We start from the raw sequence: 56284 nt of genomic DNA, 5'->3' as shown, positions 1-56284 counted from the left end.
GGCCGTCGAGGATCTTCTGGGCTTGCGCGCGGGCCGCAGGTTTCTCGGCGTCGTCATAGGCGTTTTCGACCACATCGAAGAATGTTTCATGCAATGTGGCGCTTTGGGCTTCAAAGACAGCGCGCTCGTCCTCGGTCAGGACAATGACCTGCAGATCGGGGCGCTCGGCCTTGATCTTGTCCATGTTTTCCAGATTGATCTTGATCTGATAATCATGCGCAGCCTGCTCGCCCTCGGCGATGGCGTTCTTGACCATCTCTTGCTGATCCGCGGGCAGACCGTTGAACCATTCACTGTTGGTGGAAACGGTGCCGACGTAAGGAAGCTGGCCCGGGAAGATCAGGTAATCCTGAACCTCATGCCACTTGGCGTTGTAGATGAAATAGATCGGGTTCACCATGCCATCGACGGTCTTCAACTGCAGCGCGCCATAGACCTCGCCCCAGGACAAAGGAGTCGGGTTGGCGCCAAACGCCTTGAATGTTTCCACCGGAATGGTCGAGGTGAAGGTACGGATCTTTTGACCTTCGAAATCAGCGGGGCTGCGGATCGCCTTGTTGGCACCCCAGGCCATGTCGCCTTCCGAGATCATAGTGAGCAGCTTTAGGTTCACCTTCTCGAATTTCTCGCTGAGGTCTTCATAGATGGTCGGGCTGGTGGTCAGAACTTCGCGGATCACGTCGATATCACCGCCCAGAACATAGGGAAGATCAAGAACCTGCGCCTCGGGCACATAAGACCCCAGGTGACCGGTGCCCACCGATACGAACTGGACCGTACCCTTAGATGTCAGCTCGACAATATCGTTCTCGGTACCCAACTGACCGTAGTAGTAGATACGCACTTTGATGTCGCCATTGGACTGCTCTTTGACACTTTCGGCGAAGGCCTGTGCAAAGATATCCTGTACGTCGCCTTTGTCCTCTTCCGAGGCGAATTTCCAGGTGTCCGCAAAGGCAGCAGTCGACAGACCTGCCGCGAAAACCGCCGAGGTAATCAGCTTGCTAAAGATGGATGTCATTCTGTTAGTCCTTTCTTGCCCGCTCATGCGAGCCCTTCTGAGATGATGACAAGAGGACGTATTTCCTGCGTCCTCGCCTGTTGGTTGGTTCTCTTGCACAGGGCGCCGTAACCGGCCGCGCCTGACGGCGTGGTCGCGATTCCAAGTGCTGTGACAGCTTCTGCGGCTGCCTGGCCTTCTTCTTCGGAAAGGGTTTCGTAGCTCACGCCGCAGCGCTCGAGCACATCCCAGGCCACGATCGACGGTGCCTTGCAGTCAAGCCGACCCATATTCGAATCCGGCCCATCGCTGCGGGTGGCCCGTCCGGCCAAGTGACTGGCCCGCAAACAGGACGCAGCGCCGGGTTCGACAACGATCAGTTCAGGTTGTTCCGCCCAGTTCAGACGGATCATATGCGACATTGCAGCGGCCAACCCACCGACACCGGCCTGCAGATAGACATGCGTAGGCCACTGCCCCGAGGCCTCGAACCGCGCGCGCAACTCTTCGGCGATGACGCAATAGCCCTCCATCACCAGTTTCGGAATCTCGGTGTAACCAGGCCAGGTTCCGTCGGCCAAAAGCGTGGCACCGGTGGTTTTGGCGTCAGCAATAGCGGCGGCGACGCTTTCGTCATAAACATCGCCCGAACGGACAACCTCGGCACCGAAGGTTCTAAGACGGTCGCCGAACCCTTGCGGTACGGTCTGCGCCAGATGAATTCGCGCCTTTGCACCCATCGCCCGCGCCCCCGCCGCAACGCCCATTCCGTGGTTGCCTGCACTTGCGCAGACGAATGTGTGGCTAGATGCGAATTCTCGAAAATCGGCATCCTTCATCCGCGTGAAGGAGAGCGTTTCACCTGTATTCTCGTGCCATGCATCCTCGAGAAGGCGTGCAACCGCATAGGGTGCCCCCAAAGCTTTGAAGGCGCCAAGCCCCATACGCTCTGTCTCGTTCTTGGCCAGAATGCTCTGACCATCCGGCCCCGTGATTTCAATCAGCGGCGATACAGCATAGGTCTCTTGCCCCTGAAAAAACTCCTGCGCACGGACGAAATCCGGGGCGAAGCTTAGGTCGTCGGTCGCTATCATGTATTTTTCATCCGCTTTTTCCATGTGCAGAGATTGTGCATGACCGACCTATTTCTATTTATCGTATTTGACCCTAATCTCGATAATATGTTTCAAACCTGCCTCTTCCATCGCGAGGATTTTTCATGAACCAACAACTTGATGATGCAGACACGATAATCCTCAGAACCCTGCAAAGGGATTGTCGAATCGGGCTGGAACAGCTGGCGCAAGAATGCAGTCTTTCAGTTCCCTCGGTGCAGCGGCGGCTCAAGCGGTTGCGAGATTCCGGGCTGATCCTGAAAGAGGTCGCGGTGCTCAACCCGTCGCGCTTTGACTATAAGATGACCTTCATCGTTCTGGTCGAACTTGACCGGGAATCGCTTCAGCAACTCGATCTGTTCCGAAAACGCGCCAGGAACGAGCCGCAAGTTCAGCAATGCTATTATGTGACCGGTGATGCCGACTTTGTTCTTATCTGCGTCGCGCAGGACATGGAGGATTTCGAGGACCTGACCCATCGCTTGTTTTTCGATAACTCGAATGTCCGCAGATTTCGCACATCCGTCGCGATGGACCGTACAAAGATTGGTCTGGAACTTCCGATCTGAACTTGGCGCTTTTGTGCAATTTTTTCTGCTTTAGGGTCGGAAATTTGATGCGAAACACGCAGCCCTATCCTGTAGAACCGATGCAACTCACACGCGGATGAAGAAATGAGCTATTTAGAGAACCGTATGATCGCGCTTCGGCGGGATTTGCACAGGCACCCGGAACTGGGCTTTCAAGAGGCGCGGACCAAGTCGGTTGTCGCTGAACGGCTGCGCGCCCTTGGGATCGAAGTGCACGAAGGCGCAGGCGTTGTCGGTGTGCTTCGATCCGGCGGTGGCAACAAAGCCATTGGCCTGCGTGCTGACATGGATGCGCTTCCAATCACCGAAACCTCGTCCCATGACTATGTCTCGACCTCACCCGGTGTGATGCATGCTTGTGGCCACGATGGACATACAACCATGCTGCTTGGGGCGGCAGAGCGTCTGGCGAAAGAACCTACCTTTGATGGTACGGTTGTTTTTCTATTCCAGCCAAACGAAGAGCACGGCCTGGGCGCGCGCGCGATGATCGACGACGGTGTGCTAGAGCAATTTCCGGTCGAAGAAATCTATGCAATCCACAATTTGCCAGGGGCTCCAGCCGGTCAGATTTCGACCCGCGCCGGTATTATCTGTAACAGTGAAACCCTGTTCGAGATCACGGTTAAAGGCCAGGGCGGTCATGCCTCGATGCCACAAACCGGCGTTGATGCAATTACCGTAGGGTCCGAGATTGTGGTGGCATTGCAGACCGTGGTGGCTCGAAAGCTTGCGCCCGCCTCTGGCGCGGTAGTGTCCGTGACCGAATTCCTGACGGACGGCCAGCGAAACGTCTTGCCGGGCAACGCCACTCTCAAAGGAGATTTCCGCGCCAGATCGCCCGAGGACCGCAACGCCATCGAAGGTTTCATGCGCCAGATCACCGAAGGGATTGCGGCAGCACATGGCATTCAAGCATCGGTCAGCTTTGATACGCAGTTCGTCGAGACCATCAACGCCGCCACCCCGGCCCTTGCGGTATATCGCGCAGCCGAAGCCGCCGGTTGTGACCTGATCAAAGATCGGGCACCGATGAGTTTTTCTGAGGATTTCGCCCAGTTTTCGGCCGCCGTGCCAGGATGTTTCCTGTTGCTGGGCAATGGCGAGACCGGGCCACATGGCCAACCGCTCCATGCTTCTGACTATGATTTCAATGATGAACTGCTGCCGATCGGAGCTGAATTCTGGGCCCGATTGGTTCAGGACCGGTTGCCCCTGCGAAAGGATCAAAAGTCATGAACGCCCCACGACGCGGTTTTGACCAACAAGAATTCGCAACGCGTACCGCAGCGGCGCAGACAAAGATGGCCGAAACCGGTATGGCGGGCATATTGCTGACAACTGAACCGGATGTGCGCTATTTCAGCGGGTTCCACACGCTGTTTTGGCAAAGCCCGACCCGCCCATGGTTCCTGTTCATCCCGGCAACCGGCAAGCCCATCGCAATCATCCCTGAGATCGGCGCAGACCTTATGCGGCGAACCTGGGTCACAGATATCCGCACCTGGGGCGCACCTGCACCAAAGGATGACGGTATCGGGCTGTTGACCGATCTGCTGGCGCCGCTTGCCAGCCGCGGCGAGACTGTCGGCCTGATGAAGGGCCACGAAACCCATTTACGGATGCCCCTTGGCGATTATGAGCGGCTGATCGCGGGCCTGAACGGACTAAAGATCACTGACGCGACCGAGATCGTTCGGGGCTTGCGAATGGTGAAATCCGAGGCCGAGATCGAAAAGCTCTCTTATATCTGCTCAATCGGGTCACAGACGTTTGAGCAGGTGCCTGACTTCGCTCGCGAAGGGCAGCCGCTTGAGGATGTTTTCCGCTCCTTTCGGCGCGAGGGGTTGGCGCAGGGGGCCGATGACGTCCCGTATTTGGTCGGCGGTGCGGATACGGGTGGCTATCACGACGTCATCTCGCCCCCGTCGCGCCGCCCGCTGGCGCGCGGCGATGTGCTGATGCTCGACACGGGGGCCAACTGGGACGGGTATTTTTGCGACTTCGATCGGAATTGGGCCATTGGCCGCGCCGATGACGCCTCACGCCGTGCATATGATGTTCTTTGGCGCGCGACTGAGGCCGGGATCGCCGCAGCTCGCCCCGGAGCGACTTGCCGAGAATTGTATCAAGCGATGCAGAAGGTGATCGCTGAGCTCGACGATCAGGGTGGTGACGTCGGCAGGCTGGGTCATGGGCTTGGCATGCAGCTGACCGAATGGCCCTCGCACACCAGTTGGGATACAACTGAGATCACCGAAAATATGGTACTGACCCTTGAACCATCGCTTGGCTATGGCGACGGTCGGGTCATGGTGCACGAAGAGAACATCGTCATACGTGCAAGTGGGGCAGAGCTTTTGACCAAACGCGCCGCGCCCGAACTACCAATCATCTGAGGCCAATCATGAAGCTTGATTTCGAAACAGACGAAGGCATTGGCACCCGCGCCAATCTAGGTGTGATTGTTCTTGAGACTGACGAGACGTTAGAGAACGAATTCTCTCGGATCATGCGCCTAGCTGGTGTCGCGCTCTATCACAGCCGGATTCCGATGGTGCCCGAAATCCGACCCGACACACTGGCGCGGATGGAACAGGACCTGCCTGCGACGGCACGGCTTTTGCCACCATCGCTCAGCTTTGATGCAATCGGATTTGGCTGTACCTCGGCCTCGACCGTGATCGGGTCCGAGAATGTGGCCAAGGTGATAAAGACGGTCTGCCCGGATGCACGTGTGACAGATCCGTTGGCGGCAATCATCGCTGCCGGTCAGCATTTAGGAGCCCGACGATTGGGCTTCGTCACCCCCTATATTCCCGAAGTTTCCGCTGGGATGCGCACAAAGCTGGAACAGGCCGGTTTCGAAATCGCAGGTTTCGGGTCGTTCGAGGAAGGAAATGATCGCGTTGTTGCGCGGATCACAGAAGGGTCGATCCTTGACGCTATTGAAAAGGTCGCGGCTCAAGCGCCCTGCGATGCTGTTATTGTCTCTTGCACGAACCTGCGATGCCTTGACGTCATTGTTCGGGCAGAAGAAAAGATCGGGATTCCAGTCATTTCCAGCAATCAGGCGCTTGCCTGGCATATGCTTCGATTGGCCGGCATTGAGGACCTCAACCCTCAGTTCGGACGGCTCTTTGGATAGAGCGAGAAGGGTGTCCGCCTAGGGCGCTTTCGTTCAAGCAGGCGATTTGAGGCCAAGCGTTGCCAGAGTTGCAGCCATTGTCTGGCCCCAACGGTCCTGCAATGCGCTGTTTGTGTTGCGACGCAGGCCCATTGATTTCAACAGCTCGAACCGTTTCGGGTCATCGCCGCCGAAGGACACCGCAACCCGAGGCCACCAGTAAGTGACCGAGTTCTGCATGTCGTCCGCCGCACCGTTCTCGATCAGTTTGACCGCCCCTTCCAACGCCAGCTCGCCATGATGCGCCTCGACCGGGGCGATGGATCGGAAGGCTTCGGCCAGAGGCTGATACGAGATGGTGGAATACTCGGCCAGTTGTTCGGCCACCGCGCGGCTCATCAGCAGATTCATGACCACAGCGTCTGTCCAGCCGGACAGCGGATAGTTGAACACCGCCAGACGCATGTCATGCTCGGACCGGGTGGCCCCGATATCCGCATCCCGCGACAAGCGCATGGTCCAAGGATGGTGATTGGCATAGCGTTCGGTATCTGCGCCAAATTCGCCCATGATGCTGAGAACACAATTTGCGTGATCTGACTTTTCCAGCACGATCTTTGCGGCGGCGATCCGTTCTTTGATCCCCGGCCCCTGATTGATGATGTCGGCAAACCCGGCAGCCCCGGCCAGTTCACTGTCGACAAATGTCGCCATCAGCTTCATCAGCTCGGCCCGATAGCGAGGCGGCACATTCGATGGGTTGGTCAGAACACCGCCTGCGGCCAGATAGCTGTCGAGTGTCATTGAATCGGACATATCTGCCCCCTTTCTACCGGTCGTAATCCACGACCACGCGGTCTGTTACCGGATAGGCCTGGCAGCTTAGCACATAGCCTTTTTCCACTTCGTAGTCTTCCAGCGCGTGATTGGCGAGCATCTCGACCTCGCCCTCAAGCACCTTGCAGCGGCAGGTCGAACAGACCCCCGCCTTGCAGGCAAACGGGGCATCCATAGCGTTTGCCAGGGCGGCCTCAAGAATGGACTGGTCCTTGGGTATGGTCACGGTCTGGGTGGATCCGTCCAGCGTGATCGACGCGCTGCTTTGGTTGCCTTGCGTGGCTGCGTCCGCCGAGACCGGCTTGGCCCTGGCCCGCCCGGGCTGGGCGCTGGCGAACAGCTCGAACTTGATCTGGCCGTCATCCAGACCGTGCTCGCGCAGCGCCGCAGCAATGCCCAGCATCATCGGTTCCGGGCCGCAGATGAACGCCGTGTCAACATGGTCGATATCGACCCAATGTTTGAACAGCTGCGCGCATTTTTCCTGGGTCACCAGACCTGTGAACAGCTCGATCTCTTGAGAGTCTGTCTCAAGAATGTGGATCACGTTGAGGCGGCCCATATAGAGGTTCTTGAGGTCTTCGAGATCCTCGCGGAACATGATCGTGTTGATACCCTTGTTGGCATAGATCAGGGTAAAGCGCGATTGCGGTTCCCGCGCGAGGGTCGTCTTGAGGATCGACAGCACCGGAGTAATCCCCGAGCCCCCTGCAAAGCCCAGATATTGCTTTTGCGCAGCCGCATCCATCGGCGTATGAAAGCTGCCCATCGGCGGCATGGCCTCGACAACATCGCCGATATTCAGTTCAGTATTCGCCCAGCCGGAAAAAGCGCCGCCCTCAACCCGTTTGATGCCAACCTGCAGCACGCCTTCGTCCTTGCCCGCGCAGATCGAGTAGGACCGGCGCAGCTCTTCTCCGTCAAAGTTGCGGCGGAATGTCAGGTACTGACCGGCGGTGAAATCGAACTGATCCGCAGCGCCGTTTACAGGTTCCAGTGTCACCACCACCGCATCGCGAATGGTTTTGTGGATATCTGTGACTTTCAGGTCGTGGAAACGTGCCATCCGGTGGTCCTCCTCAGATGCACTTGAAATAGTCAAATGGTTCCAGGCAGTCGGTGCATCGCCAATGCGCCTTGCAAGGGGTCGAACCGAACTGGCTGACCTTCTCGACCGCTTTGCTGCCGCAGCGTGGACAGCGATCCGGGCCGCCCGCCGGTTGTGGTGGGGCAATGCCATAGTCTTCCAGCCGTGCCCGGCCCTTTTCGCTGAGCCAGTCGGTGGTCCAGGCCGGGGCGATGCTGGTTTCAATCTGCACGTCACTGATCCCGCGATCGTGCAAGGCGGTTTCGATATCCAGGCTGATAATGGATGTTGCCGGACAGCCGGAATACGTTGGAGTGACCGTCACCTTCAACGTCTCGTCCTGCCACTGCACGTCGCGCACAATGCCAAGATCGACCACTGAAATCACCGGAATTTCAGGGTCAGGAACAGCATCCAGCCATTCCCAGATTTGTTTGGTCGATGCCCGATCCATCGGCGTTACCAGCTTGCTTCGGGATAGGCGCGTTGCAGCCACTGCATCTGTGTCAACAGATGACCCAGATGTTCCGTATGCATCCGCCCGTCACGCCCACCTTTATGGGCAAACGCGCCTTCCGGGATCGTCAAGGTCGCCTCGGACAGGATCCGCTGCACCAAAGTGTCAAACTCCGCGCGCAGATCCGCGGGGTTCGGCGCAATGCCCGCCGCGACCATCTCGGCGTCAACTTCGTCGCTGGTGAACATCTCACCGACATACGGCCACAGGTAGTCCAGAGCCGACTGCATCCGGGCGTGGCTTTCCGCTGTTCCGTCCCCCAGACCAACCACCGTGTCGCCCGAGCGTTCCATGTGATATGCCACCTCTTTGCTGGTTTTCGCGGCAATGGCCGCGACACGGTCATCCGTAGAGTTGAGCAAGCGTCCCAGCATGATGGAATGCCATGCATCGAACAGGAACTGTCGCATCAATGTGCGACCGAAATCCCCGTTGGGAACCTCAACCAACAGCACGTTCCGGAAATCCCAGGCGTCGCGCAGAAAGGCCAGATCGTCGGCAGTTTTGCCGCCTTGGATCTCGCCCGCCAGACCCAACCACATCTGGGTTTGCCCGATCAGGTCTAGGGCCGTGTTGGCCAGCGCGATATCCTCTTCCAGCACCGGCGCATGGCCGCACCATTCACTGACGCGATGGCCAAGGATCAGATCGTTGTCGCCCATCCGCAGAAGGAATTGCACAAATGCCGCGTCCCGGTCCATCACATGGCCCCCACTTCATCGGGGATGTCGAAAAAGGTCGGGTGACGATAGACCTTGCTTTCGCTGGGCTCGTATAATGGGCCCTTGTCGCTGGGCGAGGAGGCCGAGATATTATTCGCCTCGACCACCCAGATCGACACACCTTCATTGCGGCGGGTATAGACATCGCGCGCGTTCTTGATGGCCATCTCCGCGTCAGGGGCATGCAACGAGCCGACGTGACGGTGGCTCATACCATGCTGACCGCGGATAAAGACTTCCCACAGGGGCCATTCGTTTTTCATCGGGTTTCCTCCTCAGGGTCGACTTATTCGGCAGCCACTGTGCCAGAGCGTTTCTTTTCGGCATGGGCCATCAGCCCGTCGCGCACCCATTTGCCGTCGTCCCAGGCTTGGTTTCGGGCGGCCAGCCGGTCGGTGTTGCAGGGGCCATTGCCACTGATGACATCGAAGAACTCGGACCAGTCAGGTTCTGAGAAATCATAATGGCCGCGATCGTCGTTCCAATTCAGCTTTGGGTCAGGGATGGTCAGGCCCAGATACTCGGCCTGTGGCACAGTCTGATCGACGAATTTCTGACGCAGCTCGTCATTGGTGTTCATCTTGATCTTCCATTTCATCGACTGCGTCGAATGCACCGAGTCCTTGTCGGACGGTCCAAACATCATCAGCGATGGGTACCAAAAGCGGTTCAAAGCGTCCTGCGCCATTCGTTTCTGTTCCGGCGTGCCTTCGGCCATCTTGCGGATGGCGTCATAGCCCTGACGCTGATGAAAGCTCTCTTCTTTGCAGATGCGGATCATGGCGCGTGAATACGGACCGTAGGACGTACGCTGCAACGGCACCTGGTTCATGATCGCGGCGCCATCCACCAGCCAGCCAACGGCACCAACATCAGCCCAGTTCAGGGTGGGATAGTTGAAGATGGACGAGTATTTCATGCGCCCGTCCAGCAGCATTTCGGTGATCTCATCCCGGCTGACACCCAGTGTTTCGGCGGCGCAGTAAAGGTACAGACCATGCCCGGCCTCATCCTGAACCTTGGCCAACAGGATCGCCTTGCGTTCCAGCGTGGGCGCCCGCGTGATCCAGTTCGCCTCGGGCAGCTGCCCAACGATTTCGGAATGGGCGTGCTGGCCGATCTGGCGGATCAGTGTCTTGCGATAGCCTTCGGGCATCCAATCCTTGGGTTCGATCTTTTCGTCAGCGTCTATGCGCGCCTGAAAGGCAGCAAGCTTTGCAGGATCTTCCTGTGTCGCCTCGGACTTAACCATCTGAGCATACATGTCCCGTCATCTCCCTTATACGCGTTCAAGAATAAGCGCTGCGCCCTGACCGACGCCGACACACATGGTGCACAGCGCATATCGCCCGCCCGTACGCCGCAACTGATAGGCCGCGGTCATAACCAACCTTGCGCCGGTCATGCCCAACGGGTGGCCAATGGCAATCGCGCCCCCATTCGGGTTCACCTGTGGCGCGTCGTCTGGCAGGCCCAGTTCGCGCAGTGTCGCCAGACCCTGGGACGCGAAGGCCTCATTCAACTCTATCACGTCCATTTGCTCGATGCTCAGCCCGGCGCGGGCCAAAACTTTGCGGCTGGCCGGAACCGGGCCAATGCCCATGACACGCGGCTCAACCCCGGCGACAGACATGCCCACGACCCGGGCCATCGGGGTCAGGCCGTTCTTTGACGCTGCCGCCTCATTGGCCATCAAAATGGCTGCAGCGCCATCATTGACGCCCGAGGCGTTGCCAGCGGTCACCGTCTTGTCCGACCCGTTGACACCTTTGAGACCAGACAGTTTGTCCACGGTCACATCCGAGCGCGGATGTTCATCCGTATCGACAATGATCGGATCGCCCTTGCGTTGCGGGATCGTGACCGGGGTGATTTCATCCCGGAACAGACCTGCCTCGTGCGCGGCGGCCCATCGGGCCTGACTGCGCGCCGCAAAAGCATCTTGGTCATCGCGGCTGATACCAAAGTCTTCGGCCACATTGTCGGCCGTTTGCGGCATCGAGTCGATGCCATAGGCCTGTTTCATCTTCGGGTTCACAAAGCGCCAGCCGATCGTCGTATCATAGACCGCATTGCTGCGGGTAAAGGCCGAGGTCGCCTTGGGCATCACAAAGGGCGCCCGCGACATGCTTTCGACGCCGCCGGCCACAGCCAGATCATAATCGCCCGCCTTGATGCCCCGCGCCGCCATTCCAACCGCATCCATTCCACTGGCGCACAATCGGTTCACTGTTGTTCCGGGCACATCAACCGGCAATCCAGCCAACAAGGCCGCCATCCGCGCCACATTGCGGTTGCTTTCACCCGCCTGGTTGGCATCGCCATAGATCACATCATCAACGCTGGCCCAATCAACCTGCGGGTTGCACTCTTTCAGGGCGGCCAATGGAATCGCGGCCAGATCATCTGTCCTGACTGACGACAAAGCCCCCCCATATCGCCCAATCGGAGTGCGCGTCGCGTCGCAAATGAATGCGTCCATCACTTAGTTCTCCTGTAGGTGCTGATCCGTATCATTGACCGCATGGTCGGTTTTTAGGGCGTCCATCGATTCGAGGCAAGCTTTATGTTACGAGTTCTTTTTCTTTTTTAGATTTTCTGTAACATTTGGCGCGAGAGAAACGCCGCAATGATCGCCGAATGACCAGCATCGGGCGGATCAGATAGGTGACGCTAAAGAAAACCTAGCTGTCCAGCTCGGCTTCCAAGGATTCCAAATCAGGGCGCGGCAGTTTTTCCAACAACTGAGATACAGCCGCCCGGCATGTAGGGCCTTTCCAGTCAGCGGGCAGAAACGCCGCAGGAAAGGCGGGATGGCGCAGAACAATACGACGCCAATTATGCACGATCAGGACACGCAGAATGGCCGTCTTCATCGGGTCGCCCGCCCCCTCGGATGGCATCTCTTGGTCGATGATCTGTGTCGATCTCAAGAACCGATCATAGGCGGTTTTCAACGCCTCTGGCCCGCAGAGATCCCGAAGCCAGCCAGGAACAGAGATAGCGCTGCTTTCCACGCCCATCAGCTCTTCAAGACCCGCCGGAACCTGACCCGGAGCCATCGACGTTGCGGGATTGAGAGAGATGTAGTCCCCAGTCAGCATCAGGTCAGCCAATTCCTTGCGCGATGAGTCCGAATTGCTGGCGATAAGTACATGCCAGAGGCCGGGTTCCGGCGTTTCCCTGGCATAGATACGCGGTGCGGCGGTCACACTCTGATGACGGCCAAACGCGGTCAGGCGGTGAAAGCTGCTGCGCCCTTTGCGGGTGCTTTCGATCCAGCCATCCTTGCGCAGCCGATGCAGGGCAACACGCGTGGCTTCGGCCTTGATCCCGGCAAGGCTGGTCAGTGCGGTGATCACCGCACCACTTATTTGATCTGTTTCTTCCTGCGCCAGATCACCGAATATCGTCACCAGCACGGACCACACCCGTTGCGTACCCTCAGAGGTCAGATGGCTAACGCAGGTTTCAAACCAATCAGGGGCTGAATCTTTCATACGGCAAGTATAATCGGGCCAGATCGAATTACCATCCGGCCCAAGAATCTTAGTAGGCCACCATGGTCAGCAGCTCATATTCGGCCACAGGCTCATCATCTTGTTGGGTCAGGGTGACATGCCAGCGCACCTCGCCATATTCATCATTGCGGCGGGTTTTCTTTTTGACCGTCAGGCGCACCTTGATGCTGTCGCCTGCCTCTACCGGTTTCATAAAGCGCAGGTTATCGAGCCCAGTATTGGCCAGGACCGGCCCCTCGTTCGGTTCCACAAAAAGACCCGCCGCGAAAGACAGCAAAAGATATCCATGTGCGACCCGGCCCGGAAAGAACGGGTTACGCTCAGCCGCGGCCTGATCCATGTGGGCATAGAAGGTGTCGCCGGTGAATTCGGCGAAATGTTCAATGTCTTCCATGGTCACGGTCCGCGGTGCGGTGTGGATCGTCTCACCAATGGCCAGATCGTGATAGCGGCGTGTAAATGGATGGGCTGGCGCATTGACCTCGGCTGCACCCGGCACCCATCTCTCGCCAATAGCTGTCAATATGTCCGGCGATCCTTGAATCGCCGTACGTTGCATATAATGCATCACACCGCGCACACCGCCCATTTCCTCGCCACCGCCAGCACGGCCGGGACCGCCATGGACCATATGCGGCAAAGGAGAGCCATGGCCTGTGGATTCTTTCATCGAGTCTCGGTTGTTGAAATAGAGCCGCCCATGATAGGCCCCTGCCCCCATAACAAAATTGCGGGCAACATCAGCATCATGTGTGATGACTGAGGCCACCAGAGACCCCTGCCCTCGGTTCGCCAGCTCAATCGCGTGGTCGGTATCGCGATAGCCCATGATTGTACTGACGGGACCAAAGGCTTCGGTATCATGCACACGTTGCGCGGCATCGGGATCGCTGCAATGGAACAGCATCGGTGGCAGAAAGGCGCCCTTATCTGCATCAGCCCCATCGACCACGAAGTCGTCCGGATTGCCAAAGACGCACTCGGCCTCGTGCCCTATAATCGCGGCCTTCTCCAAAACATCGCGCTTCTGACTGGCCGAGACCAGCGCACCCATTCGGGTGGTTTCCAGTTTCGGATCCCCAATGGTGGTCTTTGCCAAACGCGCGGACAGCGCCTCAATAACGGCCTGCACATGCGGCTCGGGCGCGATGATCCTGCGGATGGCAGTGCATTTCTGACCCGCCTTGGTGGTCATCTCGCGCTGAACCTCTTTGACGAACAGATCGAATTCGGGCGTTCCCGGCGCGGCATCAGGGCCCAGGACCGAGCAGTTCAAGCTGTCCTGTTCCGCCACGAACCGGACCGAATTTTCCAGGATTACGGGGTTCGCGCGTAGCCTCAGCGCCGTATCCGCCGAGCCGGTAAAGCTGACCACATCCTGCATGGTCAGGCGATCGAGCATGTCGCCCAGCCCGCCTGACACCAGTTGCAATGCACCGTTGGGCAATATGCCCGACTCGAGCATCAACCGAACGCACAGCTCGGTCACATAGCAGGAATTTGTGGCCGGTTTGACGATGGCCGGAACCCCCGCCAGAAGAGTCGGAGCCAGCTTTTCCAGCATGCCCCATACCGGAAAGTTGAAAGCGTTGATATGGATCGCAACACCTTTCAACGGGGTGCAGATATGCTGCCCCAGAAAGGTGCCATTGCGCGAAAGCTGCTCAACCTCGCCGTCGAGATAGACATGCCCGTCCGGCATCTCGCGCCGCCCTTTTGAGGCAAAGACAAACATCGTGCCAATACCGCCGTCAATGTCGATCAGATGATCCGCCTGGGTTGCGCCGGTATTGAAGGACAGATCGTACATCGCCTGCTTGTACTTGCCCAGATGAACAGACAGCGCCTTGAGCATCTTGGCCCGCTGGTGAAACGTCATCTTGCGCAGCGCAGGACCACCAACATTGCGCGCATGATCCAGCATTCCCTGAACGTCCAAGGCGTTGTTTCCGGCTGTTGCGATCACCTCTCCCGTCACCGCGCTTGCGATGTTGCGGGCACCTGCCCCCGGCGCAATCCACTCGCCCGCAGCAAAACTGGAAATCTGTTGGATCGTCATAGGTCTCTCCTTACTCGCGGCAGGGCTAGCGCGTGGGGGGTTTGCGATATCTTATTATTAACCGTACGGTCGGTCAATAAATTTCAGAACAAGCAGCACGGCTAGTTCAAACCTGCGCGGGCAGGTAGGCGAACCCCCGAAACCGGATACGCCCCCCACGCTGAGCACTTTCCGTGATCTGGTAATCAGGGAACCGGTTCAAAAACTGGCTAACGGCAACCCGACCTTCCATCCGGGCCAAGGTCAAACCAACGCAAGTATGCGGCCCGCCCGCAAACGCGTGGTGCTTGTTGGGACGGCGATCCAACATCATGTCATCGGGGAAATCAAATTGTCGCGGATCGCGGTTGGCCGCGCCGATGCAAAGATGCAGATCGGTTCCTGCTGGAATGACATGTCCGTGAAATTCCACCTCTTCAGTGGTCAGGCGATTGCCGAACTGGTTCGGGCTTTCCAGACGCAGAAACTCGTCAACTGCGGTGAAAATCAGGTCTGGATTAACCAACAGCTCGGTCCGCTTATCCCTGTGGCGGTCCAACAGATCCAAAGCGTTGCCAATCAGGTTTGTTGTGGTCTCATGCCCGGCATTCAGAATGAAGATGCAGTTCTGGTACAGTTCAACTTCGGTCAGGCCGCCCTCGGTGTCATCCTGTATCAACCGGGTCAAAACATCGGTCTCCGGGTTGCCCGGGTTGGCCCTGCGGTCGTCGATGATATCGCGCAGAAAGGCTTTGAACTCGCGGACTGCGCGGTTGCCCCAATCTTCCTGCTCGGGCGTCAGCTGCGGTTCCAACGCCCCGAGAATGGCCAAGGACCACTCACGCAACGGCTCACGCTCGGACCGAGGGATTCCCAGCAGGTTGCCGATGATCTCGATCGGGATCGCCCCGGCAAAATCCTCGATCAACTCAACTGTGCCCTTGGCCTGCATTTGATCCAACAGCCCGTCGACAAGTTCGATCAGACCCGGCTCCATCTGCGCCAAAGCGCGCGGGTTCATCGCGCCCACCATCACCTTGCGGACACGCGAGTGCAGGGGCGGATCATTGAACACAAGACTGGTGGTGTGATGTTCAAACAATGGGCTATCCACCCCGTATTTGGGGCCAAACACGGCCTTCTTGTCCGAAATGAACCGCGTTGTGTCCCGATAGATGATGTCCAGATCCTGATGTCGTGACAGGATCACCGACCCATCGGGTTGCAGGCAGACGGGCGTATCTTCACGCAGCGCCCTATAGGTAGGATAGGGATCATCGTGGAACCCGTCAGGCAGCTTGGTCAGCGCAAACATCAGTGGCCCATCGCACCCATCTGTTCCGGCAGAACCAGCACAAGCCAGGGCACCAGAACGATCAGGGCCAGCCGGAAGATATCGGCGATCCAAAACGGCGTGACGCCTCTGAAGATCGTCCCGGTCGACACATCCCCGACCACACCCTTCAGAATGAACACGTTCAGCCCCACGGGCGGGGTGATCAGGCTGATTTCGGTGACGACGACCACTACAATGCCGAACCAGATCGGGTCATATCCCAGCGATGTGACCAGAGGAAAAAAGATCGGCACGGTCAGCAGCAGCATCGACAGGGATTCAAAAACACACCCCAAAATGATGTAGATTCCAAGGATCATCAGGATCACCACAAAGGGCGCAACGTCATACGCTGTGACCATGGCGATCAGCGCTTCGGGCAAACCGGCGAGGTTGATGAAGTTCGAAAATATCTGCGCCCCGATCAGGACCGAGAACAGGGCCGCAGCGGTCGCGGTGGTTTCCTTCAAAACCTCGAATGTTGAACCCAGGCTAAGCCCGCCGCGCGACAAAGCAATCAAAAAGGCGCCCATGGCCCCCATCCCCGCCGCCTCGGTCGGGCTGAAGGTCAGGTTCAGCGGTTGAAAATCGAAGGCACCATAAAGCCCGCCAATGACCAGAAAGAACAGCAGCAACACGGCCCAGACCGAGCGCAAGGCCCTCAGGCGCTCGACCCAACCGTGGCGTTCGCCTGCCGGTCCCGCCTCTGGTTTGCGCCAGACGGTCCAGCGCACCGCGAAAAGATAAAACAGAATGCCAAGCACACCGGGGATAATGCCCGCAACAAACAGTTTGCCAATCGAGGTTTCCGTCAGCAGGCCATATATGACCAGAATCACCGAGGGCGGGATCAGGATGCCAAGCGTGCCACCCGCTGCAATCGACGCAGTCGAAAGCTCATCCGCATAACCATACCGGCGCATTTCCGGCATCGCGACCTTGGACATGGTGGCCGCTGTCGCCAGAGACGACCCGCAAATTGCCGAGAACCCGCCGCAGGCCGCGACAGTCGCCATGGCGATGCCGCCCCGGAAATGGCCGAGAAATGCATTGGATACCGCATAAAGCTCGCGCGCGAGCCCGCCTTTGTTCACGAACAGGCCCATCAGGATGAACAGAGGCACCACCGACAATCCGTAATCCTGTGCCGTATCGGTGATCTGGCGACCCACCATCGACATCGCCGCTTTCAAGCCGCGCTCCGAAAAGATGCTGCCGCCGCGTTCGTAGGCGAACCCAAGCGTACCAACCAGACCCATCGCGAAGACGATAGGCAGACGCACCAGTACAAGCACCAGAACAAGGGCAAAACCGATAAGTGCGGCGGTCATTGAGAGGTCTCCGACAAGGATTGGGGGTAGAAGATAGTAATTAGGCCCGTGACAATCATCGCCATGGCCGTGATCGCAGTGAACCCGGCGATGAACCAGCCGACATAGAATACCGGGATCGACAGGTATTCAGTCACATCGCCATAGTCCCGTGCTCGCTCGGCAAGAATCCAGACGCGTTTGATCGGCCAGATGAGCATCACGCCCGACACAATATATACAACAGCGTCACGCGCTCGGCTCAGCCGCAAGCGGGAAAATACTCCGTCCGTCAGGTCGACGGCGATCTGACCCTTTCCGGCTGAGATCATCGGCAGAACCGAAAACACCATGATCGCCATGAGAATACGTGTCAGCTCAGTCGCCGCCTCAATCGGGGCGTTGAAGACAGACCGCAGGATGACGTCAAAAAAGGTCATCACCATCAGGATGAACAGCGCGATACAGGCCAGCAGCGTCGGAGCGATGCTGACGCGACGCGCAAAAGTCACGAGAGATTGCATGATTGGGTCCCGGCTGGTGAATTTGGCTGGCGAAGAGACCCCGCCAGCCGGACTGCGTTATTGGGCAGCCATTTCATTTACGATCATGTCATAGGCCGCCTGTGCGTCAACACCGGTGCCGTTGACCTCGTCAATCACCTTGGCGCGGACATCAACGGCGATCGCGTTGAATTTTTCCAGATCTTCCGCCGAGGCCGCGTTGATTGCGTTGCCCTCAGTGGCTTCGGTCGCCTCGCGGCCGATCCCGTCGATCTCGTCCCAGATCTTGCCGATTTCGCGGCTCAGCGGTTCACCGAACACATTCTCCTCCAGCGCCTGCTGCAGCTCAGGGGGCAGGTCGGCAAACGTTTCTTCGTTCATGATAAAGGCGAACGACCCGCGATACAGACCGCCCGGAACCTCGTAAACGTTCTGGGCAACCTCGGTCAGCTTAAAACCCTTGCGGGACTCAAACGGCATGACAACGCCATCGGCTGCTTTCGAAGCAAGGGTCTCATAAACTTTCGGTGCAGGCACCTGGATGCCGGTCGCGCCAAGCGCTGTGCCGACGTCACCGCCGACCCCACCCGGGATACGGACCTTGAGGCCCGACACTTCATCCAGCGTGGTCACCGCGCTGCTGGAGTGCAGCTGCGCCGGACCATGCGTATGCAGGGCGATCACTTTCACGCCGCGATGCTCGTCCGCGGCCTTGAGATGCGCGTCATAGGTGCGCCAATATGCAACCGATGCGGCCTCTGCCGAGCCTTCATATCCGGGCAGTTCTATCATCTTTGTGGTGACAAAGCGCCCCGGCTGGTAGCCGTGGAAAATGATCGAGGCATCCGCCGCGCCATCCATGATCAGGTCCATCTGTGCTGGTGGTGGCGCGATCCCCAACTTCAGTTCGGCGGTGACCTGACCGTCTGTGGCCTCTTCAACCATTTCCACGAATTTTGGCCACATCTTCGCGTTGATACCGTGGGTCGGCGGCGCCCAGCTGGATATGGTCAGCGTATAATCTGCGGCCAGCGCCACGGTGCCCGAAACGGCCAAGGCGGCTGAGGCCAATAGCGTGCTCAAACTGTTGAATTTCATGGTTTTGTCTCCTCCCTCTGAAACATACATTGAATCTGCGTTAATAGTCCGTTTTGTAACCATCAATAGTCATGGTGATGTGGTCTGCCCCGCAATCCTCCAAGACCCGGGGCTTTCAGAGGCGACGGTCTCCATTATTCCCCGCGACAGCTGCGCCCCAATTTCATCCCGATAGTTCATCGGCCCCCCGCGCCAGCGCGGGAATCCGTAGCCATGGATCTGGACCATATCCACGGCCATCGCGTTTTCGGCGATACCCTCTTCGATGATCAATGCGCCCTCATTCGCAAGTACCGCCATCAAACGGGACGAAATCTCGGTGCTCGTAAACGCGCGCCGGGTGATGCCATGTTCAGCCGAGTTGGCTTCGATCAAAGCCTCGACCTGTGTATCACGGATCGGCGTACGGTCGCCGTCATCATAACGATACCAGCCTTTTCTGGACCGCTGCCCGAAACGCTCCATCTCGCAAAGCTGGTCGGCCACAGAGACATAGCGCTCATCCGGTGGGCGTGTTGCAGCATTGCGCTTGCGATTGGCCCATGAGATCTGAAGACCGGTCAGATCCTGCAATTCGTACGGACCCATGGGCATACCAAAGTCGCGCATGGCCTGATCCACTTGATAAGGCAGCGCACCATCTGCCAGAAGATAATCAGCCTCGCGCCGATAGGCGGCCAGCATGCGATTGCCGATAAAGCCATCGCAAATGCCCGATAGGACCGCCACTTTGCCCAGCTTTTTGCCAAACGCAAATCCGGTGGCGATGACCTCTGGGTCCGAATGCCCGGTATGTACGATTTCAAGCAGTTTCATGACATGGGCTGGGCTGAAGAAATGTAGACCTATACAGCGGGCCGGACTGTCGATACCGGCGAAAATCTGGTTTGGATCCAGATAAGATGTGTTGGTGGCAAGAATTGCGTTTGTGTCCATATGCCGGGCGAGTTCCGCGAAAACCTGCTGTTTGACAGATATGTCCTCGAACACCGCCTCAATGGCCAGTTGCGCATCCCGTGCGTCGGCATAGCTGTCAACGGCGCGAAAGGCGCTCAGGCGGCTCTGCATCTGCGCCTCAGTCAGCTTTCCCCGTTTGGCGGCGCCTTCGAGCAGACCCTTAACACGCCCCAAGGCCGCCGCGGCGGCTTCGGCGTTCTGCTCAATCAACGTGACAGAAAACCCCCCATTCAGGGCGGCGGTTGCAATCCCGGCACCCATCAGACCGCCGCCGACCACCGCGATACGGCTGATGTCGCGCGGGGTTACGCCTCTGATCAAAGAAGGTTTGGACACGCTCCGTTCGGCAAAGAAAGCATGGCGAAGGGCTCGGCTTTCGGCACCTTGGCGCAGGGCCAAATGGCGGACGCGCTCTTTTGGCAAGGCATCGGCAAAGGGTTCGGTTGCCCACCCCAATGCCGTCAGATTTTCCAGCGGAGACTGCTGACCCTTTGAACGTTTCAAAAGTTCCGCGCGCGAAACCTCTATCAGGTTCGGTGCAAAGCTGGTGAGGCTACGCTGACTGACTGGCACTGGTCGCTGCGGCAGGTTGGCCGCAAAGGCCTGAACGGCAGCCTCAGGCTGTTCAGTGACAAGATCAAGGCCACCCAGCCCTAGTAACGTTTCTGCAGTCAGGATCTTGCCCCGGCAGGCCATGTCAATCGCTGCCTCCATCCCGACAAGACGGGGAATACGCTGGGTGCCCCCTGCCCCGGGGATCAGACCCACATTGACCTCTGGCAGACCAAATCTGGTGCCCGGCGCGGCAATGCGCCAAGCGCAAGCCATGGCAATCTCGAACCCGCCGCCCAGAACAGTACCGTGCATGCAGGCGATAAAGGGAACTTCACTGTCTTCGATCATCTGCACTACGTCAGGCAGATGTGGCTCAACTGGAGGGGCGTCGAACTCTGACATATCGCCACCGGCAACAAAGGTTTTACCCGCACATCGCAGGACAGCCACGCGTGCGCCTTTGATGGCACCTACCGCGTCGGCCAACCCCTGACGCACCGCAGCGGATGTCGCGTTCACTGGCGGATTGTTGATCGTTACCCAGGCAACGTCACCCTTCCGCTCAACGCTCACCACCGGCGATTTTGCCATAACCCATCCCTTTGATTTGCTCAGATTCGGCTTGCGTTTATATATTGACCAACCGTTCGGTTAATGCAATCATAAAGTTGAAACGATACCGGCCGAGGCAGTGATGAGCGATACGATTCTTGTAGAAAATCACGGGAACTGGGTCGAGATTACGTTGAACCGTCCAGACAAGCTGAATTCGTTCAACGAAGACATGCATCATGCGCTTCAGACTGCCTTGAATTCTGCGCGCGATACAGGCGCGCGGGCAGTGCTGCTGACGGGCGCCGGGCGTGGCTTTTGTGCCGGCCAGGACCTTGGCGACCGCAATCCGTCAAATATGGACGGGCCGCCGGATCTGGGCAAAACCGTCCGCAGTTTCTATGCCCCCCTCGTGCGTCTGATCCGGTCGTTGGACTGCCCTGTCATCTGCGCCGTGAATGGCGTCGCTGCCGGCGCCGGGGCCAATCTGGCACTGGCCTGCGACATGGTTCTGGCAGCGGAAAGCGCGAAATTCATCCAGAGCTTTTCCAGGGTCGGCCTGATCCCAGACACTGGCGGCAGCTGGCACCTGCCCCGCCTTTTGGGCGAGGCGCGCGCCAAAGGGCTGGCCTTTACCGCACAGCCGCTGCCCGCCAAACAGGCCGAAGACTGGGGCCTGATCTGGAAAGCCATACCCGACGATCAGCTATTGGCAGAGGCTCGTACGCTGGCTGATCAACTGGCCAATGGCCCGACCCTTGGGTTGGGCAAGACCAAGCACTGTATCCAAGCAGCGGCGACGACCTCTTTGTCCGATCATCTGGAATTCGAGGCTGATGCGATGAAAATCTGCGGCGAAAGCGCGGATTATGCCGAGGGCGTGTCCAGCTTTCTTGAAAAGCGCGCGCCCAATTTTCAGGGTAAATGACGATGACACCAAAGGAACGTGCCAGCAAATCAGCCGCTGCGATGTGGGCGAGTGACGAAGCCAGCAAATGGTTTGGCATGGAGCTTGTCGAGGTGGACGAAGGCTGCGCAGTTCTGGCGCTGACCGTCGTTGCGCATCACTGTAATGGGCACGGCATGTGCCATGGCGGCGTGACCCATGCCCTGGCCGACAGCGCCTTCGCCTTTGCCTGCAACAGCCGTAATCACGCGACCGTTGGCCAGCACACGATGATGAGCTATCTCGCCCCCGGCAAGCTGGGGGATCGCCTGACGGCCACCGCGACCGAGGTCTCGGTTACGGGTCGCAGCGGCATCTATGACGTGCGCGTCACAAATCAAGACGGCAACGTGGTCGCCGAATTCCGCGGCATGTCCCGCGCGATTGGTGGCACGAATTTTCAAGAATAGCTTCGCGACCGAAGGAGTAACGCGATGGAGGACCTGTCCCCTAACAAAGCTGACCTGGACCCGATCGAGATCGCCTCGGTTGACGAAATCCGCGCCACCCAGTTGGAGCGTCTGAAATGGTCCCTGCGTCACGCTTACGAAAACGTGCCGATATACACCCAGCGTTTCGACGATGCCGGCGTGTATCCAGATGACCTGCAACAGTTATCTGACCTTTCGAAATTTCCCTTCACCTACAAGAACGACCTGCGTGACAACTACCCGTTCGGCATGTTCGCCGTGCCGCGCAACCAACTGGTTCGGCTGCATGCCTCATCCGGGACAACCGGCAAGCCAACTGTTGTGGGCTATACCAAAGGCGATATCGACAACTGGGCCGATCTGGGTGCTCGGTCGCTGCGGGCCGCAGGTCTGCGCAAGGGTGATATCGTGCATAACGCTTATGGCTATGGCTTGTTCACCGGGGGTCTGGGCGCGCATTACGGCATCGAACGTCTAGAGGCGACCGTGGTTCCGATGGGTGGCGGGCAAACCGAAAAGCAGGTTGGACTGATCACAGATTTTCAACCCGATGGGATCATGGTGACCCCATCCTACATGCTCAACATCCTCGAACAATTCCATAAGGTGGGCCTTGATCCGCGCGAAAGCTCTCTGAAGGTTGGTATCTTCGGCGCCGAGCCCTGGACCGACGCGATGCGCTCGGAAATCGAGGCTGCATTCGACATGCATGCGGTCGACATCTATGGCCTGTCGGAGATCATGGGGCCCGGCGTTGCCAGCGAATGCGTCGAAACCAAGGATGGCCCAGTGATCTGGGAAGATCACTTTCTGCCAGAAATCATCGACCCCGCCACCGGCGAAGTACTGCCCGACGGTGAAACTGGTGAGCTGGTCTTTACTACCCTGACCAAAGAAGGGCTGCCCATGATCCGCTATCGCACGCGCGACCTGACCTGCCTGCTGCCCGGAACGGCCCGCTCCATGCGTCGCATGGCCAAGATCACCGGCCGCAGCGACGACATGATGATCCTGCGCGGCGTCAATGTCTTTCCCAGCCAAATCGAGGAACAGGTCATGGCGACCGGAGGCCTTGCGCCTTATTACCAGGTCGAGCTGTATAAATCCGGCCGGATGGATGCCATGCGGGTCTTTGTCGAAGCCTCTCAGGGATCTACCGATGAAATGTCCAAGACGGCGGCCGCCCGGATGCTGACCAAACGCATCAAGGACATCGTTGGAGTTTCAACTGAAATTGTTGTAGGTGAGCCGGGCGACGTCGAACGCTCTCAGGGCAAGGCGAAGCGCGTCATCGACAACCGCGATAAGGATTAAGCCTTGGCCCGGACAATCGCAAAAGACCACGACCAAAAGCGGGAACAAATCCTGAAAACGGCAGCCAAAGTGTTTGCCGATCAGGGGTTTGATCGCGCCTCGATGACCCTTTTGGCCAATGAGTGCGGAATCTCCAAGGCGAACATCTACCACTATTACGACAGTAAGGATGCCATCCTGTATGACATCCTCGAAACCTATCTGCGTGAGCTGCGCGACCGCATCTGCGAGGTTGATCTGACGGGCCTGACGCCCGAAGAAAGGCTGCGAAAGACCGTGCGTGAAATCCTGTTCGCCTATCAGGGCGCGGATGATGAACATCGGGTGCAGATCAGCGGCATGAACGCCCTGAGCGACGATCAGCAAAAGCTGTTGCGCGGGTATCAGTTGGATCTGGTGAATGTCGTGCGGGACATATTGAAAGACCTGTCCCCGGAGTCGTTCGGCGATGACAAGGACAAGCTGCGCGGTGCCACGATGTCAGTTTTTGGCATGCTGAACTGGTATTATATGTGGAACACAGGCGCAGGCACCAAAGCACGTGAGGATTACGCTGATTTGGTCAGCACCCTAACGCTCCACGGAATACGCAAACTCTAGACCCAAGACGGGCCGCTTCGCAGGACAGTTGCCTGACAGAACAATTTAGGCTCACCCCCCAATTCCGATCCATACCATTGGATCAGAAATTAGGGGGATGAACCTGCTTTCAATCTGCTACAGCTGGATGCGGAAGGCCGCAAAGCCATCTGCGCCCTCACCGGCATCCTCGATCGAAACCCCTTTGACGTCACTCATATAGTCACGCGCCTTCGGGCCTGTTTCGAACAGGACCGTGGTGCCGTCCAGCGGGGCAAACGACCAGTTGGCATCTGCTTTGGGGTCAATCGTGCCCTGTTCGACGATATAGCGGACAATCACGTCGCGGTTGGTGTCCGGCGCCTCGAACACAACCGTGTCGCCCATCGCGCCGGGGAAAGATCCGCCACCAGACGCTCGGTAATTGTTGGTGGCGATAATGAACTCCATGTCATCCGTGACCGGAGAACCATTGAAGGCAAGGTCCACGATCCGGGCCGCGCCAGGGTTGATCTCTTCACCCTTGGGTCCAAACCGCGATGGCTGGGACAGGTCGATCTGATAGGTGACGCCGTCCATCACGTCGAAATTATAAGACGGAAACTCTGGGTTCAGCAGGACCGCGTCGCTTGCGCCCGGTTCGACCTGATTAAACATTCCGGCAGACCTCTCCAGCCAACCTCGGACCTGCGCTCCGTTCACCCGTACGGCGCGCACGGTGTTGGGATAAAGGTAAAGGTCGGCCACGTTTTTGATGGCAACGTCACCCACCGGGACATCGGTGTAATACTCCGGGCCACCACGACCGCCGGCCTTGAAAGGCGCCGCGGCTGACAATATTGGCAGGCCTTCATGTTCCGTGCCCTTCATCATCTCTTGGACGTACCATTTCTGCGCTATCGACACGATCTGTACAGATGGATCATCCGCTACCAGCGCAAAATAGCTGTGCAGCGGGGCCGACGTCTTGCCGACCGCACGGCGCACATAGGCTAGTGTTTCGTCGTGATCTTTCGCGACCGAGGCCAGCACGGCCTGATCATCCTCGACCAGCGCCGTGATCGAGCGATCTTCGTTGCGAACCGAAATCGGGCGCGCCTCAGACGTTGTGGTCACCACACGCCACTCGTTCCCATCGCGCTCCAGCAGCAGGTCCAGAAGGCCAAGATGTGATCCCCAGAACCCACCCATGACGGCGGGTTTGCCCATCAACGTCCCTTTTACAACGTCAATACCGGGACGGTCGGCAAATGTCTCGGACGGGAAAACAAGGTGGTTGTGACCGGTCACCAGCGCGTCAATCCCGTCAACGCCAGCCAGCACAACCGAGGCGTTTTCCATACCATCGGAATGGTCGGCATCGCCAATCCCCGAATGCGAAAGCGCGATGATCAAGTCGCAACCCTGCTCTTTCATCTCAGGCACATAGGCTTGCGCTGTCTCGACAATGTCGCGGGCCTGCACGTTGCCTTCGAGATGCTTGCGGTCCCAGTTCATGACTTGCGGCGGCGTAAACCCAATGACGCCGACCTTGATCGGGTGTTTGCTGCCATCGCCCATTTCAATCTCGCGGTCGAGAATCGCATAGGGTTTGACCAGCGTTTTATCCTCACGCGGGTTTGCCCCCTGTTCCTTTGCGACGTTGGCCAGAACAACCGGGAAATCCGCGCCAGCAAGCGCCTTTTCCAAAAAGTCCAAACCGTAGTTGAATTCGTGATTGCCCAATGTGGCGGCGTCATAACCGACTGTGTTGAAGGCGGTGATAATCGGGTGGCTGTCGCCCTCTTTCATCCCCCGCTCATAGGCGATGTAATCGCCCATTGGGTTGCCCTGCAGAAAGTCTCCGTTATCGACCAGCAGAGAATTCGTCGCCTCGGACCGGATGCCGTTGATGATCGAAGCGGTGCGGGACAGGCCTACCGTGTCGCGAGGCTTGTCGGCGTAATAATCGTAAGGGAAGACATGCACATGAATGTCCGTCGTCTCCATTATCCGTAAATGCGCCTGATTATTGGCAGCCGCCGCAGAAAAAGGATGAAGTGTAATGGCCGCGGCGCTGGCGGTAGTGGTCGCAAGGAACTGACGGCGGGACATCAAGCTGGGGTTGGAAAATGGCATGTGACACCTTTCATTTTCGTTTGTCGACGCGACTTGTGCAGGCCCTGCGAAACAGTGGTGTGACACTGGCTGGCAGGTCCTGCCACGCGTCGAACTGGGCATGAACCAAGTCAGTTTGCCCACAAGTTTCAGGGCGCGTAAAGCAATCCCGGGGTCTCAATTCGATTTTTGTAAAATCTTGCCAATGCCCAAAGCCGCGTTCAGGCAATCAATCGGGCAACGCTTTCGGCTGTATCCAGCTAAGGATCGGCGATGAAAGGTCCAAGGCTGTCGCTGAACTGTTCTATGAATTCCAGCGTGACCAGCGATGGTTGCTTCAAAACCGGTCGCACCAGCGACAGCGTATGAGGCAGAAATGGCCTGAAAGGCCGATAGCTCAACCCCCTGTTCTGATATTGTACTGCGTCCAGTTCGCTAACAACAGACACCCCAACGCCCTTCACCACCAATTCGCAAGCGGCCGTGAATTGCCGAACCTCGATATGCGAGTTCAGTTCGACATTCGAGTTTTGAAATGCACGCGACAGGCGCGCGAAAAAGTCGCTGTCGCGCCGGGTGTGGATGATCTTCTGATCGGCAATATCTGCCGGTGTCACGGTCGAAAGGTCTTCCAGCGCATGGCCTGCGGGAAAGACGCAAACTGTGCGGATATCAATATGGGTGCTTTCGACAGCCGGGTGGCCATTAAACCCATCTGTGATTCCGAAATCATATTGCTCGCCGATCATCCACTCCAGGATGCGCTCGGGCCTATCCGGCTCTATCGTCATGGTGACGCCAGGCCGGTCGCTCAGAAATCCGGCAACAACATCTGGTAAGTGACTGGTGGCGAAGCCAGGAAGGCAGGCGACGCGAATATGCCCGGCTTTGCGTTGCGTGATGTCCTGACTGACATCCGAAATCTGCCGCATCAGTTCCAGCACGCGCTCTACGCTGGGTTGCAGATAGCGAACTTCCTGCGTTGGGACCAATCGACCTTCGCGGCGGTCGAACAGTTGAAACCCAAGCGATTTTTCCAAGTCTGAAAGCAACCTGCTGACCGCAGGCTGGCTGACCCCCAGATCGGATGCGGCAGCCGTGACCGAGCCATTAACGGTCACCGCCATAAGTGCCTCAAGCTGCCTAATTCTCAGGGTTTGGCTCATGGAGCGTCCTGTTTTTGCTGCAAACCTCGGTCAGTTCATAACATCGTATTATATTTTTTGCCAGAAAATCAGGCTTGAATTATATTTCTGTAACGTTAACGTCGTGAAATCGTCATGTGTGCCGATTACGCGTAGCGCTCGGTATTCAACGAAGCATCGCCTTTGATGCATGGGAGGAATCATGAAAACGAAATTGCTTGGCGCTCTTGCCGTATCAACAGCCTTGTCCCCGATCGCGGCAATGGCGCAAACCGAAGTTCAGTTCTGGCATGCCTTTACCGGCCGCCTGGGTGAGCTTGTGAAAGCTCAGGTTGAAGAATTCAACGCCAGCCAGGATGAATATGTCGTGGTTGAAAGCCACAAGGGCAACTATTCTGAAACCCTGAATGCAGGCATCGCCGCCTTCCGCGCCGGTGAACAACCGCAGATCCTGATGGTCTTTGAGGTTGGCACCGCAACTATGATGTCGGCCCAGGGCGCGATCAAACCGGTCTATGAGGTAATGGCCGAAAGCGGTGCGTCATTTGATCCGGACGCCTATATCGGCTCGGTCAAAGGGTATTATACGACCACAGATGGCGACATGCTGTCCCTGCCCTTCAACTCGTCCACGCCGGTTCTATGGGTCAACCGCAACGCCTTCGAAGCGGCGGGCGTTGATCCCGACACCGATCTGTCGACCTGGGAAAAGGTCGGGGACACGCTGGATCAGCTTAAGGCCGGTGGTGAAGATTGCCCGTTGGTCACTGCATGGCAAAGCTGGATTCATCTTGAGAACCTGTCAGCCTATCACGACGTCCCCTTCGCATCGCAGGATAACGGCTTTGCCGGTCTGGATACCGAGCTGATGCTGAACGGTCCGGCCCAGGTTGCGCACCTGACCGCGATGGGTGACTGGGCCAAGGACGGCAAGTTCATCTACACGGGCCGCCGCAACGAAGGTGGCGCGAACTTCCGGTCCGGCGAATGCGCCCTGTTCACCGAAAGCTCGGCGGGATACGCCGGGATCAAAGCCGAAGCCGAGTTTGATTTCGACGTGCGCCCGCTGCCCTATTGGGAAGCTGTCACGGCCGAGCCGCAGAACACCATCATCGGTGGTGCCTCACTGTGGGTCATGGAAGGTCATGAGGCCGATGAATACAAAGGCGTCGGCGAATTCCTCAGCTTCCTGTCCTCGTCTGACGTTCAGGCAGCCTGGCACCAGAACACCGGCTATCTGCCTATCACCACCGAGGCGGGCGAAGCGACCCGAGCGTCTGGTTTCTATGACGAAAACCCAGGCACCGACATCGCCGTCATCCAGATGACCGCGAAAGAGCCGACGGCAAACTCGAAAGGTCTGCGTCTGGGATCATTCGACCAGATCCGTGGCATCATCGACGAAGAGCTTGAGGCCATCTGGGCTGGTGAAAAGACCGCCCAAGAGGCGATGGACAGTGCGAAGGAACGCGGCGACGCGCTGCTGCGCCGGTTCGAATCCGCCAATCAATAAGTCGTAATCTGATGCGGGCCTCGTTGGGCCCGCATTCTACTCTGGTGGGCCAATAGAATGGAAAAACGCGTCATTTTTCGCGGCTGGCTGCTGCCGCTTGCGCTGATCGCCCCGCAGGTCATCATTTCCGCCGTCTTCTTTTTCTATCCTGCTGGTCAGGCCGTTTGGCAATCGTTGTTCATTCCCGACCCGTTCGGGTTGTCTTCTCAGTTCGTGGGCTTGGGCAATTTCGAATTCCTGCTGAGCGATAAATACTACCGCGCCTCATTCGTGACGACGGCGGTGTTTTCTACGCTTGTGACCCTGTGCTCGATGATCCCGGCCTTGTTCCTGGCAGTCATCGCAGATCGACTGATCAAGGGCTCGGGCGTGTATCGGACCTTGTTGATCTGGCCCTATGCGGTTGCCCCCGCGGTGGCGGGTGTGCTGTGGCTGTTCATGTTCAACACCCGCGTTGGTGTGGTCGCATGGTATCTGGGCCAGCTCGGCTATGACTGGAACCACGTCCTGAACGATGCCGAGGCCATGGGGCTGGTCGTTGTCGCCTCGGCCTGGGGGCGCATCAGCTATAACTTTCTGTTCTTCTTTGCGGCGCTGCAATCCGTGCCCCGCTCGGTCATCGAAGCGGCGGCGATTGATGGGGCCCATTTTTGGCGCCGGTTCTTTACCATCGTACTGCCGCTTTTGTCGCCGACCGCGTTCTTCCTGCTGGTCGTGAACATTGTCTATGCCTTCTTTGAAACTTTCGGCGTGATCCACACGATCACCGGAGGGGGTCCGCAACAAGCCACAACCATCCTGGTCTACAAAGTCTTTTCCGATGGGTTTGTGGGCCAAGATCTGGGGTCGTCTTCGGCCCAGTCGGTCATCCTGCTGGTGGTTGTCGGCCTGCTGACAGTGATCCAGTTCAAATATGTTGAGAAGAGGGTGCATTACTGATGGCGGCCCAACAACATGGAATGGTCGAGAAACGTGGTGCGGGCCTGTGGCTGACCCATGCGTTTATGATCCTTGGCGTTCTGGTCATCTTCTTCCCGATCTGGCTGGCCTTTGTGGCCTCGACCGTTACTCAGGCCGACATAATCTCGCCCCCGATGCCGGTTGTGCCAGGTGATCAGTTCTGGGTGAATTACAAGGCGGCCCTGTTCTCAGGCGTGAACGTCCCGGTCGCAACGATGCTGTTCAACAGCCTGGTGATGGCGATTGGCATTGCCGTGGGCAAGATCGTCATCTCGCTCCTGTCAGCCTTTGCCATCGTCTACTTCCGCTTTCCCGGGCGGAACACGTTTTTCTGGCTGATCTTCCTGACCCTGATGCTGCCGGTTGAGGTGCGGATTGTCCCTACCTTCGAGGTGGTGGCCGGGTTTGGTATGCTCAACAGCTATTCGGGGCTGATCTTTCCGCTGATCGCCTCGGCCACTGCCACGTTCCTGTTCCGCCAGTTCTTTCTGACCATCCCGGACGAACTGGCCGAGGCCGCGCGGGTGGATGGCGCCCGCCCGATGCGGTTCTTCGTTGATATCGTGATCCCGATGAGCCGAACCAACATCGCGGCCCTGTTCGTGATCCTGTTCATCTATGGGTGGAATCAATATCTCTGGCCGCTGCTGATCACCACCGATCCTGAGATGAACACCATCGTGATGGGCATCAAACAGATGTTCCCCTCGGGCGATGATTTTGCCCATTGGCCGACGATCATGGCGACCTCGATCCTGGCAATGATCCCACCGGTCCTTGTGGTGGTGTCGATGCAAAAGCTTTTTGTCCGCGGCCTTGTCGATAGCGAGAAATAAGAAATGGCAACAGTATCCCTTGAGAACGTCAAAAAGAGCTTTGGCCCGACGGACGTCATTCATGGCATCGACGTCGATATCGCGGATGGCGAGTTTATCGTGATCGTGGGCCCCTCCGGCTGCGGCAAATCCACTTTGCTGCGGATGGTGGCCGGGCTTGAGACTGTGACATCCGGCGAAATCCGGATTGGCGAAGAGCGCGCCAATGACAAGGAGCCGATGGACCGGGACATTGCGATGGTGTTCCAGAACTATGCTCTGTACCCCCATATGTCGGTACGCCAGAACATGGGCTATGGTTTGAAAATCGCCGGATTGCCCAAGGCTCAGATTGACCAGAAGGTGACCGAGGCCGCTAAGCTGTTGCAGCTTGAGCCGCTGCTTGACCGCAAGCCCCGTCAGCTTTCAGGCGGTCAACGCCAGAGGGTTGCCATGGGCCGCGCTATTGTCCGTGAACCTGCCGTGTTCCTGTTTGATGAACCGCTCTCAAACCTGGATGCAAAGCTGCGTGTCCAGATGCGTCTGGAAATCCGCGAACTGCAAGAAAAGCTGGGTATCACCTCGCTATACGTGACCCATGATCAGGTCGAGGCCATGACCATGGCCGACAGGATGATCGTGATGAACGGTGGTGTTGCAGAACAGATCGGCACCCCGCTTGAGGTCTATGAGACGCCCCGGACGCTGTTCGCTGCGCAATTCATCGGCAGCCCGGCGATGAATACCTTTGATGCAGAGCGCCAGGGCGGAAAGATCAGGATCAACGATACCGAGATTGGCCCATCAGGCGGGCCCGATAGCCCGTTCAAATTGGGCATACGGCCAGAGCATCTGTTCCTTGATGAAAACGGGCCCTTTGATGTCGTAGTTCAGATAGCCGAACCGCTGGGGGCGAATACTTTGTTGCACGGTCAGGTGTCAGGCTCTGGCGCGGCAATCACGATCAGCCTTCCGGGTGTTCATCCGATCGAAGGCCGTCATCCCAATATGCGTTTTTCTGTTGCGCCAGAGCATATGCATCTGTTTGACCCTACCTCTGGCATAAGGCTCGAGGGCTGATGCCTTTCCCTCAGGTCGAGGCGTTTCGCGGCGGTAAAAACCTGATCCGTGTAGTAGGGCACCGGGGGGCACGCGGCGTCCTGCCCGAAAACAGCATGATCGGTTTCGATTTTACGCTGTCCATCGGGGTTCCACTTCTTGAGTTTGACGTGGTGCTGACGGTGGATGATGTGCCCGTCATAACCCATAACCATCGGCTGCATGCGCCGACCTTTCGGGATGCCAGCGGTCAGTTTTTGACCGGAAAAGAACCCAAAGTCTCGTCCCTGTCCTTCGACCAGATTCAACAGTTCGAAATCGGGCGCTTGGACGGACACTCGGATTATGGTCGACGGTTCCCCGATCAGGCCCAACTGGACGGCGTTCGCGTGCCAAAGCTGCAGGATCTGCTGGATCTGATCAATCGGCCGGAATACGGCGAAGCCAATCTGATGCTCGAACTGAAATCTGATCCGGATCTGGCCCATGACGCGGCCTATCTGGACCGCTTTGTCGAACGCGTGGTACAGCAGGTTCGGGCCGCTGGCCTATCCGATCGCGTGTTGCTGCACAGCTTTGACTGGACCCTGTTGGAAGTCTGTCAGCGGCAGGCACCTGACATGCCGTCATCTTACCTGACGCAGCTTCCCGAAAATGCCGATGACGTTGGCGAGGATTCCTCCAAGGCCGTTTGTCCGGACTTTCGAGGCCAAAGCGAAAAAATCCCGCAAATTGTCAAGCAAGCGGGCGGCGCGCTTTGGTGTCCGTATTTCGCAGATGTGATACCTGGGGACGTCGCGGTTGCCAAAGAACTTGGGCTTTGCATAGCCGTATGGACGGTCAATGAACCGGCGGATATCAGCAGGATGATTGATCTGGGCGTTGATGCCATCGTCTCGGACTATCCTGGACGGGTTCAAAGGCATCTGTCGGATTTGGGCATGAGATGGGTGTGACCCCGCAGCGATTTCCGACACAATCGCCATCGCTAGTGACGGGCCTATTCAGGATCACATCGGCTCGCTGCCGGGTTAGTCTATGGCTGGACCGCGTGGTTGTTGCTGCACTACGTGCGCGAGGCTTCGAACGCCGCCCATGCTTGTTGAAAGGCCTCAAAATCGAACTCTGACGCGCGTGCTGGGCCAAGAATAAGCTTTTCGGTTTCAAGCAATTTGCGGATCGCCTGTTCCAGGCTGTCCACCACTTCGGGCGGGATCACCAAAGCGCCGTGCCGGTCCGCATGCACCAGGTCCCCGTCCTTGATCGAGAGGCTGAAGATGGTCACCGGGGTGCCCACCTCTTTGACATGCACGAACCCGTGGCTTGGACCGACCGAGCCCGACACAACCGGAAACCCATCCGGCAAATCGCCCAGATCCCGCATCACGCCGTTGGTCAACGCACCGCTGATGCCAAACCCTTTGTGGACCGTGGTATTGATCTCACCCCAATAAGCACCGATGCAGTCCGGGAAATCCAGATCTTCGACAACCGTGACAGCCGGGCCTGTGCCCGTTGCCATGTGCCGGTAGTAATCCATCCGGCGCTGACGGATCACTTCGGGAGGGTCTTCGGGAGGGTTCACCGCCGCTATCTTTGCCGTTCTGGCATAACCGACCATTGCCCCCGCATCGGGATCCGAGCACAGCATTGTGCCCCGCGTGAAATTGTCGAACCCACGCTTGCCTTGCGCCACTTCTATCGCATTGCAAACGGTGGGGGTATCGACGGATTTCAAAAGGTCCAGCAAGGGTTTTTTCATAGTGCCTCCAGCCAACGGCACAGAGCCGCTGTCGTCCGTTCGGGTTGTTCAAGTGTAGGCAAATGCCCCGCCTGTTCGATGACCTCGAACCAGCTGTTGGGCAGAAGTTCATGCATCAAGGCGTGTCGCGAAACCGGGCACAGAGCATCATCTTTCCCGCACAGGACCAGGGCCTGTCCGGGATAACCGCGCAAGGTATCGCTTTGGTCGGGGCGATCTCGCAATGCTTTGGACTGGTTGATAAAAACATCCGGTCCAAGACCCAAGGCCATATCCATGCACAGGTTCAGAATTGCCTCGCGGTTCGGGCCATCGGTCAGGTAGTTTGGTTTCATCTCCTCGGCCATGACCCGGCCCAAGCCCCCACTGGACACAGAAGCGATTTGTGGACCACGCCTGGCTTTGACGTCATCCCGTTCGGCCAAGTGGTTGGTATCCATCAGCGCCACGCTGACGACGCGCTGCGGTTGCTGCCGGATTATTTCCATCGCAACGATGCCACCCATGGACAGACCCGCAAGGACAAAGCGCGGGGGCGCATAAGACAACACTTCGGCGGCCAAAGCCTGCACCGTGTCATGCCCCCCAATCGGCGCGTAGAGGACAGGATTGCTGCTCGAAAGCGTCGCGATCTGCGGGGCAAAAAGCCGGGCATCGCACATCATGCCGGGCAACATAACAAGTGGTTTCATGCGACCAATGCAGCCCCGTCGGCCAGAGATCCAAGCTTGGCAAAGGCGATATCGGGATCAACCGCACCAAATCCGGCAAAAGTGCCAAATCCGCAATCCGAGCCCGCGATCACTCTTTCGCGGCCGACAATATTCGAAAACCGTTCAATACGTTGGGCGACCAGTTCCGGATGTTCGACAAAATTTGTCGTGGTGTCGACAACGCCAGGTACAAGCACTTTGTCCTCAGGTATTTCGGCTTTGCGGTCACGGAACACCGTCCATTCATGCGCATGACGGGGGTTCGAGGTTTCGAACAGGACATAGCGGGATTTGGTCGACATCAGCGTGCCGAACACTTTGTCCATTCCAATGTCGCAACAATGCGGTCCTTCGTAATTGCCCCAGCAAATATGGACGCGCACCTTGTCAGCGGGAACGTCCTGCAATGCGTGGTTCAGGGCCTCAACATGCAAATTGGCGACTTTGACAAATTCTTCGTCCGAAAGGTCAGAGAACAGCATATGGCGAGACAGGGCCAGGTCGGGGCAATCCAGCTGTAGATCCAGACCGGCCCCCACAATGGTTTCGTACTCTTGCTTCATCGCATCGGCGAGTGCAGCCAGATAGGCTTCACGTGTGGGGTAGAAATCATTTTGCAGAAACAGTGAGATGACACCCGGGCTGGCCGCGTTCATAAAACCACGCTCGACACCATGCGCGGCCATGGCGGCCTTGAGGTTGTCGATGTCTTTTTGCAGTTCACCTTGCCCTTTTGACCGCACCTCACCCACACACATTGGGCGCGCATATTGTGGCGTACCGCCATCATCAGCCAAGCGTTTCAGGAAGCCGGGAAACATCTTCAGATCCGCTGGCGCGTTGCGCGGGCTGTCCCCGTCAAAACCAGTATAGCGATCTTTGACATAGGTGGCGTATGAGATCTTCGACGTCTCGCCATCTGATACGATATCGACCCCGGCTCCGACCTGTTTGCGCACTGTCTCGGACACGGCCGAGGTCATACACGCATCAAAAGCATCCGCGTCAAATGGCTCTGCACGCTCGCGCGCAAAGATGAAATCCACGACCTCCTGACTACGCGGAAGGCTCCCTACATGTGTGGTTGAAATGCGGGTCATTCCTTCTTCTCCCTCTGCAAGTCTAATCTGCGCCGCCCGGAAGGCAGCGCAGTTTGTTTCATGCACCTGTCCAAGTTGTACCGGCCGGATCTTCGGTTGCGGTAACGCGATAGAGCCCCGCGTCACCGGTCATCGAAGGCGTGACGCCATAGCTTTCGCCGGGCAAAACCAGTGCGGTATCCCCATTTGTCAGGGTTGTTTCAACATCCTCAATCGTAATCCGCCAGTGGCCACTGGCCGGCATCAAGACCACCGGCTTTTCGGCTTTGACCGGATCAGACACGCACGAGCCGCGACCAAGGAAATCAACCTCGAAACCCGGCTTGTCCTTGATCAGGCCGTTTTCACCGATCACAACGGCAGGCTTGTTTGATGACAGCGCCATCAAATCCCAATAGCGGGCCACGTAATTGCCAATCACATTTTCGACGGGGACCTCGGGATAGGCTTTCAACTGCTCTTCAGTCAGCAAGGGCATGGGCTGTACGTCATGCGGCAGCGTTTCCCCTTTTTTGCTGTCGTAAAGAACCCCATTGTTTCCAAGCATCAAGCCATGGGCCTGCGCATCCTGAATAACCTGTGGCGCCCAAGTGACCCCGCCCCCGGCATCGTCGCCGCCAAGGACTGCCATGATCATCCCATAGTCCTGCCCCACATTTTCAAACCCGCGGAAGATACCGGTCGGGATGTTGAAGATGTCTCCTTCTTCGGCAATGAACTCACCAGCCGATCCGTATCTGCCCCAGAAGAACCGCCAACGGCCTTTGGCGACAAAGAACACTTCGGCCGTGGTGTGGCTATGCAGAGAGTTCCGGCATCTCGGCGGTTGGCCTGCGGCACCGATGTTGAAACCGATCTTGTCGGTGATGTGGACATGCTGGTCGGGGCTTTCAGATACGCCCCCGCCGATGATGGTGAAGTTTTCCTTTTGATCTGACCCCGGGGTATGGGCGTCGATGAACGCGGTTTTACAGGGTTTCAATTCGCCATAACGGACGATGCGGCTTTGGATGGTACTCATTTCTGTCTTCCTTTTGGTTGGAGTTCGCTGCGGTCAAACTCCGAAACCAGGCGGGCGGTTGTTCAGTCGCCGGGCACGCAGGCTGGCCCGGTGGGCGTGAAAACGCCGCAGGGCCTGCCCAGCCTCCAGATTTGAGAGACGATGCGACATTTACAGATCACCGGTTTTCAAAAGGATCTGTTTCCAGACCGACGTTTCATCAAACAGAGTGTACTCACGGCGCAGGCCCCAGGGGCCGAATTCGGCGTGGCTAATACCCAGCACAAAGACCTCGGCCCCCGTCGGCGTGCCGAACACACCCCATCCATCATGCTTGCCATGCAGCGACCAGCGGATCGCAGCACGGGGCGGCATCATTGGGTCGTCGCGACCAATCTGATGTTGAATTTTGAACTCGGCATTCGGGAAAGAGGCGCGAAGCCCCATCCAAAAGCGATCGACCGGAGCCCAGCTGTGACCAGTCGTGCCGCGCGGATATTCCGATTGCACGGCGCGGTCATACTCGGCGCTGATCACGCTCAGGTCTGCAGACATGACCCGGTTCAGAATGTCGGCGTATTTCTGACCCCATTCATTGTCATTACCACGCCCTTTGTAAGGTCCAGGCTGATCATTCGCCGGCGTGTAAGGCTGGGCGCAAGCCTCTGGGCCGCCTTCGCGGGCGATCAGATCGCGGGCATATTCTTTTGGGTCCCAACCCATCTGTTGGACAATCGCACCCTGGTCGCGGATCAGCCATTCATCGTTGATCTGGTTGTTGATGGCGTGACAGTCAGCAAGGATACGGTAGACCAGCTTTTTCCCGGTAGCCTTCCCATAGACACCGTCGCCCTGATGGGTCGCAGTCGACAAAAGCCTGTGCGAGGACAGCATGCCATCTTCCGGTGTGCCGGACCAAATCACATCCTCACCCAGCAATGTGCGGTCGGGGAACTCGGCAAGCGTTGCCATGGTAGCGGCAATGACGCCCCGGTTGCCAACGACAACTGAACCCGGGGATCGAACCACTATATCGGGCGCATAGTAATGGTGCAGCGTGGCAATGCCCCGATCTTCCCAGATTTCTTTTGTGATCCCAATAATATAGTCAGGAAAATCTTTGAATTTCGGGTCAAATCCCTTCATGTCTTCCATCCTTCAGGTATACGTGCAGAACCGCGAACAATCAGCGGTCCATCTATTTCCAATCGGTGCGGACCAACATCGGGCCCTTCGATTTTGCTCAGCAAAATGTCCACGGTTTCGGCAACCATGCGGTTAGCAGGCTGTCGTACGGTGGTCAGGCTATAGGTTGGCCAGGCGGCCACAGCCACGTCGTCGTATCCGACAACCGAAACATCTTCGGGAATCCTTAGGCCCAACTCGAATCTGAGGGTGTCCATCACTGCAATAGCCATGTGGTCATTGGCCACAAAAACGGCGTCGGGCGGGTCCGAGGCAAACATCTCCAACGTTGCCGCCCGCGACTGTTCGCTGGTGAAGTTACCAACGCCGCGCGCATGCAGTTCCGCCCCCGCATCATGCAAGGCGGCCCTGAAACCTGCTTCGCGGTCGCGCTGGGTCGACGCGCCTTCCCACCCGGCGATGTACCCGATCTTTTTATGCCCCCCGGCCAAAAGGAATTCGGCAGCCTTGCGCCCACCCGCGATATTGTCCGAGGTGACCGCCGACATGGCCGGGTCGTCCTGAACCCGGTTAAACAGCACCATCGGCACACCGGCAGCCAGACAACGATCCGACAGATCCGACGACAAAGCCACCGAAGCTGCGATAATCCCATCAACCTGAAAATCCAGTATTTCTTCGATCACGTTGTCTATGTTGCCGGCCTGATGCGACGCCATGAAGACCAGCACGTGGTAGCCGCGCTCTTGCAACTTATTTGTCAGCTTTTCCAACGCTTCAGGATAGAACTGATTGTTCAGATAGGCGACCACAAGTCCAATGATCCGGCTTTTGCCCGAGACCACCGCACGGGCCAGAAAATTTGGCCGATATCCCAGTTCATCCGCTGCCTTGCGCACTTTCGCGACCGTTTTTTGCGAGGCCGATGCACCAGGCGTAAAGACCCGGCTAACGGCGGATTGGCTGACCCCGGCCAGCCGGGCAACGTCCAACGATGTAACTTTCTGAGTAACCATCAGTCTGCCGTCCAGCCTCCGTCCACCAACATTGCTGTTCCTGTAACCAAAGCCGACGCCTCTGATGCCAGGTACACTACCGCGCCCATAATATCCTCAATCTCTCCCGGGCGGCCTAGCTTGATCTTGTCCAAAATCCAGGCCCGTTTGGTCGGGTCCTCGAATGTAGGCCGGGACAAATCCGTCAGGATGAAAGTCGGGCAAATCGTGTTGACACGGATCTTTGCGGGCCCGAATTCCAGCGCCATCGCCTTGGTAAAGCCCTCGACCGCAAACTTGGAGGCGCAATAGACCGCGCGTTCCTGCCCGCCGACATGGCCCATCTGGCTTGAGATATTTATCAGCGATCCGGGACGCCCGGCCTCAAGCAACCCTTTGGCAACGGCTTGGGTTAGGAAATAGGCCCCCCGGACATTGACGTTCATGACCGAGTCAAAATCTTCGGGCACCGTTTCGACCGCCTTGCTATGACGTGCAAACCCTGCCGAGTTCAAAAGGATGTCAAACGGCCCGTTTTCGGCGACAGCCGCGGCAGTTCCTGCTACATCGGTGACATCCATCTCAAGCACCTTGGCAGACCATCCCTTGGCAGTCATCTGATCGGCTATCTCTTGTAACGCACTTGCGCGGCGCGCCGCCAATGTGACCTCGGCCCCATGCTCTGCCAGCGCTACGGCGCAGGCCAGACCTATGCCCGACGATGCCCCGGCGACTAGCGCACGTTTGCCGCCTAGACTGAAACTGGGGGTACTGGGAAAATTGAGCATATCAGACCTCGCCGACTGGGTATGGAATTTCACCCGCGACACGCGCTTTGTTGAATTCGCGCAGGCGGGCAAAGACATCTACGCCCAGTTGCCGGTACACGTCCAGCAGGTCGACCAACACCCAGTTCTCCCGGATCAGGCCATCTTCCAATCGCCAGAAATCCAACGATCTCATGGTGATGCGCTGGCCAGAAGGGGCAATACCCATCCAGCCGTCATGGGTGATGGTCTGGATCATGTCCGGCCAACCGGTAACAGCTGCATAATCACCGTCACCAAAGAAATGAAAGGTGATCTCGTCGGCGTATTTGCCTCGGTCCGGCATACCACTCAGGAAAGGGATCTGGTGCCAGTTGCGAAACCCTGCAATGCCGCGCCCGGTGCCGATCCCGGCGGGCCCGTACCAGTTCATGCGCGGATGCCAGAACCTTTCCATCTCCATCACTTCGGGGCCACCCTGACTGGGATGCTTTTCCAGATGCTCAAGCATGGAAACGATATGGTCGCAGGAGGCCTTCGATTTTGCCTCATCCCAGGGGCCCCGCACGATACCGTCCAGCGTCGCCGGGCCGGGAATACAGAACTCCTGCCCCAAAGACGGGGCCATCGGCCAGGCCTTCGCCTGCATCATCACTTCGGGAATGTCCCAGAGTGCCTGGATTTCGACAACTTTGCGATTTTCGAAGCGGTAGAATTCGTGGAACCGCATATGGGTCAGATGCCCGGTCGGCGGGATGTCCAACCAAGGGGCGACGAAGGTGCCTACGTAGTGGCCGCCACAGCAGACCCAATCATCACCATGTTGCGTCGGCCCGCCCATCACAATCCAATCCCGGCGTTCCAGATCGGGCATGGATTTCAAAAGCGGTGTGTAGCAGGCATCATAGAGTTCCTGCGGCCCGGTCAGGTCGCCGAATGGATGGGGCATGTGGATGACGGCATCGGGCGCAATCACCGCCTGCAGTGCAGCTCGGACGCCGGTTTCGTCAAAGTTATACATGGCTTCGCGCAATGGCGCGATCAGGGCCTTATGGGTAGAATGTGTGTCCATTGCGAAATCTCGCATTGTGTTCTCTGCTTTTTTTTCAAAACCCATGGCGCCCGGGCAAACCCCAAGCGCAAGTTCTGCAGCAATGACCTCACTCTTATGAGGACGCGTCTGCAGCCTCGCGATAAGCCGCACCTTCGCCGTAAGGTACGTTGATACCCCCATAACGCCGGACGCGAATATTGCATTGCTCGGCATGGCCGACAAAGCCTTCCAGCATACACAGGCGTGAGCCGTATTCGCCGATCATTGCCGCGGCCTCGTCGGTAACAACCTTCTGGTAGCTATGAGTTTTCATGAATTTGCCGACCCACAAGCCGCCGGTATAACGTCCGGCCTTTTTGGTCGGCAGCGTGTGGTTCGTGCCGATCACCTTGTCACCGTTTGCAACATTGGTCCGCGCCCCAAGAAACAGCGCTCCATAGCTGGTCATGTTTTCCAGGAACCAGTCGTCACGGTCGGTCATCACCTGCACATGCTCAGAAGCGATATCATCGGCAACTTGCAGCATTTCGTCATATGTGTCGCAGACAATGACTTCCCCATACTCATCCCAGCTGACTTTTGCGGTTCCGGCGGTAGGCAGGATGCCGAGGATACGGTCGATCTCGCTCAGCGTTTCTTCGGCCAGCCTGCGCGAGTTGGTGACCAGAACACAGGGGCTGTTGTAGCCATGCTCGGCCTGCCCCAACAAGTCGGTCGCACAAAGTTCGGCATCGGCAGCGGTTTCGTCGGCAATGACCATGGTCTCGGTCGGGCCCGCAAAAAGGTCGATGCCAACGCGACCAAAGAGCTGCCGTTTGGCTTCTGCGACAAAGGCGTTCCCGGGGCCGACCAGCATGTGGACCGGATCAATGGTTTCCGTACCGATCGCCATGGCACCAATCGCTTGGATACCACCCATGACATAGATCTCATGCGCCCCACCCAGATACATGGCAGCGATCACGGCCGCATTGGGCTTGCCCTGAAACGGCGGCGTGCAGGCGATGATGCGAGGCACACCCGCGACTTTAGCGGTCGCAACCGACATATGCGCCGACGCAACCATCGGGAATTTACCGCCAGGAACATAACAGCCAACAGACTGCACTGGGATGTTCTTGTGGCCGAGGATGACGCCCGGCAAGGTTTCAACCTCGATATCCAGCATTGAGTCGCGCTGCGCCTGGGCGAAGTTTATCACCTGTTTCTGAGCGAACTTGATGTCGGCCAGCTCGCGTTCGGTCAATGAGGCGATCAGCTCGTCGATCTGTTTCTGGCTCAGGCGGAAGCTTTCCGGCGAGTAATTGTCAAACTTTTCCGACAGATCACGCACTGCCGCATCACCGCGGGTTTCGATGTCTTTCAGCGTCGCTTCAACGACAGCGCGGGTTTTGGCGTCATCTTCGGCCCGGTCGGCCTCGGGTTTGCCGCTTTTCAGATATTCGATAGCCATTGTCCTAATCCTCAATTTTCGGGCCGAGGCGGAATTTCTTCTCCCCGGTCAAATGTTTCCCACCCTTTGCCCTGGAACAGATCGACGCCAAGCTGCGAGGCGACATGGGCAAAATCGACATTCACCCAGTTGTCGACGATCTTGCCGTCGACAACTTTCCAGAAATCCATGTAACGGATCTCGACGCGCTTGCCGGTGGGCGCAATCCCCAGAAATTCGCCAGAATGGGTTGCTTCCTGGCGGCCAAAAGCTGCAGCCCACTCGCCCATATAAAGCCGGGCCTCGTCGATGCAGGTTTTGTCGGAAAACGCAGCCTGGAACGGGCGTTGCCAGTTTTCCTGGAATTCCTTCAGGCCCGTCTTGGTGCCGCAACCCTGGTTGCCAAGCCAGCGGAACCCTTCGGCGAAGAATTCGCCGATGTCTTCGATACGGTGGTCGTTCAAACCATCGACCATCCCCTCGATCACGGCGCGGGTCTCGTCGGTTTTGCTCATGTCCGTGTCACGTGTCAGCACGGCCTGTTCGGGGCGGGAGCCCTTCATGTTTCTCTTCCTTTTATGGTTACCAAGGGATCTTCTGTGTGGAGGGCGAGGATTAATCCGCCGTCAGAAAATCCCTTGGCATCCGGTTGAGCGCCGGATGGCGCGCAACGGCGTTATGTCTGGCAGAGCAGCTCATGCAGCCTGCTCGGCGATTTCAGCAAAGAGGTCATAGCCCAGTTGCAACAGCACATGCGGGACATCGACGAAAACCCAGTTTTCGACCAGCAGATCGTCCTCGCGGCGCCACCAGTCACAGACCCGCATGAAGACGCGTTTGCCACTTGCGGACTGGCCGAGGAAAGGTTTCACCTGAACGCCAGTTAACGAGGGCCAACCGCCCGAGCATACGTAATTACCTTCGCCATAGCGGGTGAAATGCGCCGTCATGCCGTTGCCCGCAGTGCCGCCAGACCAGCCTTCAAAGGTGGCTTCGAAAGGCACCTGGAAGCTGGCAAAACTCTCGATCCCGACGAAAGAACCGAAGGCGCCGGGGCCGTACCAGACCATGTTGTCATGCCAGTAGGGGCGCCAAGCCTCGTTCTCGGTAGCAAGCCCGGCCAGCATTTCTGTGACCATATGATAGCTCTTGGCACCCTCGGCAGGATCCTGCGGAGTGGTCAAGATGCCATCATGGCTGGCAGGGCCCTGAATCATGCCGGTGAAGCCGCGGGTCTTGCCCGGGCTGTCAGGGACCGGCCATTGTCCAGCGGCCAGCATCAGCTCTGGAATATCGAGGAAGATATAGCTTTCCACCGCCTTGCCGTCCTGCATCCGGTGGAACTCGCCGAAGCGCAAATAGGCAAGCTCGCCTGTGGCCCGGATGCCGAGCCAGTCGCGCGAGAACCGACCAACGAAATAGCCGGTGGCGCTGATCCAGTCCTGCCCGTCAAATTCGCCGGCCATGACGATGTCATCGCGCCGAAAAAGCCCGTCGAAGGCAGCGGCGAGCGGGGCGATGACGTGATCGTGCAGCCCGAGGCCGCCCGCGACCTCATTGAAGGGATGCACCACGTTGACATGTGCACCGGGGGCGAAGAAAGCGTCAAATGCTGGCCGGAAGTTGCCAGGATGGCGTTGTGCTTCGGTGAATTTCAGAAAGGGTTTGCGGTCGAGGTTTTTCATCTTCTCTGTCTCAATGGGGTCTGTTCGGGGCGTGTTCGGAGAAGCGCCCCGCAAGGTCCCGCGCGCATCAAAGCAAATGGAATTCGTCCCGGCCGCTGGGTCCTGCGCGCAGCCACATTCAGTCTGGCTGTATGCGCATGGGCAGATACGGACTGAGGATGAGTGCGTCCCATCAGAGTTAGCCTTTCACAGCGCCGGCCGTCAGACCGCCCACAATCTGTCGCTGGAAGAACATGACCAGAATGAACAGTGGAACTGTGGCTGAAACCACAGCCGCAACCGCGAACATCACGTTACCTTCAGTCTGCGTTGTACCAAGAAACGCGGCAATGGCAGGCACCATCGTGCGGTTGCTTTCGGACAGCAGCATCGCCCCGACGGCAAAATCGTTATAGGCCAGCAGGAACGAGAACAGCCCGGTGGTGATCACCCCTGGCCACATCACCGGAATGATCACGCGACGAAATGCCTGGAACTGGTTGCATCCGTCGACCTTGGCACTTTCATCCAGCTCGCTTGGGATGTTCTTAAAGAAAGAATGCAGCATCCACAGAGTGAACGGCTGGTTGATCGCCACAAGCACGATGATCGTGGTTGGAAGGATCCCCCAGATGTTCCATTCGAAGAAAGGCAGCAAATATCCCGAGACCAGCGTAATCGGTGGCATAGCCCGGAAGATAAGTGCCGTGATCAATAGCCAGAACGTATAGTTGTAGGTCGACCGGGACAGAGCATAGCCCCCCAGCGTTCCGATTGTGAGCGAGATGGCGACAACAAAGAAACAGACGATCCCTGTGTTGAGAACATTCCGCCAGAATTCTTCCTGTATCCAGGCGCCCTCGTACCCTGTGGTTGTGAAAGGCGAGCCATAGACGGCTTCGGTCCGTGCTCCGGTGATGGCATTGGTCCAGTCGGCGATCGAAAAGAAATCCAACTCTACTTTGAACGAACCCCAGACCGTCCAGAGGAACGGGAAAGCGGCCAGAACGAACCATAGGATCACAAATAAGGATGAGGCGATCCGGAGACTTCTAGGCATTCTTTGTGCGCGGCTGGCCATTTTATCTTGCTCCTTTGAAGTCGCGCCAGGTGCGGACAAGCACGGGTGACAGCAGAATGGCGACTCCGATTATCGTGATCACAGAGGTCGCGGCCGCGGAAGAAAGCTGCCGGGTTTCACCGCCTAAGTCGTTGAAGATGAATGTACTAAGGGATTGTGCGTGCGCACCTGCGCTGAACCCGATTATCGGTTCAAACACCTTGAAGTTGTCCATCAACTGAATCAACGCAACAAATGTGACCAGTGGCATGAGATGAGGAACGACCACGAACTTAACCTGTTGCCAGCGGGTTGCCCCGTCTATCTGGGCGGCCTCGATTTGATCCTGGGGCAATGTTTGCAGCCCCGCATAGAACACGACAAATGCAAATGGAGCGGCGTGCCAAACTCCATAAACCATCAGCGCCACCCACATCAGCCCGGTTGAGGCCTTCAGGCTAAAATCCGGATCCCCGGCCAGATATACTAGGGCGTTGCCAATGACCCCGCGGCTGTCAATCATCCAGAACAGGATAAGCGAGCCAATCAACGGAGTGACAATCATCGGCAGAAGCGAAAAGAAGATCAGCAGCCCTTTGAGACTTCGGTGCAGGGAGTTGATTGCCAGCGCAATCACCAGCCCCAAAATGATTGTGAGCGGCGTCACAACAAACGTGAATGTCAGCGTAAAAGCCATTGCCCTGTAAAAGGGCAAATTACCGATCTTTGAGAAGAAACCGCCCCAGGTTTCATTCACAGCCCAGATCTGGCCAATTTCCTGGATCGCCAGGTGGCCACGGTCCAGGTAAATGTCCAATCCGACAAATCGGCCCAGTGGTTTCTCGGCGCGAAGGGCGGCTGTTGCCTCTTGATCAATCGTGGTCTCTGTCGTGCAGCCAATCAGGGGGGTGCAGCTTTCGACCTCTAACAAAACGGCCGGATGAGGCGCGAAAATGGATTGGGTCACCACCGAGACTATCGGCATCGCGATGAACAGCAGCATCGCAAGCCCGGTGGGCAGGAAGAACCACAGGAAGGTCTTATGGCGCATGTCGCAATCCCCACGTGAATTGGTTTGTGCGGGCGGCCCTTACAGACGCCCGCACGAGTCAGGCCCTACTGGAGGAAACCTTGTTCGATGGCAGCGGCGCGATATGCGGCTTCGACATCGGCCAGCGCCTGCTCAGCGCTTTCCTTGCCTTGCATGAAGTCTGAAAGTTCATTGCCTAGCGCGCTGTGCATCAGGCCCATGTAAGGCAACATCGGATAAGGCGGTGTGCCCATTTTGGCCGCCTCAAACACGCCTTCGGCGTCCGCACCAGGCTCGTAGCCTTCGATCAACCATACCGCCAGCGGCGTGGTTTCATCGTTCAGCATGTCAGGACGGATACCGTGTTTCATCGCGATGAACGTAGCCTCGGCTTCTTCATCCGAGATGTTCTTGCCGACGGTCCAGCCGTCCCACCACAGGGTCGATGCCGGCGTCGACCCGCCGCCGACTGTCAGTGGTGCGCCGATCGCATGACCGTCGATCACTTCCTGAAGCACGCCTTCGGTCGTGGTTTGCTGCGATGCGCGTGAACCCCACATATTCATGATTGCAACGTTACCAGCACGGTATTCGGCATTAGTGGCATTGGAATCGTGGGTCAGGAAGTCGGGGTTCATGTATTCCGACAAAGCCTTCATCATGTTCAGCGCATTGACACCAGCCTCAGAATTCACGTTGGGCTCGGCTGTTCCGGCTTTGAAGTGGCTGCCGCCATAGCCAAGAAAAATGTTGTTGAATTCCTGTGCCAGATTCCAACCCGACGCATAGGCGCCGCCAACCGGGTTTTGCATGATGCCCTGCTCGCGAATGGCTTTGGCAGCTTCGAGCAATTCTTCATAGGTCGTTGGCACTTCGACACCGGCCTGTTCCAACACGTCCTTGCGATACATCAGGTGCTGAGCATTCGCCATGAACGCCACGGCCATAATGTCATCACCAATCTTGATCAACTGACCTGGCTGCAGGTCCTGACCATGCTGTTCCACCAGATCGTTGAGCGGCCGAATAACATCTTCGTTCATCAACGCCACGATCGAGCTGTTGGCGATGATGGCACTGGTGTATTCAGACGGGTTTCCGGACAGACCAGCCACGTTGATGGTCTGGTGCTCGGAGGTCAGGTTTGAATCGACCGATGCGCCTGTGCATTCTTTCGCGCCGGTTGCGACGGCCTGAATGGCCGCAAATTCGTTACCAACGATATTCACGCGCCCGTTAATTTCACAGGCATAACCTGCGCTGGCGGCAAAGGCGGCCAAGGACCCAGCCAATGCTATTTTCTTCAGAAACATTTGTATTCCTCCCTAGGTAGATGGGTGCATCTTCGAAGTCTGCACCTGCATTAAACCCGGCAATGCGGGTTTGGATTTTCTGTTCAGCGCTCCAAACGCGTTCCGGTTTGCGCATCAAACAAGTGGCAGTGATCGGTGTGGATATGGATTGAAACCTGATCATCGATTTCAGCGCGATAGGTTTTGTCGGCTTTGACCGAAACCAGCGCGCCACCGATCCGAACCGAGACCATCGTGCTGTCGCCCAAAAGCTCCTGCGTGTAGATGGGCCCGTTAATCTCGCCGCCGCTTTCCACGACATTGGCGTCCTCGGCGCGAAAGCCCAGCGTAATCGGGCCGTCCGACGCATTCAGCCCATGCACCTCAGTATTCTGAGCCCGAAACACCCCATCCTGAACCTGACCATCGATAAGGTTCATTGCAGGGTTGCCAATAAAGCTGGCCACAAAAGTGTTTGCGGGCGCATCGTAAATATCGGTCGGAGAGCCAACCTGCTGCACGATACCCTGCTTCATGATCACCACACGATCGGCAAGGGTCATCGCTTCGATCTGGTCATGAGTCACGTAGATCGTGGTCACGGCAAGCTCGTGGCTGAGGTTCTTGATCTGCGCGCGCGTCGAAACACGCAGCTTGGCGTCAAGGTTTGACAGCGGTTCGTCCATCAGAAAGACATTTGGCTCGCGAACAATGGCGCGGGCCAAAGCGACGCGCTGACGCTGGCCGCCCGACAACTCTGCCGGTTTGCGATGCAGAAAGTCATCCAGTTCGACCATGGCCGAAGCGCGGCGCACTTTTTCGTCATGCGTGGAAGGGTCGATGCCGCGCACCTTCAGCGGGAACCGGATATTCTCATAAACATTCATGTTCGGATAGAGCGCGTAGGACTGAAACACCATGGCGACATCGCGGTCCTTGGGCTCCATGTCGTTGACACGCTCGCCATCTATCAGAATATCGCCCTCGCTGGCGTCTTCCAAACCCGCAATCATGCGCATGGTCGTCGTCTTGCCACAGCCTGATGGGCCAAGAAGAACCAGGAACTCTTTATCGGCAATAGTCAGGTCGAAATTATCCACCCCCACAAACGATCCCCAACGTTTCCCAACACTGCGAAGTTGAATTTCGGCCATTCTGTCCTCCCATGTGCACTTTTCGTGCATACGTTTGCAAGAGCATAGACATCTGATGGAACATCAGGCAAGCTTTTTTTGCATGCGTTTGCAAATCTACGTTTCACTATACTGAAAACCTGTGCTCAATTCCTGGTAAAGCACTGAAAGAAAAGAATATGCCTTACGAAGCCGAGAAAAATATTGTTCTGGATCTTTATGAAGCTCTGAGCCGAGCTGAAGAATCAGCGGTCCCTGACGTGATCTCGAAATATTGCGCCGATGACTATCTGTGGCGCGGATTCCATCCCTTTGACGAACTGCATGGCCCCAGTGACGTAGGTGCCCAGTTCTGGCTTCCGCTGAAACAAAGCCTGACCCGAATGCAGCGCCGCATGGACATATTCATGGCCGGAGAAAACGAGATGGACGGTTTCACCTCGGTCTGGGTTGTATCAATGGGCCATCTCATGGGGCTGTTCGACAAAGATTGGCTAGGTATCTCGCCAAACGGCAAAATGACATTTCTGCGCTATTGCGAATTCAACAAGGTCGAAAACGGGAAAATCACTGAAACCGCGATGTATTTCGACATACCTCATTTCATGATGCAGGCCGGATTGCAGCCGTTCCCGCCTCAGACAGCCGCGCAGCTCGTGCAGCCGGGGCCCATGACCCATGACGGCCTGATGGTCGGTCCGCAACCTGAGGCGGAAGGAGAGCGGACTCTGGCGGCCATCAACTCTATGATCTCCGATCTGGGCCAATGGAACAGCGGCCTCAGCCTTGAGGACGAGCTACGGCGCACATGGTCCGAAGACATGATCTGGTGGGGGCCATCCGGGATCGGGGCGACCTACACGATCGAACGCTACGCCCAACAGCATGCAGGCCCTTTCCGTGCTGGTTTCACTGACCGGTCGAAAACCAAACACATATGCCGACTGGCAGAGGGTCATTATGGCGGTTTTTTTGGCTGGCCGAACTTCACAGCCCGTCCAACTGGCGGGTTCATGGGAATGCCTGCGACTGACAAAGCCGGTGAATTTCGGGTAATAGATATCTATCGGCGAGACGGGGATAAGCTGGCCGAGAACTGGATATTCATCGACCTTTTACATTTCTGGAAACAGCAGGGCGTGGACATCCTTGCCAGAATGTCCGAGCTACCGCGAACATAACCGGCAGGATTGACGCACATCAGACCTTGGCTCTGTGCACTACCCCTGGCCCATGGCGCGTAGGGTCAAAAGGTTCTTTGGCGACCCAGCGCCGATTCACCTGGAATACATGCTGAACGAGTTCCGGTCCGACGCCGCCCCAATCGGGGCGGCATTTCTTGTTTGCAAACGGAGCAAGCGCTGGCTCATATCCCAAGCCTCACATGGGCCCCGCGCAACGAGAATGGGCCAAGCGGCGGCGTTCAGGGCGTCCCATTGGTCGGGGTCAACCTCAATCCCCTGTTCCAAAGCTTGGTTATAGTTGGCTGCTAGCTGCGCCGCCGAAATTTCAAACCGCTGAAGTTCGGGTTGCTCCACCTGACGTGTCACCGCGTCCGCCAACAATGCAGGCTGATTTGTGCAGATGATAGTGACGGTCGAGATTTCTTCATGATCACGATAGGAAACACCTTAGCGGAGGGAAAGAACGCTGAGATCAGGAATACATCCTTTGGATATTGCGCGCCTTTAAAGGAAATCATGAACCGGCTTTCGACTTGATATGACCAGCAGCCATTCACGCGCTAATTCCGAATGCGTTGATGGTCAAAAGATTGCAACATTTTCCGATCAACAACCTGACCAAGTCCCAAATACAGTGACCAGTCGGCTGTCCAATCTGCTGGTATCGGAAATCCAAAAAGTGTTCTGAATACTCGAGCCTTGACGCATTTTCGAATTAGGGCACTGATGTTGACATCCCGGATGCGCTGTATCCATATCCTGAATTCCATGATCGGCAGCAAAAATAGTGGAAAAGAAAAACTGCACAGAAAGTGAAATAGGTCAGACACTGCAACGGTTACGCCAAGAGCGTGAACTTAAGTTGGGTGACCTGGCTACTCGGGCACAGGTGTCCACTGCGATGATCAGTCGTATAGAGAATGGTAATGTCTCACCTTCGCTTGCGATGCTGCAATCACTGGCGGATGCCCTTGATGTGCCATTGGTGGCATTGTTTGCACGCTCAGACGCGGCAGCAGATGTGCATCACGCGCGTGCCGGGGATGGTCTCCAGGCGCGGCGTATCACTCAGGGGCACACGCATAACTACCTTCTGTTGGGTAAGCACAGCGCACCCCAAGGGACGTTCCAGTCGGCACGGATCAGTATTTCAAAAGAACAATCAGACAATTTGCCCGGCTATCAGCATGAAGGCTATGTCTTCATATACATAATCGAAGGCCAGGCAATCTATCGTTGCGGCAGCGAAGACTTTGATATGTCAGCGGGAGATACGTTGAGTTTTGATGCCAAGCTTCCACATGGTTTCCGTAAAATCCACTCGCAAAAGATCGAATTCATAGCCGTCTCTACTCGTCAGCAATAGCAGGGAAATCCAGATACACAACCCAATTTGGCGCCAACTAAGTGATATCGCATGCTGGCCAGATTTTTGAAATTCGAATAACTATATCTTATGGGTCGAATCTGACACCCTACATGAAAAGGCAAAACCACTGAGGCCAAATGAACATCACATTCCGACAAGTTGACGCGTTTCGAACGGTGGTCTCGACCGGGACTGTGACCGAGGCCGCAGCGATGTTGGGTATTTCTCAACCTGCAGTCAGCCGGCTGATCTCTGATTTCGAAGAAGAAGTTGGGTTTCCACTTTTTCAGCGTGTCGGCCGTGTGCTGATACCCACAGACGAGGCCAGATTACTGGTTGAAGAAGTGCGCCAAGCCGTTAGCGGTATGGAACATATTAAGGATTCTGCCACAGCTATTGGGAAGTTTGGCCACGCGCGCCTCAATCTTGTGATTACGCCGGGCGTTTCTTCGCAACTCGCGCCGGACCTGATAGGGAAATTTGCTGCCACTTGCCCACATGCGATGGCCCGAATGGAAATTGCCCCCAGCGATGACGCAGTCGAATGGATGGTGTCCCAGAATTATGACTTTGGCATCACGACAACCCAACCGGCAAATCCGTCATTTGAAAGCCTTGTGATCAAAGACAGTGATGTGTGCTGCGTGGTTTCGGTGGATCACGCCTTGGCCGGCAATGCTCTTGTCCAGGCGAGGGATCTGGCAGATGAAAGTTTTATTTCCTATATGCCGTCCTCTCGCTTTCGCTATGAAATCGACCAGTTTTTCGAAGCAAAAGGGATTGCACGGCGCATGCAGTATGAGACGCGCACAACCGACTCTATCTGCAGGCTGGTTTCACGTGGTTTGGGAGTTTCTGTCGTCGGCGCCAGTCTGGACTACCTCAAGACCATTCCAGGTTGCGTGGCTATACCATTTGCCGCGCCGTTAAACTTCCGGGCTGTTCTATTTTGGTCAAAGAACAAGACCCTATCTGCCGTTGGAAAGTCTTTTCTGAACATCGTCCAATCAGATCTCAACGCCGATTGAGAGCCGCCCGAAAAGTCGATCGCGCCTGAGCGCTGTGGATATAGGCATAGTCGCGGGGATAGGACGCGCCTGCCTTTACCTCCATCGAAATGAACTGCGGGCCGGACAAAGATAATACCTGTGGTGCCGCTTCGGCAAACCGGTCGATATCCGTGAAACGTTGCACACCCGCGTACCCTGCGGCCCAGGCCATAGCAGCGAAATCTACCATGTCCGCCCCAGGCAGAGGATGCGCTCCGTTCACTTCGTACACCCTGTTGAAAGATAGAAAGTGATACAGGTTTCTTGCCCCGGCACTGGCAATTGTGACCAATGTCCCGAGGTTCATCAACAGACTGCCATCACCATCCAGAACAATCACGCGCCGATCTGGATTGGCCAACGCCAGCCCCAATCCGTGAGATGAGGCCTGCCCCATCGCCCCGACTGCGACATAGTTCAGTTCACGTGGGTTCAGCGCCAGCCAGTCGAAACAGCTTTGATAGACTGCGACCACAATATCGTCGTCGCGAACATGAGGGATCAGCGCCTCGAGCGCCGCATCTCGGTGCATTGTCATGGTGTCTCCGGGGGGCGCCCGATCAGGAAAATATGAGGTTTTGACGATGTATAGGCGGCCTCAACGGCCTGGCAGATATGCGCCTCATCTCCGGGCTCTTCGATCAGCGAATGCGACAGTTCCATTGCATCCAGGACCGGACGGACGATCCTGACCCCGTAAGAGGCCGAGTAATCTGGGTGTATATGCGGCTCTTTCCCTTGCAGACCCACCATCATCACGACCGGTAGTTCGTAATCCACCCCGATAGCCCGGATTGCATTGAGAGAATCCATCAATCCTGTTTGCTGCATCATCAAAAGCGCACGGGTTCCGTTATAGGACATCGCCCCACAGATACTGACACCTTCATCTTCCTTGCAGATGCGGGTCAGACGAAATTCCGGATCCCGAGAAATTGGCCATAGCAACCCATCACTGGTAACAATATCAGGCAGGGCCACGATTTCACGCACCTGCGCCGCCTTAATTTGTGCCAGAATTGCTGCACCAGAAGGATGCGCCACCTTTGGCACATCCGCCGCCGCCCTAGACGAAGCGACCATCACGCGCCTCCGCCCAGAAATCTTGCAATACCGTCCCGCGCAATCCTCAGATCGCGCATATGTCCGACAGTTATGCGCAAATAGTCCCCGTAGACGGACGAGGCGAACCGCCGCACCGCGACCCCTTCCTGCAAAAGCGCGCTTGTGGCCGCTTCTGCGGATTTTTGCATATCGGGAAAATGAACCAGAACAAAATTTGCCTGACTGGGTATTACGCCCAACCCAAGTGCCTGCAGCTCAGCGCTGATCCAGTCCCGGCCCCTACGGTTCGCATCGTGGACATAGCGTGTGTGCGCCTCATCTTCCAATGCCGCAATCGCAGCTGCAGCAGAGGACGACGCCACTGGAAAAGTCAAACCGACCCGACGAACAGCATCGATGATGTCATCGGGCCCGTACATCCAGCCCACGCGCGCGCCGGCCAATCCGTAAATCTTGGAGAACGTCCTGCAGATGACGACATTTTTCGCCTGTTCGACCAAAATATGGGCGGGTTCATAATCCGGCGCGTCGACGTATTCTTCATAAGCTGCATCGATGATCAACAAGACGTTGTCCGGCAGTGCAGCATGCAGGCGGCGAACTTCGGTTCCGCTCAGGTAAGTACCTGCCGGGTTTTCGGGGTTGGCCAGATAAACCACCCGCGTCCGATCAGTCAACGCATTGATCATACGGTCAGCGGATGGTTTGAAATGATCATCTGCAACCGACACAACCTCGGCATCGTTGGCATAGGCGTAGTTCGGGACCTTCAGATAGCCGTTTGCACTGCGGATCAATTCGGTACCGGGTCCAAGATATGCCCGCGCCAGCCGCGCCAGCAAGTCGTCGGACCCCTGCCCTGTTGTGATGCGCGCCGCATCCAGTCCGAAATGGCTCGCGATTGCCGGGGCAAGAATGTGATCCGGATTTTCCAGATAACGTTCAATCGAGCTGGCGGCAGCCCGTGCCGCGTCTCGGGCAATCGGACTGGGACCAAACGCACTTTCGTTTGAATTGAGCAGGACTGCGGAGGGCGGCGCGATATTGGCCGCCTCGCTCACCATATGGGGTTTGATCCTGTCAATTCCCGCTTTCGCGAGGGCAACGGTCATTCATGTCCTCCTGCACCAATAGGCGGGGTGGGTTGTGATTTTCCTTCATATCACATAACTAGTCATTTTTAGCAATTCACTTTCTTAAATGTTATGATATTGATGTGCAGAATACCACCCTAAGGACTCACATGACTGATCCCCACGCGACCTCGAACAGCAGGCTTCATCTCACAACGGATCTTGACTTACCGGGACGGAATACCGGTGATCTGATGTTGAAATGGTCCGACAATGCTGTGCCCCTTGGGTATTACCCCGTTCCGGTCATCAGCATCCGCGGACAGCCGGGGCCTGTCGTGTTGATGCTTGGGGGAACTCATGGTGATGAATTCGAAGGTCCAGCAGCTATCCTTCGGCTTGCAGCGCAACTTGATCCGTTAAAATTGACCGGACAGGTCATCCTGATCCCAGCTCTGAACGCCCCGGCGGTTCACGCCTCTTCGCGTGTTTCGCCGCTAGATGGTCAAAACCTGAACCGCGCATTCCCCGGAAATGCAGACGGCGGCCCAACCGCCATGCTTGCCCATTTTATTGAAACTGAAATGATCCCGCGGGCAGATGCCGTGATTGATCTGCATTCCGGAGGCAAGGCATCAGTGTTCGAACCCTGCGCGTTGGCTGCACGCACAGACGATGCGCAGCTCACTGCAGCCAATATGGAATTGGCTCGGGCCTTTGGGTTGCCGTTGATCTGGGTACTCGGTGCGAACAACGACAACCGATCAGTTAACTCCGCCGCGGCTCGGGCCAAGATCCCTATGATCGCGGCGGAACTGAGCGGTGGCGGCGGTGTCGACCCTGATGTGACCGATCTTGCTGAGGCTGGCCTGATGCGTTGCCTGCGTCATCTGGGTGTTCTACCCAGCAGATCCTCGGAATCTGTCCCGACGCACTGCGTAGAAATCGCGGACCCAACGCACAGTCTCTACGCCCCTGCCGATGGCCTGTTTGATCGACGCTGCTCCGCCGGACAATATGTCGAGGCCGGAGCATCTGCTGGCACGCTCTTTTTTCCAGCCGAACCGGATCGCACACCGTTGGATCTGAGGTTTCCAGCTTCGGGTCTTGTTCTTGCCCATGGCAATCGCGGTGTGGTGCGCCGGGGCGATTTGCTGACCTTGGTGGCGCAACCTCTGCCCGAGGGGCCATAGATGCGGACCTATACGCCATTCATCAACGGGTCATTTCTACCCTGGGCCGCTGAAACACTTCCGAGTGTTAACCCGGCCACCGGCACTGAATGGAGCAAGATCGCACGATGTGGCGCTGAAACAGCCGATCAAGCCATACGAAATGCCGACCGCGCCTTTCGGGAAGGCCCATGGGCCAACACCAGCCCAAATGACAGGGCCTATGTTATTGATCAGCTTGCCGATACTTTGGAGACCCGCTGGCAGGAACTGGTCGAGCCCGAGATCCGCGACAATGGCAAGCGGATCTCCGAAGTACGGGGGCAATTTGCCGGATTGCATAGCTGGTTTCGGCATTTCGCAGCACAAGCTCGCAAAATGCAGCCCGAACAACAGGCAAATACAGTCCTCGGTGTGAGCAGCGTAGGCCACTACATCCCATATGGCGTGGTTGTGGCAATAACACCTTGGAATTCTCCTTTGATGATCCTTGCGTGGAAGCTGGCTCCGGCACTGGCGGCGGGCAACACGGTTGTTGTCAAACCATCGGAAATGGCGTCAGCTTCAACGCTGGAATTTGCTCGGCTTGTACATGAGGCTGGGTTACCGCCTGGCGTCCTGAATGTAGTGACTGGGCTCGGCTATGAGGTTGGCGAGTCGCTCGTTCGCCATCCATTGACCCGCAAGGTGACCTTTACCGGGTCAGATCTCGGAGGATGTAAAGTCGCCGAAGCAGCGGCGGCGGGTGTGGTCCCGACAGTGCTGGAGTTAGGAGGAAAATCACCGCAGGTTGTGTTTGCTGACTGTGATCTGGACAACACCGTCAACGGCATTCTCTCTGGTATTTTTCTGTCTAATGGACAGACCTGTGTCGCCGGGTCACGTCTAATCGTCGAAGCCAGCATGAAAGAAAACTTGTTGGCAAAACTGCTGTCACGGGCGCGCGACTTTCGTCTTGGTGATCCGATGGAGCTTGAGACCCAGATTGCTCCGCTGGCCAATGAACCGCACCTGCGCAAAGTGACCGAAATGATTGCACGGGCAAAGGCGGATGGGGCTGTTTGCCTGTTGGACGGGCTTGAAACTGCCGCTGGGCGAGACGGATTTTTTGTTGGCCCAACCATTTTCGACAATGTGACGCCCGACATGCAGCTCTGGCGCGAAGAGGCGTTCGGACCGGTGCTGGCGGTTACCTCATTTGATACAGAAGCCGAGGCCATCGCGCTGTCCAACGATAGCGACTATGGGTTGGCGGCCGGTGTCTGGACCGCGGATCCCGCCAAAGGCGAGCGAGTGGCCGAGGCGATCGTAGCAGGCACCGTTTACATCAATCACTATCGCAGCGTCGATCCCGCCAGCCCTATTGGCGGGGTCAAGCAGTCCGGATATGGGCGAGAACTTGGCCCGGACGCGATCAAGGATTTCTGTCAGATCAAATCCGTCTGGACCGGCGCAGCGCCGGTCCCGGATCCGTTTCCCTGATCTGTCAGCACCAATACG

55 protein-coding genes (1 of these 55 cut by a window edge) are annotated in these 56284 nt (G+C 57.1%); 18 read left to right on the top strand and 37 right to left on the bottom strand.

Features of this window, described 5'->3' with window-relative positions; translation table 11 throughout:
* Positions 1–1021, bottom strand: partial view of a TRAP transporter substrate-binding protein gene (locus AC2FLB_RS18395; RefSeq protein ID WP_496709815.1) — the 5' portion only. 32 nt of this gene lie to the left of the window's left edge; the window shows 1021 of its 1053 coding nt (coding positions 1–1021); it begins with the start codon at positions 1019–1021; the stop codon falls past the left edge of the window.
* A 23-nt stretch (positions 1022–1044) separates the two neighbouring features.
* Positions 1045–2118: a pyridoxal-phosphate dependent enzyme gene (locus tag AC2FLB_RS18390; protein WP_496709814.1), complete on the bottom strand. Its 1074-nt coding sequence runs from the start codon at positions 2116–2118 to the stop codon at positions 1045–1047.
* A 101-nt stretch (positions 2119–2219) separates the two neighbouring features.
* On the opposite strand from AC2FLB_RS18390, the gene AC2FLB_RS18385 reads away from it, so the two are divergent.
* From AC2FLB_RS18385 to AC2FLB_RS18370, 4 genes are all read left to right on the top strand, one after another.
* Positions 2220–2684: an Lrp/AsnC family transcriptional regulator gene (locus tag AC2FLB_RS18385; RefSeq protein WP_271949042.1), complete on the top strand. Its 465-nt coding sequence runs from the start codon at positions 2220–2222 to the stop codon at positions 2682–2684.
* Between the two features lie 105 nt (positions 2685–2789).
* Positions 2790–3944: an amidohydrolase gene (locus AC2FLB_RS18380; RefSeq protein WP_496709813.1), complete on the top strand. Its 1155-nt coding sequence runs from the start codon at positions 2790–2792 to the stop codon at positions 3942–3944.
* Positions 3941–5104, top strand: a complete 1164-nt coding sequence (locus tag AC2FLB_RS18375; protein ID WP_496702170.1) for a M24 family metallopeptidase — start codon at positions 3941–3943, stop codon at positions 5102–5104. Before AC2FLB_RS18380 ends, AC2FLB_RS18375 begins: the two co-directional genes overlap by 4 nt.
* Before the next feature lie 8 nt (positions 5105–5112).
* On the top strand, positions 5113–5853 hold the full coding sequence (locus tag AC2FLB_RS18370) for a maleate cis-trans isomerase family protein (RefSeq protein WP_496709812.1): 741 nt from the start codon (positions 5113–5115) through the stop codon (positions 5851–5853).
* A 33-nt stretch (positions 5854–5886) separates the two neighbouring features.
* On the opposite strand, the gene AC2FLB_RS18365 is transcribed toward AC2FLB_RS18370, so the two are convergent.
* From AC2FLB_RS18365 to AC2FLB_RS18300, 14 genes are all read right to left on the bottom strand, one after another.
* Positions 5887–6648: a Phenylacetic acid catabolic protein gene (locus AC2FLB_RS18365; RefSeq protein WP_271949049.1), complete on the bottom strand. Its 762-nt coding sequence runs from the start codon at positions 6646–6648 to the stop codon at positions 5887–5889.
* Positions 6649–6661: 13 nt separating this feature from the next.
* Positions 6662–7735 (bottom strand): 2Fe-2S iron-sulfur cluster-binding protein, encoded by a 1074-nt coding sequence (locus tag AC2FLB_RS18360; RefSeq protein WP_496691535.1) that lies wholly within the window; start codon positions 7733–7735, stop codon positions 6662–6664.
* A gap of 13 nt (positions 7736–7748) precedes the next feature.
* A complete protein-coding gene (paaD, locus tag AC2FLB_RS18355) occupies positions 7749–8210 on the bottom strand; it encodes a 1,2-phenylacetyl-CoA epoxidase subunit PaaD (protein WP_142639942.1) in 462 nt (153 codons plus the stop codon).
* A 5-nt stretch (positions 8211–8215) separates the two neighbouring features.
* Positions 8216–8974, bottom strand: a complete 759-nt coding sequence (paaC, locus tag AC2FLB_RS18350) for a 1,2-phenylacetyl-CoA epoxidase subunit PaaC (protein ID WP_496709811.1) — start codon at positions 8972–8974, stop codon at positions 8216–8218.
* Positions 8974–9258 carry a 1,2-phenylacetyl-CoA epoxidase subunit PaaB gene (paaB, locus tag AC2FLB_RS18345; protein WP_142639870.1) on the bottom strand — a complete coding sequence of 95 codons (285 nt, stop codon included), beginning with the start codon at positions 9256–9258 and terminating at the stop codon, positions 8974–8976. Before paaB ends, paaC begins: the two co-directional genes overlap by 1 nt.
* 23 nt (positions 9259–9281) lie before the next feature.
* Entirely contained in the window at positions 9282–10259 is a 978-nt protein-coding gene (gene paaA, locus AC2FLB_RS18340) for a 1,2-phenylacetyl-CoA epoxidase subunit PaaA (protein ID WP_281972861.1), read from the bottom strand.
* 15 nt (positions 10260–10274) lie between these two features.
* Positions 10275–11477: a 3-oxoadipyl-CoA thiolase gene (gene pcaF, locus AC2FLB_RS18335; protein ID WP_496709810.1), complete on the bottom strand. Its 1203-nt coding sequence runs from the start codon at positions 11475–11477 to the stop codon at positions 10275–10277.
* Positions 11478–11679: 202 nt separating this feature from the next.
* Positions 11680–12495 carry a PaaX family transcriptional regulator C-terminal domain-containing protein gene (locus AC2FLB_RS18330; protein WP_496709809.1) on the bottom strand — a complete coding sequence of 272 codons (816 nt, stop codon included), beginning with the start codon at positions 12493–12495 and terminating at the stop codon, positions 11680–11682.
* 49 nt (positions 12496–12544) lie between these two features.
* A complete protein-coding gene (gene paaZ, locus AC2FLB_RS18325; RefSeq protein ID WP_496709808.1) occupies positions 12545–14575 on the bottom strand; it encodes a phenylacetic acid degradation bifunctional protein PaaZ in 2031 nt (676 codons plus the stop codon).
* Positions 14576–14681: 106 nt separating this feature from the next.
* Positions 14682–15869, bottom strand: a complete 1188-nt coding sequence (locus AC2FLB_RS18320) for a cytochrome P450 (protein ID WP_496709807.1) — start codon at positions 15867–15869, stop codon at positions 14682–14684.
* A complete protein-coding gene (locus AC2FLB_RS18315) occupies positions 15869–17221 on the bottom strand; it encodes a TRAP transporter large permease (RefSeq protein ID WP_496693796.1) in 1353 nt (450 codons plus the stop codon). Before AC2FLB_RS18315 ends, AC2FLB_RS18320 begins: the two co-directional genes overlap by 1 nt.
* Entirely contained in the window at positions 17218–17724 is a 507-nt protein-coding gene (locus tag AC2FLB_RS18310) for a TRAP transporter small permease (RefSeq protein ID WP_496709806.1), read from the bottom strand. The genes AC2FLB_RS18315 and AC2FLB_RS18310 overlap by 4 nt, the downstream gene beginning before the upstream one ends.
* A gap of 57 nt (positions 17725–17781) precedes the next feature.
* On the bottom strand, positions 17782–18801 hold the full coding sequence (locus AC2FLB_RS18305; RefSeq protein WP_271949076.1) for a TRAP transporter substrate-binding protein: 1020 nt from the start codon (positions 18799–18801) through the stop codon (positions 17782–17784).
* Positions 18802–18870: 69 nt separating this feature from the next.
* Positions 18871–20904, bottom strand: a complete 2034-nt coding sequence (locus AC2FLB_RS18300; RefSeq protein WP_496709805.1) for an FAD-dependent oxidoreductase — start codon at positions 20902–20904, stop codon at positions 18871–18873.
* A gap of 103 nt (positions 20905–21007) precedes the next feature.
* On the opposite strand from AC2FLB_RS18300, the gene paaG reads away from it, so the two are divergent.
* Genes paaG through AC2FLB_RS18280 form a run of 4 tightly spaced genes read left to right on the top strand, consistent with a single transcriptional unit; the run spans position 21008 to position 24156 of the window.
* Positions 21008–21793: a 2-(1,2-epoxy-1,2-dihydrophenyl)acetyl-CoA isomerase PaaG gene (gene paaG, locus AC2FLB_RS18295; protein WP_496709804.1), complete on the top strand. Its 786-nt coding sequence runs from the start codon at positions 21008–21010 to the stop codon at positions 21791–21793.
* Positions 21794–21795: 2 nt separating this feature from the next.
* On the top strand, positions 21796–22221 hold the full coding sequence (paaI, locus tag AC2FLB_RS18290) for a hydroxyphenylacetyl-CoA thioesterase PaaI (protein ID WP_496709833.1): 426 nt from the start codon (positions 21796–21798) through the stop codon (positions 22219–22221).
* A gap of 24 nt (positions 22222–22245) precedes the next feature.
* Positions 22246–23556, top strand: a complete 1311-nt coding sequence (gene paaK, locus AC2FLB_RS18285) for a phenylacetate--CoA ligase PaaK (RefSeq protein WP_496709803.1) — start codon at positions 22246–22248, stop codon at positions 23554–23556.
* Positions 23557–23559: 3 nt separating this feature from the next.
* The gene (locus AC2FLB_RS18280) at positions 23560–24156 is read left to right on the top strand and encodes a TetR/AcrR family transcriptional regulator (protein ID WP_496709802.1); all 597 of its coding nucleotides are present in this window, start codon (positions 23560–23562) and stop codon (positions 24154–24156) included.
* A gap of 117 nt (positions 24157–24273) precedes the next feature.
* Here AC2FLB_RS18280 and AC2FLB_RS18275 read toward each other — a convergent pair whose 3' ends face one another.
* Together AC2FLB_RS18275 and AC2FLB_RS18270 are read right to left on the bottom strand one after the other, a co-directional pair.
* On the bottom strand, positions 24274–26253 hold the full coding sequence (locus AC2FLB_RS18275; RefSeq protein ID WP_496709801.1) for a bifunctional 2',3'-cyclic-nucleotide 2'-phosphodiesterase/3'-nucleotidase: 1980 nt from the start codon (positions 26251–26253) through the stop codon (positions 24274–24276).
* A 239-nt stretch (positions 26254–26492) separates the two neighbouring features.
* Positions 26493–27398 (bottom strand): LysR substrate-binding domain-containing protein, encoded by a 906-nt coding sequence (locus AC2FLB_RS18270; protein WP_496691522.1) that lies wholly within the window; start codon positions 27396–27398, stop codon positions 26493–26495.
* A gap of 181 nt (positions 27399–27579) precedes the next feature.
* Between AC2FLB_RS18270 and ugpB the strand changes: the two genes are divergently transcribed.
* The 5 genes from ugpB to AC2FLB_RS18245 are packed head-to-tail and all read left to right on the top strand — an operon-like array spanning position 27580 to position 32680.
* Positions 27580–28890 (top strand): sn-glycerol-3-phosphate ABC transporter substrate-binding protein UgpB, encoded by a 1311-nt coding sequence (gene ugpB / locus AC2FLB_RS18265; protein ID WP_281972851.1) that lies wholly within the window; start codon positions 27580–27582, stop codon positions 28888–28890.
* Positions 28891–28947: 57 nt separating this feature from the next.
* Positions 28948–29829: a sn-glycerol-3-phosphate ABC transporter permease UgpA gene (gene ugpA / locus AC2FLB_RS18260; protein WP_142639899.1), complete on the top strand. Its 882-nt coding sequence runs from the start codon at positions 28948–28950 to the stop codon at positions 29827–29829.
* 20 nt (positions 29830–29849) lie between these two features.
* Positions 29850–30686, top strand: coding sequence for a sn-glycerol-3-phosphate ABC transporter permease UgpE (gene ugpE / locus AC2FLB_RS18255; RefSeq protein ID WP_271949133.1), 837 nt, complete (start codon positions 29850–29852; stop codon positions 30684–30686).
* A 3-nt stretch (positions 30687–30689) separates the two neighbouring features.
* On the top strand, positions 30690–31745 hold the full coding sequence (gene ugpC / locus AC2FLB_RS18250) for a sn-glycerol-3-phosphate ABC transporter ATP-binding protein UgpC (RefSeq protein WP_496709800.1): 1056 nt from the start codon (positions 30690–30692) through the stop codon (positions 31743–31745).
* The gene (locus AC2FLB_RS18245; RefSeq protein WP_496709799.1) at positions 31745–32680 is read left to right on the top strand and encodes a glycerophosphodiester phosphodiesterase family protein; all 936 of its coding nucleotides are present in this window, start codon (positions 31745–31747) and stop codon (positions 32678–32680) included. The genes ugpC and AC2FLB_RS18245 overlap by 1 nt, the downstream gene beginning before the upstream one ends.
* 110 nt (positions 32681–32790) lie before the next feature.
* Here AC2FLB_RS18245 and AC2FLB_RS18240 read toward each other — a convergent pair whose 3' ends face one another.
* The 15 genes from AC2FLB_RS18240 to AC2FLB_RS18170 form a co-directional block, all read right to left on the bottom strand.
* The gene (locus AC2FLB_RS18240; protein WP_496709798.1) at positions 32791–33486 is read right to left on the bottom strand and encodes an RraA family protein; all 696 of its coding nucleotides are present in this window, start codon (positions 33484–33486) and stop codon (positions 32791–32793) included.
* Positions 33483–34178, bottom strand: a complete 696-nt coding sequence (locus AC2FLB_RS18235) for an alpha/beta fold hydrolase (RefSeq protein ID WP_496702201.1) — start codon at positions 34176–34178, stop codon at positions 33483–33485. The genes AC2FLB_RS18240 and AC2FLB_RS18235 overlap by 4 nt, the downstream gene beginning before the upstream one ends.
* Positions 34175–35299 carry a cobalamin-independent methionine synthase II family protein gene (locus AC2FLB_RS18230; RefSeq protein WP_496698280.1) on the bottom strand — a complete coding sequence of 375 codons (1125 nt, stop codon included), beginning with the start codon at positions 35297–35299 and terminating at the stop codon, positions 34175–34177. The genes AC2FLB_RS18235 and AC2FLB_RS18230 overlap by 4 nt, the downstream gene beginning before the upstream one ends.
* 58 nt (positions 35300–35357) lie before the next feature.
* Positions 35358–36320: a cupin domain-containing protein gene (locus AC2FLB_RS18225; RefSeq protein ID WP_496691516.1), complete on the bottom strand. Its 963-nt coding sequence runs from the start codon at positions 36318–36320 to the stop codon at positions 35358–35360.
* 150 nt (positions 36321–36470) lie between these two features.
* A complete protein-coding gene (locus AC2FLB_RS18220; protein ID WP_496702205.1) occupies positions 36471–37445 on the bottom strand; it encodes a nuclear transport factor 2 family protein in 975 nt (324 codons plus the stop codon).
* Complete coding sequence (locus tag AC2FLB_RS18215; RefSeq protein ID WP_142639914.1) at positions 37442–38461, bottom strand: LacI family DNA-binding transcriptional regulator; 1020 nt, start codon at positions 38459–38461, stop codon at positions 37442–37444. The genes AC2FLB_RS18220 and AC2FLB_RS18215 overlap by 4 nt, the downstream gene beginning before the upstream one ends.
* Positions 38461–39228, bottom strand: coding sequence for an SDR family NAD(P)-dependent oxidoreductase (locus AC2FLB_RS18210; protein WP_281995153.1), 768 nt, complete (start codon positions 39226–39228; stop codon positions 38461–38463). The genes AC2FLB_RS18215 and AC2FLB_RS18210 overlap by 1 nt, the downstream gene beginning before the upstream one ends.
* 1 nt (position 39229) lies before the next feature.
* Positions 39230–40294 carry an ester cyclase gene (locus AC2FLB_RS18205; protein ID WP_496709797.1) on the bottom strand — a complete coding sequence of 355 codons (1065 nt, stop codon included), beginning with the start codon at positions 40292–40294 and terminating at the stop codon, positions 39230–39232.
* A gap of 79 nt (positions 40295–40373) precedes the next feature.
* Positions 40374–41714: a histidinol dehydrogenase gene (gene hisD / locus AC2FLB_RS18200; RefSeq protein WP_496691514.1), complete on the bottom strand. Its 1341-nt coding sequence runs from the start codon at positions 41712–41714 to the stop codon at positions 40374–40376.
* A gap of 11 nt (positions 41715–41725) precedes the next feature.
* A complete protein-coding gene (locus AC2FLB_RS18195; protein WP_142639920.1) occupies positions 41726–42256 on the bottom strand; it encodes an ester cyclase in 531 nt (176 codons plus the stop codon).
* Positions 42257–42388: 132 nt separating this feature from the next.
* Positions 42389–43378, bottom strand: coding sequence for a nuclear transport factor 2 family protein (locus AC2FLB_RS18190; protein ID WP_496709796.1), 990 nt, complete (start codon positions 43376–43378; stop codon positions 42389–42391).
* A gap of 178 nt (positions 43379–43556) precedes the next feature.
* Positions 43557–44438: a carbohydrate ABC transporter permease gene (locus tag AC2FLB_RS18185; protein WP_496691512.1), complete on the bottom strand. Its 882-nt coding sequence runs from the start codon at positions 44436–44438 to the stop codon at positions 43557–43559.
* A 1-nt stretch (position 44439) separates the two neighbouring features.
* The gene (locus AC2FLB_RS18180) at positions 44440–45468 is read right to left on the bottom strand and encodes a carbohydrate ABC transporter permease (protein ID WP_496691511.1); all 1029 of its coding nucleotides are present in this window, start codon (positions 45466–45468) and stop codon (positions 44440–44442) included.
* Between the two features lie 65 nt (positions 45469–45533).
* Positions 45534–46760 carry an ABC transporter substrate-binding protein gene (locus AC2FLB_RS18175; protein ID WP_496691510.1) on the bottom strand — a complete coding sequence of 409 codons (1227 nt, stop codon included), beginning with the start codon at positions 46758–46760 and terminating at the stop codon, positions 45534–45536.
* Between the two features lie 83 nt (positions 46761–46843).
* Positions 46844–47893 carry an ABC transporter ATP-binding protein gene (locus AC2FLB_RS18170; protein WP_142639930.1) on the bottom strand — a complete coding sequence of 350 codons (1050 nt, stop codon included), beginning with the start codon at positions 47891–47893 and terminating at the stop codon, positions 46844–46846.
* Between the two features lie 158 nt (positions 47894–48051).
* Between AC2FLB_RS18170 and AC2FLB_RS18165 the strand changes: the two genes are divergently transcribed.
* Positions 48052–49053 (top strand): nuclear transport factor 2 family protein, encoded by a 1002-nt coding sequence (locus AC2FLB_RS18165; protein WP_496709795.1) that lies wholly within the window; start codon positions 48052–48054, stop codon positions 49051–49053.
* A 96-nt stretch (positions 49054–49149) separates the two neighbouring features.
* Here AC2FLB_RS18165 and AC2FLB_RS18160 read toward each other — a convergent pair whose 3' ends face one another.
* Positions 49150–49422, bottom strand: a complete 273-nt coding sequence (locus AC2FLB_RS18160; RefSeq protein ID WP_496691507.1) for a hypothetical protein — start codon at positions 49420–49422, stop codon at positions 49150–49152.
* Positions 49423–49843: 421 nt separating this feature from the next.
* Here AC2FLB_RS18160 and AC2FLB_RS18155 point away from each other — a divergent pair, with 421 nt between their 5' ends.
* Together AC2FLB_RS18155 and AC2FLB_RS18150 are read left to right on the top strand one after the other, a co-directional pair.
* A complete protein-coding gene (locus AC2FLB_RS18155) occupies positions 49844–50422 on the top strand; it encodes a helix-turn-helix domain-containing protein (protein WP_496691506.1) in 579 nt (192 codons plus the stop codon).
* 140 nt (positions 50423–50562) lie between these two features.
* Positions 50563–51453 (top strand): LysR substrate-binding domain-containing protein, encoded by an 891-nt coding sequence (locus AC2FLB_RS18150; protein WP_496702618.1) that lies wholly within the window; start codon positions 50563–50565, stop codon positions 51451–51453.
* On the opposite strand, the gene AC2FLB_RS18145 is transcribed toward AC2FLB_RS18150, so the two are convergent.
* The 3 genes from AC2FLB_RS18145 to AC2FLB_RS18135 are packed head-to-tail and all read right to left on the bottom strand — an operon-like array spanning position 51440 to position 53651.
* Positions 51440–52012 carry a thiamine pyrophosphate-dependent enzyme gene (locus AC2FLB_RS18145; RefSeq protein ID WP_496702617.1) on the bottom strand — a complete coding sequence of 191 codons (573 nt, stop codon included), beginning with the start codon at positions 52010–52012 and terminating at the stop codon, positions 51440–51442. The two genes, AC2FLB_RS18150 and AC2FLB_RS18145, sit on opposite strands and share 14 nt — an antisense overlap.
* Entirely contained in the window at positions 52009–52557 is a 549-nt protein-coding gene (locus AC2FLB_RS18140; protein WP_496709794.1) for a decarboxylase, read from the bottom strand. The genes AC2FLB_RS18145 and AC2FLB_RS18140 overlap by 4 nt, the downstream gene beginning before the upstream one ends.
* Positions 52557–53651, bottom strand: a complete 1095-nt coding sequence (locus tag AC2FLB_RS18135) for a pyridoxal phosphate-dependent aminotransferase (protein WP_496702217.1) — start codon at positions 53649–53651, stop codon at positions 52557–52559. Before AC2FLB_RS18135 ends, AC2FLB_RS18140 begins: the two co-directional genes overlap by 1 nt.
* Before the next feature lie 131 nt (positions 53652–53782).
* On the opposite strand from AC2FLB_RS18135, the gene AC2FLB_RS18130 reads away from it, so the two are divergent.
* Positions 53783–54805 carry a succinylglutamate desuccinylase/aspartoacylase family protein gene (locus tag AC2FLB_RS18130; protein ID WP_496691501.1) on the top strand — a complete coding sequence of 341 codons (1023 nt, stop codon included), beginning with the start codon at positions 53783–53785 and terminating at the stop codon, positions 54803–54805.
* A complete protein-coding gene (locus tag AC2FLB_RS18125) occupies positions 54806–56266 on the top strand; it encodes an aldehyde dehydrogenase (protein WP_496709793.1) in 1461 nt (486 codons plus the stop codon).
* Positions 56267–56284 lie beyond the last annotated feature (18 nt).

The sequence above is a fragment of the Ruegeria sp. CDSA236 genome (assembly GCF_059611285.1).
This window is presented reverse-complemented; position numbering and strand designations above follow the sequence as displayed.

What these genes read in the sequence shown, in the direction of transcription:
- AC2FLB_RS18390 (WP_496709814.1), bottom strand. Translation starts at nt 2,118, where the DNA reads ATGGAAAAAGCGGATGAAAAATACATGATAGCGACCGACGACCTAAGC.
- AC2FLB_RS18385 (WP_271949042.1), top strand. Translation starts at nt 2,220, where the DNA reads ATGAACCAACAACTTGATGATGCAGACACGATAATCCTCAGAACCCTG.
- AC2FLB_RS18380 (WP_496709813.1), top strand. Translation starts at nt 2,790, where the DNA reads ATGAGCTATTTAGAGAACCGTATGATCGCGCTTCGGCGGGATTTGCAC.
- AC2FLB_RS18375 (WP_496702170.1), top strand. Translation starts at nt 3,941, where the DNA reads ATGAACGCCCCACGACGCGGTTTTGACCAACAAGAATTCGCAACGCGT.
- AC2FLB_RS18370 (WP_496709812.1), top strand. Translation starts at nt 5,113, where the DNA reads ATGAAGCTTGATTTCGAAACAGACGAAGGCATTGGCACCCGCGCCAAT.
- AC2FLB_RS18365 (WP_271949049.1), bottom strand. Translation starts at nt 6,648, where the DNA reads ATGTCCGATTCAATGACACTCGACAGCTATCTGGCCGCAGGCGGTGTT.
- AC2FLB_RS18360 (WP_496691535.1), bottom strand. Translation starts at nt 7,735, where the DNA reads ATGGCACGTTTCCACGACCTGAAAGTCACAGATATCCACAAAACCATT.
- paaD (WP_142639942.1), bottom strand. Translation starts at nt 8,210, where the DNA reads ATGGATCGGGCATCGACCAAACAAATCTGGGAATGGCTGGATGCTGTT.
- paaC (WP_496709811.1), bottom strand. Translation starts at nt 8,974, where the DNA reads ATGGACCGGGACGCGGCATTTGTGCAATTCCTTCTGCGGATGGGCGAC.
- paaB (WP_142639870.1), bottom strand. Translation starts at nt 9,258, where the DNA reads ATGAAAAACGAATGGCCCCTGTGGGAAGTCTTTATCCGCGGTCAGCAT.
- paaA (WP_281972861.1), bottom strand. Translation starts at nt 10,259, where the DNA reads ATGTATGCTCAGATGGTTAAGTCCGAGGCGACACAGGAAGATCCTGCA.
- pcaF (WP_496709810.1), bottom strand. Translation starts at nt 11,477, where the DNA reads ATGGACGCATTCATTTGCGACGCGACGCGCACTCCGATTGGGCGATAT.
- AC2FLB_RS18330 (WP_496709809.1), bottom strand. Translation starts at nt 12,495, where the DNA reads ATGAAAGATTCAGCCCCTGATTGGTTTGAAACCTGCGTTAGCCATCTG.
- paaZ (WP_496709808.1), bottom strand. Translation starts at nt 14,575, where the DNA reads ATGACGATCCAACAGATTTCCAGTTTTGCTGCGGGCGAGTGGATTGCG.
- AC2FLB_RS18320 (WP_496709807.1), bottom strand. Translation starts at nt 15,869, where the DNA reads ATGTTTGCGCTGACCAAGCTGCCTGACGGGTTCCACGATGATCCCTAT.
- AC2FLB_RS18315 (WP_496693796.1), bottom strand. Translation starts at nt 17,221, where the DNA reads ATGACCGCCGCACTTATCGGTTTTGCCCTTGTTCTGGTGCTTGTACTG.
- AC2FLB_RS18310 (WP_496709806.1), bottom strand. Translation starts at nt 17,724, where the DNA reads ATGCAATCTCTCGTGACTTTTGCGCGTCGCGTCAGCATCGCTCCGACG.
- AC2FLB_RS18305 (WP_271949076.1), bottom strand. Translation starts at nt 18,801, where the DNA reads ATGAAATTCAACAGTTTGAGCACGCTATTGGCCTCAGCCGCCTTGGCC.
- AC2FLB_RS18300 (WP_496709805.1), bottom strand. Translation starts at nt 20,904, where the DNA reads ATGGCAAAATCGCCGGTGGTGAGCGTTGAGCGGAAGGGTGACGTTGCC.
- paaG (WP_496709804.1), top strand. Translation starts at nt 21,008, where the DNA reads ATGAGCGATACGATTCTTGTAGAAAATCACGGGAACTGGGTCGAGATT.
- paaI (WP_496709833.1), top strand. Translation starts at nt 21,796, where the DNA reads ATGACACCAAAGGAACGTGCCAGCAAATCAGCCGCTGCGATGTGGGCG.
- paaK (WP_496709803.1), top strand. Translation starts at nt 22,246, where the DNA reads ATGGAGGACCTGTCCCCTAACAAAGCTGACCTGGACCCGATCGAGATC.
- AC2FLB_RS18275 (WP_496709801.1), bottom strand. Translation starts at nt 26,253, where the DNA reads ATGCCATTTTCCAACCCCAGCTTGATGTCCCGCCGTCAGTTCCTTGCG.
- AC2FLB_RS18270 (WP_496691522.1), bottom strand. Translation starts at nt 27,398, where the DNA reads ATGAGCCAAACCCTGAGAATTAGGCAGCTTGAGGCACTTATGGCGGTG.
- ugpB (WP_281972851.1), top strand. Translation starts at nt 27,580, where the DNA reads ATGAAAACGAAATTGCTTGGCGCTCTTGCCGTATCAACAGCCTTGTCC.
- ugpA (WP_142639899.1), top strand. Translation starts at nt 28,948, where the DNA reads ATGGAAAAACGCGTCATTTTTCGCGGCTGGCTGCTGCCGCTTGCGCTG.
- ugpE (WP_271949133.1), top strand. Translation starts at nt 29,850, where the DNA reads ATGGTCGAGAAACGTGGTGCGGGCCTGTGGCTGACCCATGCGTTTATG.
- ugpC (WP_496709800.1), top strand. Translation starts at nt 30,690, where the DNA reads ATGGCAACAGTATCCCTTGAGAACGTCAAAAAGAGCTTTGGCCCGACG.
- AC2FLB_RS18245 (WP_496709799.1), top strand. Translation starts at nt 31,745, where the DNA reads ATGCCTTTCCCTCAGGTCGAGGCGTTTCGCGGCGGTAAAAACCTGATC.
- AC2FLB_RS18240 (WP_496709798.1), bottom strand. Translation starts at nt 33,486, where the DNA reads ATGAAAAAACCCTTGCTGGACCTTTTGAAATCCGTCGATACCCCCACC.
- AC2FLB_RS18235 (WP_496702201.1), bottom strand. Translation starts at nt 34,178, where the DNA reads ATGAAACCACTTGTTATGTTGCCCGGCATGATGTGCGATGCCCGGCTT.
- AC2FLB_RS18230 (WP_496698280.1), bottom strand. Translation starts at nt 35,299, where the DNA reads ATGACCCGCATTTCAACCACACATGTAGGGAGCCTTCCGCGTAGTCAG.
- AC2FLB_RS18225 (WP_496691516.1), bottom strand. Translation starts at nt 36,320, where the DNA reads ATGAGTACCATCCAAAGCCGCATCGTCCGTTATGGCGAATTGAAACCC.
- AC2FLB_RS18220 (WP_496702205.1), bottom strand. Translation starts at nt 37,445, where the DNA reads ATGAAGGGATTTGACCCGAAATTCAAAGATTTTCCTGACTATATTATT.
- AC2FLB_RS18215 (WP_142639914.1), bottom strand. Translation starts at nt 38,461, where the DNA reads ATGGTTACTCAGAAAGTTACATCGTTGGACGTTGCCCGGCTGGCCGGG.
- AC2FLB_RS18210 (WP_281995153.1), bottom strand. Translation starts at nt 39,228, where the DNA reads ATGCTCAATTTTCCCAGTACCCCCAGTTTCAGTCTAGGCGGCAAACGT.
- AC2FLB_RS18205 (WP_496709797.1), bottom strand. Translation starts at nt 40,294, where the DNA reads ATGCGAGATTTCGCAATGGACACACATTCTACCCATAAGGCCCTGATC.
- hisD (WP_496691514.1), bottom strand. Translation starts at nt 41,714, where the DNA reads ATGGCTATCGAATATCTGAAAAGCGGCAAACCCGAGGCCGACCGGGCC.
- AC2FLB_RS18195 (WP_142639920.1), bottom strand. Translation starts at nt 42,256, where the DNA reads ATGAAGGGCTCCCGCCCCGAACAGGCCGTGCTGACACGTGACACGGAC.
- AC2FLB_RS18190 (WP_496709796.1), bottom strand. Translation starts at nt 43,378, where the DNA reads ATGAAAAACCTCGACCGCAAACCCTTTCTGAAATTCACCGAAGCACAA.
- AC2FLB_RS18185 (WP_496691512.1), bottom strand. Translation starts at nt 44,438, where the DNA reads ATGGCCAGCCGCGCACAAAGAATGCCTAGAAGTCTCCGGATCGCCTCA.
- AC2FLB_RS18180 (WP_496691511.1), bottom strand. Translation starts at nt 45,468, where the DNA reads ATGCGCCATAAGACCTTCCTGTGGTTCTTCCTGCCCACCGGGCTTGCG.
- AC2FLB_RS18175 (WP_496691510.1), bottom strand. Translation starts at nt 46,760, where the DNA reads ATGTTTCTGAAGAAAATAGCATTGGCTGGGTCCTTGGCCGCCTTTGCC.
- AC2FLB_RS18170 (WP_142639930.1), bottom strand. Translation starts at nt 47,893, where the DNA reads ATGGCCGAAATTCAACTTCGCAGTGTTGGGAAACGTTGGGGATCGTTT.
- AC2FLB_RS18165 (WP_496709795.1), top strand. Translation starts at nt 48,052, where the DNA reads ATGCCTTACGAAGCCGAGAAAAATATTGTTCTGGATCTTTATGAAGCT.
- AC2FLB_RS18150 (WP_496702618.1), top strand. Translation starts at nt 50,563, where the DNA reads ATGAACATCACATTCCGACAAGTTGACGCGTTTCGAACGGTGGTCTCG.
- AC2FLB_RS18145 (WP_496702617.1), bottom strand. Translation starts at nt 52,012, where the DNA reads ATGACAATGCACCGAGATGCGGCGCTCGAGGCGCTGATCCCTCATGTT.
- AC2FLB_RS18140 (WP_496709794.1), bottom strand. Translation starts at nt 52,557, where the DNA reads ATGGTCGCTTCGTCTAGGGCGGCGGCGGATGTGCCAAAGGTGGCGCAT.
- AC2FLB_RS18135 (WP_496702217.1), bottom strand. Translation starts at nt 53,651, where the DNA reads ATGACCGTTGCCCTCGCGAAAGCGGGAATTGACAGGATCAAACCCCAT.
- AC2FLB_RS18130 (WP_496691501.1), top strand. Translation starts at nt 53,783, where the DNA reads ATGACTGATCCCCACGCGACCTCGAACAGCAGGCTTCATCTCACAACG.
- AC2FLB_RS18125 (WP_496709793.1), top strand. Translation starts at nt 54,806, where the DNA reads ATGCGGACCTATACGCCATTCATCAACGGGTCATTTCTACCCTGGGCC.